The organism is Nocardia fodinahabitans, from assembly GCF_052983615.1.
In genome coordinates this window covers 4,170,606-4,226,520 of sequence record NZ_JBRJJC010000001.1, presented here as the reverse complement: position 1 = coordinate 4,226,520, position 55,915 = coordinate 4,170,606, and the positions used below count along the sequence as shown (strand labels likewise).

Sequence of the window (55,915 nt, the reverse complement as noted above, 5' to 3'; positions counted from 1 at the left end):
CATCGCCGTCGCACCCGAGGGCACCCGGTCCTATACCCCGGGTGTCGGCCCGTTCAAGAAGGGCGCCTTCCACATCGCCATCCAAGCGGGCGTCCCGGTGATCCCCGTGGTGATCCGCAATGCCGGCGAGATCGCCTGGCGCGATTCACCGATCGCCCGTTCGGGCGTCGTCGATGTCGCGGTGCTGCCGCCGATCGACGTCTCCGGCTGGGACCCCGCCGACATGGACGACGAGGTCGAAGGCGTGCGGAGGCTGTTCGAGGACACTCTGCTGAACTGGCCGCAGGCCGGCTGAGTCCGGCCGGGTGGGTGCCCGGCCGGACTCGGTCTCACGCCTCGAACAGTTGCTGGCCGAGGTAGTGCCCCGGGCCGGGGACACCGGGTGGGATCGCGAAGACCGCCGAGCCGACCGGTGTCGTCCATTGGTTGAGCGCGTCGAACTCCGCCAGTCGCGCCTGGACCGGAAGGTACTGGGCGGCGATATCGCGCTGGTAGGCGACGAAGAGCAGGCCCGAGTTCGACATGTGCCCTGGAACGGGGGCCTCGTCGTAGTTGTACCCGCGGCGCAGGAACCGTTCCCCATTGTGGGTGCGCCTGGCCCTGGCGACGTGCGACGACGGCGGGATGACCGGGATGCCGTTGCGGTCGACGGCGGCCAGGTCCGGCTCGTCGTGTTCCGCGGTGCCGGTCAGTGGCGCGCCGTCGGCCACCCGGCGCCCGACCGTCAGTTCCCGGCCGTCGGTGTCGAGTTCGTCCCAGGTGTCGAGGTCCATGGCGATGCGGCGCAGCACCAGGGAGGTGCCGCCCGCCAGCCACGGCACCGACGTGCCGTCGTCCCACACCAGCCGATCGAAGTCGACCGTGCGCGGGGCGATGTTGACGGTGCCGTCGACCTGGCCCATGAGGTTGCGCATGGTCTGGCCGCGCGGCGCGTCCCGGAAGCCGCGCTGTACCCAGCGCACCGTTACCAGCGACTTCACGTGCTTGGAGAGCACCCGCACCGCGTGCGCGACCGTCGTCGCCTCTTCGGCGCAGATCTGGAGCACCAGGTCGGCGCCGGTGTAGGCGGGCTCGAGCCGGTCGATGGTGTACGGCGGCAGCTGCCGCAGCCAGCTCGGCCGACGCGCGGTCAGGCCGATGGCGGTGAACAGCTCGGGGCCGAAACCGACCGTGACCGTCAGGCGCGCGGGGCGGACCGCGAGTTCGGGTTCGGTGTCGGCGAGCGCGGGCAGGCCCTGGGTGAGCCGGGACGCGTCGTCGGTCCAGATCCGGAGCAGGCCGATCACGTCCTCGCGGCCGACGCCCGGCGCCAGATCGAAACCGGCGAAGGCGACGTGGCCGGGTGGCGTCGTCTCGATGCCCGCCTGGTGCGTGCCGTAGAACGGGACGACCTCGAGCGCGTCGTCTCGTTCGGGTTCTTGCCGTGCGAGACCGGCCGCGCCCCAGCCGATTCCGGCCGCGCCGACCACGCCCGCCGCCGCCGCTCCCCCGCCGAGCAACCGTCGGCGGGAGAGCTTGGGATACGGATCAGCCACCGTGCGAGGAGTTCTCGGTGCCCGGCGCGTAGTTCTCCTTACCACCGGCGAAGTCGCGGACCTGCGCGGTGACGACGGTGCTCGAGCCGTCGGCGAAGGTGAGGGTCAGCGAGGTTTCCGAGCCGGTGCGCAGCGGCTGCTTCAGGTCCATGAACATCAGGTGCTCGGCGCCGGGCTTCAAGGTCACCTCGCCGTGCGCGGGGATGGTGATGCCACCGGCCTTGGGGCGCATGGTCTTGGCGCCGGTGCTGTCGGGGACCACCTCGTGGATCTCGACCCGATCCGAGGCGGGGCTGGTCGCGGCGACCAGGGTCACCGGCGCGTCTCCGGTGTTCCGCAGATTGCCGAAGGCGGCGGACATGCCGGAGTCGGCGGCCTTGATCCACTGATCGCTCATGGTGATCCGGTCACCGGCCGCGGCCGCGGCCGGTGCGGTGGGCGCGGGCTCGGCATCCGAGCAGGCGGTGGCGAAGACGGCGAGGACGGACAGCGCGGTCGCGGCGCCGAGTCGGCGGGCGGCGCGGGGCGAACGCAGGGTGGTACGCGAAATTGCGGACACGGAATATCTCCGATCATCGGGTGAGGTGAGAACCCGGACCGGCACGGCGAATCATCCGCCCTGATGACGGATTTCGGCGGCTACGCCGGAACGGGGTGAAGTGCGGTGCGACCTGCGGCAGGCGGACCGCGCAGCCCGATTCCGGGGCGCAGGAGAAGTTGCCGCAAGACCGCGCGCTCGTCGGCGCGCGGCAACGGACGCGGACGCGCGGACGGGGCGGGCACCCCGCCCAGCACGAGAACCAGCCGCCGCACGCTGGTGATCGCCCGGCACACCCCCACCTCGGCGGCGCGGATCGCCAGCGCGCCCGCCGGAATCGCCACCAGGTGGGCGAGCAGCATGGCGGCGGAGAAGGTGTGGTGATGCTGACCGTGCCCCAGCGACAGCGCCGTGTGCCCGACACCCTGGCCGACGGCCAGCACGGCCATCGTCGCCAGCGGCGTGTTCCCTCGCGGCAGCGCCGAGGCGACGACGCCGATCAGCGCGCAGGCGGCGAGCAGCAAGGCCACCGACGATCCGCACGGAACCGCGGTCGCGCCACCGAGTCCGTGCGCAAGCACGGCGACCGCACCCGACGCGGCACCCACCGCCGCGCCGCGTAGGCGCGCGGTGTGATCGGACGGTGAGCGCACCCCGCCATGCTACGACTATCTGTCGTAGACACCGGGCGCAGGGCGTATGACCAGCGTCTCACCGATCGGATGCGAAAGAATTCACCCGGGGGCTTGACCTCAATAATCGTTTAGGTTTGATGATGGTCTCACCACCGAATGAGGGAGAACATCATGACCACCACCACCGCCTCCGCCACCCGCACCCTGCCCGCGCTGTCCCGACCCGTCGCCGTGCTGGGTGGCGTCGTCGCCGCCGTCGCGCTCAACCTGATCGTGTGGGCGATCGGCGCCGCGGCGGGCGGTGAATTCACCATGACCAACGCGGGGAAGGTCTCCGATGTCGCGCCAGGCGGGGTGGTCCTGCTGTCGGCCGTGCCGCTGCTGATCGGCCTGACGGTCGCGGTTCTGGTGTCCTACCTGTGGACCGGCGTGCTACGGGTCGCCGCGGTCGTCGGGTCGCTGCTGTCGATCGCGACCATCGCGCTGACCGTCGACGCCGACTTCGACGCCGCCTCCACCATCGCGCTGTCGGTGATGCACGTGGTGCTGGTGCCGGTCATCGTGGTCGCGCTGGAAGGTGTGCGCCGCAGCATCACCGCCAGGTAGTCAGCGACATGACGCAGGGCCCCACCGGAAGAAACCGGTGGGGCCCTGTGCGGTATGTCCTAGACCGAGCGGCCGAACAGCAGCTTCCACGGCATCAGCGCCGACTCCAGCTGCACCTTCAGGCTCATCTTCGACGCGCCGAGGGTGCGCTCCTCGAATCGGATCGGCACCTCCGCGATCGTGTAGCCCTTCTTGATCGCGCGGTAGTTCATCTCGACCTGGAACGAGTAGCCGTTGCTGCGGATCGAGGCCACGTCGATCGCGCGCAGGGTGTCGGCCTGCCACGCCTTGAAGCCGGCGGTCGCGTCCTTCACGCCGAGGCGCAGGATCAGGTTCACGTAGAAGTTGGCCCAGGCCGACAGCGCCTTGCGGTACCACTTCCACTCCGCGGCGGTCGAGCCGCCGGGGACGTAGCGGGAGCCGAGCACGACGCCGGCCTCGGCGGAGCCCAGCTTCTCCAGCATCGCCGGGATCACCTCGGCGGGGTGCGACAGGTCGGCGTCCATCTGGATCACCACGTCGGCACCCTCGGCGAGGGCCTGGGTGATGCCCGCGATGTAGGCGCGGCCGAGACCGTCCTTCTCGGTGCGGTGCAGCACGCTCACCACGTTCGGCAGTTCGGCGGCCAGCTTGTCGGCCACCTCGCCCGTGCCGTCGGGTGAGTTGTCGTCCACCACCAGCACGTGCAGATCGGGAACCGGCAGTGCCGTCAGCCGCTCCACCGCCACCGGCAGATTTTCCCGCTCGTTGTAGGTCGGCACAACAACGGTAACCCTCAAGGGTCGCCCTCCCTGCTCACCTGGTTACGCTCCGCGCCCCACCGAACGGGCGCGCGAGCATGTCATCGATTCGTTATGACCGTACTCGATCGACCTGACGCGAATCTGAGCGGCCGTGGCCGCCTCACCACAGCTGGCGGGCGTGGACCAGCGCGTCGACCACCAGCACCACGCCGAAAACGACGAACAACACCCGGACCACCGGCGGACCGTAGCGGGTGATCGCCCGCACCAGCAGCCGGTACACCCGGCGAGCGCGCGGGGTCTTGCGCAGGGCCAGCGCCAGTACCACCAGCGGCACCAGCAGCGCGATCGCGCAGTACACGACCACGATCAGCGGCCACACCACCGGCAGCGGCCGCTGCGCCGACACCAGCGCCAGCGCCGCCAGATACGGCACCGAGGTCGGCACCTTCGCCAGCCCCAGCGTGACCCCGACCACCCCCATCAGCCACGGGTGCTTGCGCACCGGCCGCACCCAGCGCCCGCCGCTGCCCATCGTCGTCTCCATCGGCAGCGCCGCCACCACGATCAGCACCACACCGATCAGCAGCTCACCCCAGTACCGCAGCAGCGGCGTCAGCTCGAAGTCGAACAACCGGACCAGGAAATCGATCCCGAGCACCGTCGCGATCCCGAACGCCACCGACACCGCGAACACGCCACCGAGAAAACTGAGCCCCCCGACCACCGGCGACCGCCGCGCCAGCCGACTGTCCGCCACCACCGCCGTCGTGATCGCCACCAGCAGCACATCCAACGCGTCGACCACCGCAAACCCGAGCAACGTGATCAGCAGGACACCCATGACCACCGCGACCCTACTCGCCACAATCCCCGTGTCCCGGCCGGTGGGTCCGACCAGTACCACCCACAACCGCGCCGATCTCGTTACGCTTTTCGTGCCGGGAGTGCCCGACGAGCACCCGCGATCGTGAAGGGGACAGACATCGTGGCGGAAATGTCATTCGACCCATCAGCGCTCGACGCGTATCAGCGCGCTGCTGCTCGGGTCGCGGATCTACTCGGAGAAGCGGCGACCAGTACGACGACGGCGGCGGGGGTGGACCTGTCGGGGCTCGGCGTGCTGGGGAAGGAATTCGCGGCCGCGTGGACGGCGGCCGCGGGGGCGCACGCGTCGACGTTGAGTACCGCGGGGAATCTGGTCAGCGCGTATCAGGACATCCTGAATCAGTACGGCGCCAACGTCACCGGAGTCGATAGCGGGCTCGCGGGCGATCTGGGCGCGATCGAGAGCGAGGTGGCGTGATGCGCGCGAAATCCCTGGTCACCGAGACCACGCTGAGCACGATCACGCAGGAAGAGGCCGAGGCGAAGATCGCGCCGGTGGTCGCGCTGCTCGAGGTGCCACTGCTGGAGCTGCGGAAATCGCTGGGCTCCAACACCTCCGCCGACCCCGACGCCGAGGTGGTCGACGCGCTGACCACGGCCAGCACGGCGACCAGCGCGACCGAGGACCCGCACCGGCTCGGCCTGTACGCGCTGGAGTCGACCGAGACCGCCGCGCCCGCCACCCCGGCGCTGCGCCAGACCGCGACCGAGGTGTCGGCGGCCGCCGACCGTGGCCAGAAGCTCAGCACCCTGCTCGGCCAGGCGCATTCGACCCAGGCGACCGCGGCCGCCAAGGTCGACGCGATCATCGCGGACTTCCGCGCCAAGGCGAAGGCCGCCGCACCCGCGGTGAACGGCAACAACCTGGACGCGATCGTCGAGCTGGCGGAGGAGGCGATCCAGGAGGCCGTCAACGTCGTCGGGACCGCCAGCACCGAGATGGACGAGCACACCCGCAACACCAAGGAGCTGACCTCCGATCTCGGCGGCACCAACGGGGTCACCGTGCCGCCGGGTGCGGTCGAGGTCTCGCCGGGCGTCTACGTTCTCGGCACCGGTGGCACGTCGACGAACACCATCGACACCGACATCACCACGACCGATCCGGCGACGGCGGCGCAGATCGCGCTGCAGGAAGCGCTGATCGACGGCGGTGTCTCGCTGGGCACCGCGGCGATCGACGCCGGTGTCACCTTCGGCACGCATCTGATCGACAAGATCGCCGAGGTCGCGATGCACGGCATCGACAAGGGCGCCGAACTGGCCACCACCGGGATCGACACCCTCGCTGCGAATGTCACCGGCACGGGCACCGAGGGCACCGCGACCACGCCGGCCACGACCACACCGACGCCCACCACACCGTCCACCAACGGCGGCGGGAACTCCGGCGGCCTGTTCGCCGGCCTCGGCAACGGCGACACCACCACCAAACCGGAAACCTCGGGCGGCAACGGCACCTCGACCAAGCCCGCGCCCGCGGCGCCGACGACACCGGCGCCCACGGTTCAGTCACCGGTCGTCGAGCAGCCCCGGCAGCAGGCCCCCGCCGCGCCCGCACCCGCGCAGCAGCCGAGCCAGACCGGGGTGATTCCGCCGACGAGCCGTCCGCAACAGGACCAGGAGAGCGAACGCCCGTCGGCCGCGCCCAAGCACGGGCAGCCGGGAGTCGTCCCGGCGACCGCGTAGGGCCGCCGGATGGACAACCCGTTCGGGGCCTACTTCTCCTCGCCCGCCGATCCAGCACGTCGTCGTCCGCAGGGCAAACGGCGACGCAGGCGGCGGCGCGAGGCCGAACCGCAGACCATCGGCACCAACCCGGAGACGTGGCCGCCGCCGGAGCCGGAACCCTTCGACGAGGTCCCCGGCGCGCTCGCCACCGCGCCGACCGAGCCGATCTATCGCACCGCCGCCGAGGAGGACGGTTTCACCGGCGACTGGAACGACTGGAACGACGAGGCGCCCGTCGAGGAGACGCCGCACCGCACCGACGACGTCGACTGGAACGACTGGGCCACCGCCACCGCGACCGAGCAGAGCGGCGACCGGGTCGAGATGCCGGTACTGCCGCGCCTCAAGGACTTCGGCGGTGGTGGGCCGATCGCGCGCAGGCCACGCAAGAAGTACGACGACGAACGCTACGACGACCCCAACGGCCGTGCGAAAGCCGCTGCCGCGGTGAAGGGCATCGTCGGCGCGCTCATCTTCGTGGTCGTGCTCGGCTTGGCGGCGAACATCTTCCTGGGCTCCGGCGACACACCGGTCGCGGCGAAACAAGCCTCCGTCTCCGGTTCTCCGACAACAGGATCCACCGCGACCACCGTTCCCCCACTCCCCGCGCACGCGGTGGCCGGCTGCGAATCCTTCCGCAGCCAATCCATCACCATCAGTGCCGAACGCGGCGACACCGCCACTCCCCAGGGCGCCATCCTCGGCTTCGAATACAGCTACTACGTCGACCGCGACGCCGCCAAGGCCCGCACCTATGTCACCGACGACGCCCACGTAGGCGACGAATCAGCCTTGGCCGCAGGCATTTCCACCTTCCCCACCGGCGTCAAGTACTGCATTCACATCACCCGCGCCGACTCCACCGACCCCACTGTCTGGAACGTCACCGTCCAGCAGCAATGGCCCGGCGACACCGCCATCGAGAAGATCCAGCAGACCATGCGCACCGCCGAGGTAGCCCCCGGCCGCTATCGCATCACCAGCATCGACCACCGCCGCTGACCCGAAACGCACAATCCCCTCACCGGTGATCGGTGAGGGGATTTCTTGCGACCCTGACGGGACTCGAACCCGCGACCTCCGCCGTGACAGGGCGGCGCGCTAACCAACTGCGCCACAGGGCCGTGATGTATCGCTACACCGCGGGTGGACTGTACCCGGTGAAACGGTCCGGGCGGTAATCGCGCAGGTAGCGCCGACGATCAGTCGTTGACATTGACGTCAACGTCAACGACACTCGGAGCGGTGACCACAAGCGAGGCGCAGGAGCGGGCCAGGTCGGCACGCAAGGACAGTGGCGGGCCGCGGCGGGGTGAGTTGCTCGACGCGGCGGCAGGGTGCTTCGCCGAGCTCGGGTACGACCAGACCTCGGTGGAGACGATCACGACGCGGGCGCGAGTCTCGCGGGCGACGTTCTACGCGTACTTCTCCTCCAAAGACGAGGTGTTCCAAGCGATCACCGAGCGGGTGTGCGCACAGTTCCTGGACGCGCAGCTGGTGGTCGATGTCGAGGTCACCGCGCCGGTGGATGTCATCGCCGCCACCACACGGGCTTTCGCGGAGGCGGTGTTCGCCAACGGCGCCCTGGTGACGTTGATCGAGCATCGCGCCGATGTCGACGCGGCGATCGGCGCGCAGTGGTCGCGGGTGCGCGAGCGCCTGCGACACCGGTTCACCGCGTTTCTGGAACGCGTCGACGCCGAGGGCGCGATCGACCCGTGCGCGCCGCTGCCGCGCATCGTCGAAACGCTGTCCGACGCACTGCTGATCGGCGCCGCTCGGACGCGCCCCGACCAGCACGCGCAGTTCGTCGCCGACCACATCGCCATCGCCGAACGGCTGATCGGCTTCTCCGAGCAACCCCACCGAGCCCCCTGACCGGCATGGTCGACGACATCGAGGACGCCACGTGACCCTGTTGATCGCCAATCGCGGCGAGATCGCCCTGCGGATCATCCGCACCGCCACCGAACTCGGCCTGCGCACCGTGGCGGTCTACGCCGAGGACGACGCGGACAATCCGAATGTGCACGCGGCCGACGAGGCGATCGGCCTGGCCGGCGCCGGACCGGCGCCCTATCTCGACCATGCCGCGATCCTGGCCGCCGCCAAGGAATCCGGCGCCGAGCTGATCCATCCCGGCTACGGCTTCCTGAGCGAGAACGCCGAGTTCGCCAGGGCGTGCGCGGCGGCGGGCCACACCTTCGTCGGCCCCGACCCCGCCGTCCTCGATCTGTTCGGCGACAAGTCCTCGGCCCGCCGCACCGCCGTCGCCGCCGACGTCCCCGTCCTGCCCGCCACCGAGGGCCCGAGCACGGTCGCCGAGGTCGGCGCGTTCTTCGCGGCGCAGTCCGGCCCGATCATGATCAAGGCACTGGCCGGTGGCGGTGGGCGCGGCATGCGGGTGGTCCGCACGGCCGCGGAGCTCGACGACGCCTACCGGCAGTGCGCCGCGGAGGCCGAACTCGGCTTCGGCAATCCGGCGGTGTTCGCCGAGTTGCTGATGGCCGATGCCCGGCACATCGAGGTGCAGGTCGTCGCCGCGTCGACCGGTGACGGCACCACGGCGCTCGCGCTCGGCGATCGGGATTGCAGCGTGCAGCGCAGGCAGCAGAAGCTGATCGAAATCGCCCCGGCGCAGGGTCTTTCGGACGCGCTGCGCCGGAACCTGCACGAATCGGCGGCCCGGCTGTGCGCGCGGGTCGGCTATCGCGGCCTCGCCACCGTCGAGTTCCTGGTCGCCGGTGCGCAATTCGTCTTCCTGGAGGTCAATCCGCGCATCCAGGTGGAACACACCGTCACCGAGGAGGTGACCGGCGTCGACCTGGTCGCGGTCCAGCTGGCCATCGCCCGGGACGCGACCCTCGACGCCCTCGGCCTGCCGAGCGGAATCGTCTCGGACGGAACACGATCCGAGGGCCAACCGGCCCGCGCCGAGGGCATCGCCATCCAGGCCAGGGTGAACATGGAGACCATGGCGGCCGACGGCTCGGCCCTCCCCACGGCCGGCACGCTGACCGCCTTCGCCCCACCCACCGGCCCCGGCGTGCGCGTCGACACCTTCGGCCGCCCCGGCCTCACTCCGAGCCCGCGCTACGACTCGCTCCTGGCCAAGGTCATCACCCGCACCCGGGGCGACTCCTTCCCGACCGCCGCTCGCAAGGCGGCGACCGCGCTGGCCGACTTCACCGTCGACGGCCTGCGCACCAATATCGGCTTGCTGCGGGAAGTGCTCGCCGACAGCCGATTCCAGACCGGCACCGTCACGACCGGCTATCTCGGCGAGCGGCTGCCCGCGCTGGTCGCGGCCGCCGACGCGGGTCAGCCGGAGGTCGCGGTCGCGGCAGTCGAGCTGTATCCGGGGCAGGAGGCGGTGCGGGCGCAGCTGGCGGGCACCGTGGTCGAGGTGACCGGCGAGGGTGTCGAGATCGCGGCGGGCGGACAGCTGGTCGTGCTCGAGGCGATGAAGATGCAGCACGTCCTCGCCGCGCCGGCCGCCGCCCGGACGGTCCGGGTGCTGGTCCACCCGGGCCAGGTCGTCGCGCCCGGCGATCCACTGGTGATCGTCACCCGTACCGGCGCCGACGCCGACGGCAGCGCGCAGGCCGAGCTCGACCCGGGTCGCTCGCGTGCCGATGTCGACGAGATCCGCGCGCGACACCTCGTCACGCGGGACGAATCCCGCCCGGACGCGGTGGCCAAGCGGCACGGGCTGGGCCGCCGCACAGCCAGGGAGAACATCGCCGACCTGGTCGACGCGGGCAGCTTCGTCGAGTACGGCGCCCTGGCCGTCGCCGCCCAGCGCAGCCGACGCACCGAGGACGACCTGATCGCCAACACCCCCGCCGACGGCCTGGTCACCGGGCTGGCCACCATCGGCGCCGACCGATTCGGCAAGGCGGCCGCCGAGGCCGTGGTGGTCTCCTACGACTACACCGTGCTCGCGGGCACCCAGGGCAAGCACAATCACGCCAAGACCGACCGCGCCTTCGACCTGGCCGCCCGCAAGCGGGTGCCGGTGGTGCTGTTCGCCGAGGGTGGCGGCGGCAGGCCCGGCGACACCGACGCGACCGGCATGGGCCTGGACGTGCCGACCTTCCGCGCGCTCGCCGCGCTGCGCGGCCAGGTGCCGCTGGTGACGATCGTGTCGGGACGCTGCTTCGCCGGCAATGCCGCCCTGGCCGGGGTCTGCGACGTGATCATCGCGACGCCGGACGCCAATCTGGGCATGGGCGGCCCGGCGATGATCGAGGGCGGCGGCCTCGGCGTGTACCGGCCGGAGGACATCGGTCCGATCGAGGTGCAGCGGCGCAACGGCGTCGTCGACCTGGTCGCCCGCGACGAGGCGCATGCGGTCGCGCTGGCCAAGCAGTACCTCGGCTATTTCCAGGGCCCGATCGAGGAGTTCGAGGCGCCCGACCCGCGGCTGGCCCGGCAGGTCGTGCCGGAGAATCGCTTGCGCGCCTACGACATCCACCGCGCGATCGAGGCGATCGCCGATCTCGGCTCGATCCTGGAACTGCGGCCCGACTACGGGGTCGGCATCGTCACCGCGCTGATCCGGGTCGACGGCGTGCCGTTCGGCCTGGTGGCCAACAGCAGTCATCATCTCGGCGGCGCCATCGATGCCGAGGCCGCCGACAAGATGGGCGATTTTCTCGGGCTGTGCGAGTCGTTCGGGCTGCCGGTCGTCTCCCTGTGCGACACACCGGGATTCATGGTCGGCCCGGACGCGGAGCAGACCGCGACCGTGCGCCGCTTCAGCGACCTGTTCGTGCTCGGCGCCCGGCTGACCGTGCCCTTCGGCACCATCATCCTGCGCAAGGGCTACGGCCTCGGCGCGATGGCGATGGCGGCCGGGCACTTCCGCGCCCCGGACTTCACCGTCGCCTGGCCGACCGGCGAGATCGGGCCGATGGGGCTCGAGGGCGCGGTGCGCCTCGGCTTCCGCAAGGAGCTGGCCGCCGTCGCGGATCCGGCCGAACAAGAGACGCTGTTCCAGCAGCTGCTCACCCTCGCCTATCAGCAGGGCAAGGCGCTCACCGCGGCGACCGGGTTCGAACTCGACGACGTGATCGACCCCGCCGACACCCGGTCCTGGATCGCCACACTGGTCCGGAGCTAGTTCCAGCGCCGCCCTGCCGCCCGGCCGGGCGGCGCCACAGCTACGAACTTGAAGTTGACGTCAACTTCTAATAAATTCGCTGACACGTCACCACCGACCATCGGGAGCACCCCATGTCGCTGTTCGATCTCTCCGAGCGCGCCGAGAAGTACCGCGCTGACCTGCTCGATTTCATGGACGAGCAGGTCTACCCCGCCGAAGCCGTCTACGACGAGCAGATGCGGGAGTCCGGCGACCCGCACTTCCAGCCACCGATCCTCGAAGAGCTCAAGGCCGAGGCCAAGCGGCGCGGCCTGTGGAACCTCTTCCACCCGCACCCCGGTCGCGGCCCCGGCCTGACCAACCTCGAGTACGCGCCGCTCGCCGAGATCATGGGCCGCAGCCATCTCGCCTCGGAGGCCTGCAACTGCAATGCCCCCGACACCGGGAACATGGAGGTGCTCGAGCTGTTCGGCACCGAGGAGCACAAGAAGAAGTACCTCGAACCGCTGCTCGACGGCACCATGGCCTCCGCGTTCGCGATGACCGAACCGGGCGTGGCCAGCTCCGACGCCACCAATGTGGAGCTGTCGATGGTGCGCGACGGCGAGGAGTACGTGCTCAACGGCCGGAAATGGTTCGCCACCAATGCTCTGCACCGCAACTGCAAGGTCCTGATCGTGATGGGCAAGACCGATCCGACCGCCGCGCCGCACCGGCAGCAGTCGATGATGGTGGTCCCGATCGACGCGCCGGGTGTCACGATCGTGCGCGGGCTGCCGGTGTTCGGCTACCAGGAGCGCGAGGGCCACGCCGAGATCGACTTCACCGATGTGCGGGTGCCGGTCACCGACGTGCTGAAAGGCGAAGGCGAGGGCTTCGCGATCAGTCAGGCGCGGCTCGGGCCCGGCCGCATCCACCACTGCATGCGCAGCATCGGCATGGCCGAACGCGCGCTGGAGATGATGTGCAAGCGGGCGCAGTCGCGCGTCACCTTCGGCAAGCCGATCGCCGAGAACGCCAACATCCAGGACTGGATCGCCGAGTCACGCATCGAGATCGAGATGATCCGGCTGCTGACGCTGAAGGCCGCCCATCTGATGGACACCGTCGGCAACAAGGAAGCCCGCACCGAGATCGCCGCGATCAAGGTGGCCGCGCCCACCATCGCGCTGAAGGTCCTCGACCGCGCGATCCAGGTGCACGGCGCAGGCGGCGTCACCGACGACTTCCCGCTCGCGATGGCCTGGGCCCAGCTGCGCACCCTGCGCCTGGCCGACGGCCCCGACGAGGTGCACAAGCGCGCCATCGCCCGCCAGGAACTGAGCAAGTACCGGAGCAAGGAGAGCAACTGATGACCGGACTCGATCTGACCGGGCGCACCGCCATCGTCACCGGCGCCTCGCGCGGCATCGGGTCGGCGATCGCCCAGGCTATCGCGGCGGCGGGCGGCAATGTCGTCCTGACCGCGCGCACCCAGGAAGCCGCCGAAGCGGCCGCCGCGCAGGTGGGCGGCAATGCCCTCGGCGTCGGCGCGCACGCCACGGACGAGGACGCGGCGCGACGCTGTGTCGAGCTGACCGTGGAGCGGTTCGGCAGCGTCGACATCCTGGTCAACAACGCGGGTACCAACCCCGCCTTCGGCCCGGTGATCGGCCAGGACCACGCGCGGTTCACCAAGACCTTCGACGTGAACGTCTGGGCGCCGATCCTGTGGACTTCGCTGGTCACCGAGGCCTGGATGGGCGAGCACGGCGGCGCGGTCGTCAATATCGCGTCGATCGGCGGGCTGACGATGGAGGCGAATATCGGCCTGTACAACGCGTCCAAGGCCGCGCTGATCCACCTGACCAAGCAGATGGCGCTGGAGCTGTCGCCGAAGGTGCGCGTCAACGCGATCGCGCCGGGTGTCGTGCGCACCAAACTGGCCGAGGCCCTGTGGAAGAACCACGAGGAGTCGGTCGCCGGCGCCACCGCACTGGACCGGATCGGCGAGCCCGGGGACATCGGCGCCGCCGTGGTGTTCCTCGTCTCCGAGGCCGCGAGCTGGATCACCGGCGAGGTCATGGTGATCGACGGCGGGCAGCGGCTCGGCAACGCGCCCCTGTTCCGGAGCGGAGTGTCGCTCGGTGTCTGACACACGAGAGGTCGTCGGGATCGACCCGGCCGTGGTGACCAGCTGGTTCGGCACGCTCGGCATCGAGAGCGCGACACCGTTGCGCTTCGACCGGATCGGGCTCGGCCAATCGAATCTGACCTACCTGGTCACCGATGCCGCGGACCGGCGGTGGGTGCTGCGCAGGCCGCCGCTCGGCAAGCTGCTGGCCTCGGCCCACGACGTCGTGCGGGAAGCGCGGATCATCGCCGCGCTCGAGTCCACGGATGTGCCGGTGCCGCGGATCTTCGGCGTCCTCGCCGATCCGGAGCTGGTCGACGCGCCGCTGGTACTGATGGAGTACGTCGACGGGCAGGTGGTCGACACCATGCCGATCGCGGAATCGCTCACGCCGCAGCGCCGCCGGGCCATCGCGGAATCGCTGCCGCGGACCCTCGCGCGCATCCACGCGGTCGATCCGGCCGCCGTCGGCCTGGCCGACCTCGCCGCGCATACCCCGTACGCGCCACGCCAGCTCAAGCGCTGGAGCGGTCAGCTGGAACGGTCCAAGACCAGGGAACTGCCCGAACTCGACGACCTCACCCGCAGGCTGGCCGCCGCGGTGCCGGAGCAGACCGAAGTGTGTCTCGTGCACGGCGATTTCCATCTCCGCAATGTCATCACCTCGCGCGAGACCGGCGCGGTGACGGCCGCGCTGGACTGGGAACTGTCCACCCTCGGCGACCCGCTGGCCGATATGGGCAGCATGCTCGCCTACTGGGCCGAACCCGGCGAGCTGATCGGCGGCGACTTCCCGGCGTCGACCCTGACGGGGTTCCCCGACCGCGCCGAGATGGCCCGCCTGTACCTCGAAGCGACCGGCCGCGACCCGGCCGCGCTGAAATACTGGCAGGTCCTCGGCCTGTGGAAACTGGCGATCATCGGCGAGGGCGTGCTGCGCCGGGCACTGGACAACCCGGCGAACAAGGCCGCGGCGGGCACGCCGACGGCCGCACGTCTCGACGCCGTGGTCCGTCTGGCCTGCGCCGTCGCCGACGACGCCGGAATCTAGCAGGAGGTCATCATGAAGGCTTGGCAGGTACACGAGCTCGGCGAACCACGCGCAGTGCTGCGGCTCGACGACATCGACGATCCCGTCGCGGGTCCGGGGCAGGTGCTGGTGCGGGTGCTGGCCGCGCCCGCCAACTTCCCGGACGTGCTGCTGTGCCGTGGGCAGTACCAGATCAAGCCGCCGCTGCCGTTCACGCCCGGCGTGGAACTGTGCGGCACGGTGCTGGCGGTGGGTACCGATGTCACCCGGTGCGCGGTCGGTGACCGGGTCGTCGGCACCACGACGCTGCCCGGCGGCGCGTTCGCCGAGCTGGCGGTCCTCGACGCGGACAACGTCTTTCCCGCACCGGACGCACTCGACGACGCCGAGGCGGCCGCGCTGTCCATCGGCTACCAGACGAGCTGGTTCGCGCTGCACCGGCGCACCCAGCTGCGCGCGGGCGAGACGCTGCTGGTGCACGCTGCCGCAGGCGGCGTCGGCAGCACCGCCGTGCAGCTGGGCAAGGCCGCGGGCGCGACCGTCATCGGCGTGGTCGGCGGCCCGGACAAGGCCGAATACTGCCGTCGCCTCGGCGCCGACCTCGTCATCGACCGGCACACCGAGGACTTCGTGCCGATCGTCAAGGAGTTCACCGGCGGTCGCGGCGCGGACGTGATCTACGACCCGGTCGGCGGCGACGCCTACGCCAAGTCGACCAAGTGCATCGCCTTCGAGGGCCGCATCCTGGTGATCGGCTTCGCCGGCGGCACCATCCCGCAGCCCGCGCTCAACCACGCGCTGATCAAGAACTACTCGATCATCGGCCTGCACTGGGGCTTGTACAAGCAGTACAACCCGCGGGCGATCGCGGACTGCCACACCGAACTGACCCGGCTCGCCGCCGCGGGTCAGCTGAAACCGCTGATCAGCGAGCGGCTTTCGCTGGCCGATGTCCCCGACGGCCTCGGCCGACTCGGCGACGGCAGCACGGTCGGCCGCGTCGTCTTCCAGCCCTGAGCGCTATAAATACTGCATGGACGACACCGACAGCGAAGGCGCGCTGCCCTCGATGGCGCGCACTTCGCTGCTGCGTGAACTACCCGCCACCCCGCGCGGCCTGCGGACGCGATCAGCCCTGATCGCCGCGGGCCGCAAGGTCTTCGAGCGGCTGGGCTATCTCGACACCCGGCTGGTCGACATCACCCAGGAAGCCAACTGCTCCTCGGGCACCTTCTACACCTATTTCGCCAGCAAGGAAGAGATCTTCGCGGCGATCCTCGAGCACGCCCAGGAAGACATGCTGCATCCCGGCATGCAGCACGTGGCCGGTGACGACGACCCCGCGTCCATCGTCGAGGCGAGCAACCGGGCCTACTTCGAGGCCTACCGGCGCAACGCCAAGCTGATGGGCCTGCTCGAGCAAGTCGCCAATATCGATCCCGAGTTCAGCAAGCTGCGCCAGAACCGCGCCGACGCCTTCATCCAGCGCAACGCCCGCAGCATCGCCGACCTGCAAAAACGCGGCCTCGCCGACCCCGACCTCGACCCGATGCTCACCTCCCGCGCCCTCTCGGGCATGGTCAGCCGCCTGGCCTTCCACTACTTCGTCATCGCCGAAAGCCACCTCGACGGCGAACCCCGCCCCCTGGAAGACATCATCTACACGGTCACCCGCCTCTGGGTGAACGCGCTGCGCATGCCCACGACCCACTGACGCGAAAATCCCCTGGCCGAAGCGGCAGCAGGCAGATGCCTATGGGCCGCTACGAGTCGCGGACCGTCCGGTTGGCGATCGTGAGATCACTGGTCAAAATGACGTTGTGGACCCTACTGGCACACCGACCGGTGAACACGTACTCCTCGCAGCAGTCGCCCACGCGCGCACAGAGTTCGGCGAGAATTTGGCAGCGTGCTATGCCATCGGAAGTCTCGCTCACGGCGGCTTCGCGCCGCTCGTCAGCGACGTCGACCTCGTTACCGTGTTGAACGATGGTGATCTAGAGGTCAAAGAAGGAATCCTCCGTGTGACCGATGCCGTACGGCACGAGCTCGAAGGCCCACTGGCGCAGCGACTGTCCGTCTTCTGGTCCGACTGGTCCGGCGTTCGATCCGGTGCCGGATCGACGCATCGGCTCCCCGCGATCGACCGCCTGGACCTGCTGGAGTCGGGACGGTTACTGTACGGCCAGGACAATCGTCAACCGGCCACTGCGCCCACCCCCGACGAATTGATCATCGACTCGGCAGAATTCGCTCTGAGCAAGATCGACGAAGGCTATCGCGCCGATCTGCACCATCCGTCGCGACTTGTCATCGCGGGCGCACGCGCGGTCACCAAGACGACCCTGTTCCCGGTCAGGTTCCTCTACACCCTCGCGACCAGCAGGATCGGCCGAAACCAGGACGCGATCGAATGGTACCGAGGGCCGTCTCATCAACTGGTGCAAGCGGCAGCTCGGTGGCGATACGAGGGGCTCGACACGACCGCTGATGCGCTGCTCGCCGACCACCTGAACGAGCTGTACATCGAATTCGTCGACGCCTACATCGGCACTGCCACAACCCTGAACCACGCCGACTTCATGCCGCGACTCGTCCAGCTCCGCGGACTCCTGGCCGGAGGGGTCGACGAGGGCTGACTACCCTGCGGAAGCTCGGCCATGCTGAACGTCGGATCCTGATCACCCAGACGGGAACCGGATGCTGGCCGAGTCCTGCCAAGGCGGGTTGAATTCCCGCCCCGCTTGGCAGCCTCGATCCGGACTCAGTCGTGCAGCGAAGGCGCACGTGTGGCATCGGCGGCCTGCGGTACCACGATGCACAGCCCGCCGATCCACACCGATTGCGAGCACTGCCCCTGCGCCGCCGGCACCGGTCTCCTCGATATCGACCAGACGCTGGGGAATGGGGTCTAATACCCCAGAAAAGACTGAAGACCAGCCAAAAGGCTGGTCCTCAAGAGTGGCCAGGGCCGGGATCGAACCGGCGACCTTCCGCTTTTCAGGCAGGCTCATAATTGCAGGTCAGAGGGGCAGTTTCGTGACTCGTGCCCCAAGCGTTCCCCATGGTGCCTCAGTGCTTGACGATGATCGTGCGAGGCATCTGGACGCTGGTCGCGCCCCCGGCCAGCTGGCTGAGACCCAAAGCGACCTCTTTGTCTCGTCCTTCGACTGCGTGCAGGTACCGGCTGGCGGCAGCGTTCGAGGCGTGCCCGAGTCGCTTTTTCAGGTCAGCCAGGTTGGCACCGGTGAGGGCCGCGAGGCTCTGGCCGGTGTGGCGCAGGTCGTGGAAGGTGACGTCGACGCCGACACGATCGCGAGCACGCACGAACGCCTGATAGACCGCGTTGCCCCGCATCCGGCGCCCATCCCGACCGACGAACAGCCACACCGGATCCGCCCAGTGCTCGAGGTGCTCCACGAGGTAGGGGCGAAGGTGCGGCGGGATCGAAACCGGTCGGCGGCCAGCATCGGTCTTTGGGTCGGCGTCGTACTCGGTGTGCGACTCGAGCAGCTCGACGCGGTTACGCCGAACGAACACCTCGTTGGTGTCCAGGCACACGTCCGAGCGCATCAGGCCGATGATCTCGCCGCGACGAAGCCCACACCAGGCGGCCAGCAGCACAGCGGCCCGGTAGCGCGGGGTGATGTTCTCGACCAGCGCAGCTACTTCCGCCACGGTCGCGATCGGCCGTTCCTTGGCGCGATCGGTACCCGCACCTTTGATCGTGCACGGGTTGACCGTGATCGCGTTGTCGCGCTTGGCCTGATTCATGACCGCGCGAAGGAACCGGTAGGACTGCTGAATAGAGGTACGACCGCCTTTCCCGGCCAGCGCCTTCGCATGCCAAGTCCGCACCACCGGGGCCGAGATTGCGATCAGCGGCATGTCCCGCAGGTCAGCCATGTGAAGACGCAGGTTGCGCAGGCAGGTTTCTTGCCAGCGCGGCCCCACGTCGGGGTTCTCCTCGAGGTAGCGCTTGGCGTAGTCCTCGAACCGCTCATGCCCGATCTTCTCGTCCAGCCAGGTCCCGCGACTGATGTCCGCTTCGACCTTCACCAGGTAGCGGTCCGCGTCGGTCTTGGTGCGGAAGGTGTTCGGAGCGTTCTGCCGCAGACCGTTCGGGCCGACGAACGACGCGTGGAACTTGCCAGAGGGCAGCTTGCGTACTTTGCCGAACCGGCGACGACCGGCCATCACGCAACCGCCCTTCCAGCACTCCAGCGAACCTCGACCGGCTCCACACGTCCTTCCTGGACGAACGCCTCGAGGTCGGCCACGGTGAACCGGACATGGCTGCCGACCTTGTAGAACACGACACGGCGTTCTGCGACGAGCCGCCGGACGAATCGCTCTCCGGTACCGAGGTATTCGGCGGCCATCGCCACCGTCAAGTACTGCCGGTCTGTAGACATTTCCACTCCCCTACGCTGCTTCGAATTGCTGAGTACTCGAATCGCCTTGCGGCTCTTGCTGTTCTGCGAGACGCAGTCGTGCTGTGGTGTATTGGGCGCGCTTGGTGATCCGGTCGGCGACCAGGGCGATGATCAGGTGTTCCCGTGGGGGTGCGCCCTTGTCACCGGGCCGGACCGGACTGATGCGCAGGTGCGAGGTGTCGGGCTTGGTGATGCCGACCGCGGCGAGCTGTTGCCGAACGAATTCGACGCGATCCGCCTTGTGATCCGGCAGGGACTTGCCCGTCCACTTCTTCGACACCAGCACCCGACGACCCGGAAGACCGAGAGTGTCGCGGCGATGGGCCTTGCCCTTGCATCGGCCGGCAACCGTCTTCTCGGTAGCGCCCTTGGGGACGATGCCGTAACGCAGCCACACACCACAGCGCGGCGAGCACGGAGTGTGCTGCAACTCGGCGTGAAGCCGGTCGTAGTGCACAGCGGTGCGCGCGGAGTCGGTGTCGAGGACATCGGCGATGGACTTGGTCAGGTACTTGGTCAGGTACCGGACCTTGTTCTCTGCCTTGTCCGTTCCGCCGAGGACCTGCTGCGGGTCGATCTGCTCACCGAAGCGGATCACATGCGCCGGTTCCAGATCGTCCACGGTGTCCATCACGTCCAGCGCTTCGGCCCACGTGGTCAGCGGCCGACGAGTGCGGGGGTCGACGAAGGTGCGGGCGTCGTAGTCCCAGACCGGCATGTTGTCGGTGCGGTAGACCTCGCGGTCGTGATGCGGCCACCAGATCTGGCGGTAGGTCGCCGCAGTGACCTGTTCGAAGGTCTTGCGCGAGATCGATCCCCGGATCGCGATATGCAGGTGCGGGGCACCACGCTTCTGCGGTTCCACGGTCGCGAAGTACTGGACGTCCCAGCCGACCGCGCGGCGCAGGTTCTGGACCCACCGGTCGAACAGGGCGGCGAAGTGGATGATGTCGCGGGCCTGGGCGGTGTAGTCGTAGGACTCCGGGTCACGCGGGGAGCCGTCACCGCAGACCTTGCCGTCCTTGGTCTTCGCGCCGGTCCGGTTGATCGCCCCGTACGACGGCATGGTCAAGGTCAGGAACGTCGAAGGCCGGTACTTGCCGCCGTAGAGCTGGCCCACCGTGGTCTTTTCCACCTTCAGCCGGGGCAGGTCGGGGACGTCCTGACGGCGGCGGGTGGACTTGGCTTTGCGGCGCGGCTTTTCGTCGAGGGCTGGGAAGCGGCCACGGACACCGAGCTCACGTAGTTCGGTGTCGAGGTCGGCCACCAGGGCGGCGATAGCGTCGGCGAGTTCGTCGTCCCCGTCGTTGCGGGCGTCGTGGTAGTCGGTGAACAGGCGAGCGCGGGCGGCGAGGAGATCGCGCTGGGCGTCGGTCGGTTCGGTGGTTTCGTCGACCGGTTCGGCGTCGAGGCACCAGCCCTCGCGCAGCTGTGTCATCCGCAGGGAACGAGCAGCTTTCGCGCAGGCCGGGCACTTCTGTTCGTTGGTGGCCTTGCACGGGGCACCGATGTAGCTGGTGTGGCCGGTCTCGGGGTCGTAGGCGCGCATCGGCACGACCCGGGTGCACACGTCTTCTTTCTCGGCGGCCGAGGCGGCGATGTCCTTGAGGTCCGGCATCGCACGTCGGTCGGCGGCAGTCTGGCGGGCAGGACGGCCAAGGGAGGCCGTACCGGTGCTGTTGTCGGTCATGGTGCGGCCTCCCTGGTCTAGGTGGTGATCGGTGGTGGTGGTCATGCGGCCTTGGTGCCGGGCAGGGCCTTGAATCCGGCCAGCGACTCGATCGGGGTCACGACCGCGGCGAGGGCATCGGAGCGGCGGAACACGATCTCGACCAGGCCGGGACCGGCGAACCTGATCCGGGCTTGCTGAGCGCCGAACCCGTGGGCGAGGTGGTCACGGCGGTTGGTCCACGAGTCCGGGGAGTGACCCGGCAGCATCCGGACGCGGACGGTGTCCGTGGAGTCGCCGATGTGGACGGACACCAGCCGGGGAACCAGCACGCGGTCTCCGTCGCGGGTGGACAGGTCGCAGGCGGTGAGCAGTTTGGTCCAGCGGCGGCGGTAGCGGTGCCAGGTCAGGAAACGAGACCGGGCACGACCGGTGAACCAGCGCTCGAAGGTCTGCGGACTCCTGTGTCGCCACAGCACCATCCCCGCGACAGCTCCACCGGCCACCCCGATCCCGGCAGGCCAACCGGCCAGGTAACCGGCGGCGACGGCGAGAGCGGCCGGGATCGTGACCATCGGAAACAGGACGGCCCACCAGACGAGCACGAACGCAGCGATCAGGATTCGGCCGGCAACGGTGAGGAGCGCGTCGAGGACTTCGCTCATCGGGTCGTGGGCGGTGGTCGTGGTGGTGGTCTTGCTCATCGGTTCGCCTTCTCGGTGAGATCGTCCAGGGAGAACAACGGGAGTTGGCCGGGCGTGGGAACCGGCGCAGTCGGGGCGGGCTTGCGCGGCTTGCGAGTTCGGGCGGCAGCAGCTTTCACGACCGGGTTCGGTTTCTTGGTGGTCATGCCGCGTCGTCCCAACCGTCCGGGCCGTAGTCGTTCCAGGTGGGTGCGTGGCCGGTCTCGGCGAGCATCGTCACCGCGACCGCGACCGGGTCCAGGCCGCGGGCTTCCGAGCGGCAGCGGGAACGGGCGGCGAAGTCGATCACGTCGGCCAGGCCGTTGTCGGTGCGGGAGTTCTTGCGTGCCATGGTCATTTCTCCTGTTCGGTCATCACGGAATCGGGGAGCCCGCAGACGCTGCATTCACGCGGGGCAGGGACGGGGACGGGCCACACGGTCGGCCAGCCGATCTCGATGAACCGGTGTCCTTCCTCGAGGCACTCAGCCGCGGCCACGCAGCCGTCGCAGCGGATGGTGTCGCCGTCGTAGGCCCACCCGGTGGCGGTGTCGGCGTTGAGGAACTCGGCGGCCTGATTGGTGGTGGCGAAGCAGATCGATTCACCTTCACGGTCGGTGTAGATGTCGCCGCAGGTGTCGCAGTAGACGACCACGTGCGCCTCGGTCTGGAACCCGCGTTTCATGCCGCACGCCCCTGCTGCTCGTCGTCCTCACCCGGGATGTAATCCGGGTCGAAATCGGAGTAGTCGCCCTGCGGAGCGGTATCGGTAGCGGCCGGGGCGTAGGCATCGACGATCGCGTCAGCGGCGTCGTTGTCGATCCAGAACGCCCGCACCCGAACGAACTCGCTCGTGCCGTCCTCGCCCACGTAGCCGACGCCGGGGGTCGTATCCGGGATGTCGTGGCACAGCGCACCACGATCCTTGGAACCCTGCCCGTGCACCATCGCGGTCTGGGTCGGCTCGTCCAGGCGCAGACCGATCCGCACCGGGAACAGCTGCCGGTTGGGCATCGTCTCCTTGCTCGGGTCCTGCAACGCGGCGATCACCGAGACAGCGACCGCTCGGCCCTTGGACAGGAGTTGGCCGGTGAGCTGGCGGAACTTCTCCTGCTGCTCGCGGGTCGCGTACGACGACAGCGAGGCCGCTTCGTCGATGACGATCAGGATCAGCGGCTCGTCGGGGGTCGGAACGTGCTTGCGGACCCCAGCGGCGCGCAGTCGAGAGGACCGTTCGTCCATCACGTGCACGGCTTCTTCGAGCATCGCGAGGATGCCCTCGGCGTCCCAGTGGAACCGGACCCACAACCGTTCACCGGCACCGAATTCCATGCCGCCCTTGGGATCTGCCATCCACACGTCGACGAATCCGGCCTTGATCGCGGGACCGATCCCGTTGATTACCGACCACAGCACCGAGCCCTTGCCCGAACCGGTCGCACCGGCGAGCAGGATGTGGGCGTAGAGGACCCGCAGCAGCCACGGCCGCCCGTCCTCACGAACACCGACGTGCACGGCCTCCAGGTCGACGCCGGTCGACTCCACCCCCGCGGCGGTGACCGGGGCGGCGAGGGTGTCGAAGGTCCGCAGCTCGATCCGCACGAAACCCGGACCAGCCTGGGACACGAGCACATTCGGGACACCGAGGTACTGGGCGAGGGCGTCGCGGGTTTCCTCGTTCGTCCAGTCGGACAGCTTCTGGCCGCCGACCACCTGCACGTCGAACACCGCACCCGAGGGAACCGTGTCGACACCGCCGATGATGGTGGGCCAGTTACCCGCCGACCCGAGTCCCAGCGCGGCCCACATCAGGGCGAGCTGGCGGGGGTCGGTCAGGATCACAGCGGCAGTCCGCAATTCGGCCGGCAAAGCGGCGAACGGGTCGGCGTCGACGACCTTGGACACCACACCATCGAGGTGGCGCCACCACAGCAGCATCCCGGCAGCCATCACCGTCGACAGCGCGACAACGGTGGTACCCATCAGGCCACCGCCTGCAACGCCGCGGTATAGGCGTTCAGGGCCTCGGTCAGCTGGTCGACCAGCGTCGCGGCATCGACCGGCGGCAGGAACAGTTCGCCGCGCCCGAGCTTGACGACCACCATGCCGATCGGGTCGCAGTAGCGGACATCGAAGGTGTTGTCGTCGGAACCGGCCGTGAACGTCATGAACGAGTGATCAGCCATTTCAATTGCCCCCTGTAGGGATCGGGACCGCGACAGGCAGCAACGGAGACACCGGGCGCGGAGAGTGGATGGTGTGCACCGGCGCGACAGCCGGGGCGGGAGCCGAGACCACGGGCACCACATCGGGCACAGGATCAGCGGCAGAGTCGGGTTCAGCCACCACGGCGGCGGGAACGTCGGTCGGCGGAGCGGGTTTGCGCGCCCGCAGCAGCATGGCCAGGCCGTGAGTATCGACAAGCAGTGCGGCCGGGGCGATCACGGCCAGAACCGCAGCCATGACCCCGAAGCCGGAAACCAAGGCGTGGGCGATGTTGCCGCCGATCGAAACCGTCGCGCCCGCGATCAGCACACGGGTGAAGAAGGTTCGTTCAGGACTGTCGGCCAGGGCCAGCACCGCGATGGTGGCTTGAATGATGGTGCCGTCCACGATCACCGGGAACAGCCACGCGAGATGAGTGGGAGTGTGGGCCATGACCGCGAGGTCACGCAGGGCCGCGAACGACAGGACGAACGCGGCGGCACCGATGGCCAGGACGACCAGGACGGCGGACCAGCGTGCCCACCGGATGACCTTGGGTTGCTGATCCGCCGCGCCCATGGTCACACCGCCTGGGACTCGGCCACGGCCGCAGCGTGTTCCTTGGCTGCGTGCTCAGCGGCATCGTGGTCCATGACCAGGCCGGGCAGCTGCTCGGCCAGCTCCCGAGCGGACTGGATCGACAGCATCACGCTGAGCCAGCCGTGTTCCATGACGCAGTTGAGCCGTACGAACGCACGAGTTCCCGCGTCATCACCGGACACCGGCCGAGCAGCGGTGTAGCTCGGCACGGCGCTGAGCGCCAGACCGGCGTCCGCACTGAAATAGGTCATGGCGATCACGCGGCCTTCTGCGCGGCGGGCTGGTTGGCCTTCGCGCCGGAGTTGTCACCGACGATGCCGGTCGCGCGGATGTAGAAACCGATCGACTTGAACTCACCGTTGCCGACCACGCGCGGCTTGAGCATCAGCCCTTCCAACGCGATCGGGCGGAAGCCGGGCATGGCCTCGGCCGAGGAGGGAGTCGGGACGACATCGGAGACGAAGGTGATGTCCAGGCCGGTGTTCTTGGCGCCCTTGCCCGCACCGGCCGGGTCCATGACCGTGGCCTTCCACAGGCGCTTACGCGACCCGTTGCCGTCACGGTCGACGTCGATCTTCTGCCGCTTGGGGGCGTTGCGGTCCGAGCTGAACTCCTGATCGGGCTCGATCTCGCCCACCAGGATCAGGCCCTGGGGGAAGACCGCGGCGAAGTCGGTGGGGATCCACATGTCCTTGAGTGCCATTGAAACCAGCTCCTGAGTGAGTGGCCGGGTCGAACGGTGTGCCCGGCGGTAGATGGCGGTATCCGTGATTAGAACCACCTCTATTGGACACCCAGGGGCGATAGCTGTCAATAGAACCACCTCTATTTTGTGTCAGACCCGCCCTGCACACTTAGGGCTACTCTTAATTGACGAGCCGACTTCACAGTCGAGGAGAAGAGGAAATGCCCATGGGCACGACCGGATATCGCGAGCTCGCGGCTAGGCTTCGGGACGCGATCAAGGCAGGCCAGTATCAGCCAGGTGCCACCCTGCCGAAGCAGGGGGAACTGGCAGAGCAGTACGGCGTAAACGTGAAGACGGTTCGCCAGGCGGTCGGTCTACTTGAGGGCGAAGGCTTGGTTACGCCGATCCGGCGCCGGGGCACCGTGGTTCGTGAACACCCCCCAATGCGGCGACTCGGCACCGAGCGCTACGCCAAGAGGAAATGGAAGTTCGGCGACACGGTCGCGTTCGTCGCGGATCGGGAGGCATCGGGCCGACCGTGGAAGCTGACGGACCAGACGAACACGGTTCGTTTGATCGAGGCCGATGCCGAGATCGCGGAGGCCTACGGAATCCCGCAGGGCACCAACGTGTACGAACGTGCCCGCACGGTTAGCGATGCGGGCCGCCCAACCCACACTTTGACCAGCTACTACCTCCCCGAGCATGTTGAGGGAACGCCGCTCGTTGACCCGGCTGCCGGTCCAGCCGGACGGGGTGGTGGATTCGCGGTCCTCACCCTCCAGGGGTACGAGCCCGATCACATGACCGAGACAATCTCGGCTCGGATGCCAACCCCCGAAGAGACCGAAAAATTGGAACTACCTTCCGGCGAACCGGTGATGATCCTTGTCCGACAGACATATACCGTCGACGATGTCTTGATTGAGTTCGCTCGCGGCGTCCACGCGGCTTCACGGTTCTCGTGGACGTACGACTTCAAGCTGCCCGACTGAGAGGTGCCGCTGATGCCGACAACCGCCTATCCCGCCGCAGTTCGGCCCGATGTCGAAACGTTGTGGCAGTACAACCAGCTCCACCATGACGTTCGCCAGACCGACGTCGGCATCGGTCTCGGTAGCCACGATCTAGGCGTTGCCACCCACACCGCACAGCTCTACGAGGCGGGCAAGTTCCCACTCATCGTCTTCACCGGCGCGAATGCCCCGACAACAGTCGAGCGCTTTCCACGGGGCGAAGCCGTGCACTACCGGGAACACGCCATCGAACTGGGAGTGCCACCCGAAGCGATCCTCCTCGAGCCAAGAGCCACGAATACCAGCGAGAACATCGACTTCACACGAGCTGTCCTCGCGGATCACGGGCTAGCCGACTCGATCCGATCCGCCACCCTCATATCGAGGCCTTACCAGCAGCGACGTAGCTACGCCATATTTCGCAAGCACTGGCCGGAGGTCGAGGTCGTCTGCTCGTCACTCCCGCTCGAACTCCACGAGTACATTGCCACCATCGGCGATGCCGACCGAGTAATCGACATGCTGGTCGGAGACACCCAGCGCGTCTGGCTGTACCCCGAGCGCGGCTGGGCCATCGAGCAAGACGTTCCAACAGCCGTCAAAGACGCCTATGACCGACTTGTCAACGCCGGTTACACATCTCGACTTCTCCCCACTTGATCCTGCAACCCCCATCACCACCCAGCCCGCTCATCACCGAGCTGATCTATCCGCGATCTATTGGATCTGCCAGCAGCATCACCCGGTCGGATGCCGGGTCGAACCCGAGCACTGGGTAGCCGTACTGAAGCTCGGCGCTCATGAACACCGGCTTGTCCAGTCGACGGCCGATCGCGCATACGAAGTCGCACAGGGTGTCCACTCCTGCCTGGCCTTGCAGCTCACGAAGGTCGACGTCGAAATCGATCTCGGTGGCGGACAGCAGCCAAAAGGTCACCTGCACACCTGGAGTGGGCCAGACCCGCAGCTTGACACCCTCCTCCGCATCGACAGGGCGTGGCAGCACCTCCACCGCAGCCGGTAGCGGTCGCACGGTGTCGTCTTCCATGTAGTCCCATGCCCACCCGTTGGACCGGACCAGGTCGAACACCGCTTGCCAGTCGTCCACCGAGACGTCGGGCACCCACAGATCCGGCAACGTACCCATCATGTTCGGGTCGAAGAAGTTCTTGACCTCGCGCCACAGCAGATCTGACATCCGGCCATGCTGCCAGGGCGCTCTATCGGACCGCACCCTGATTTCACCGCAGCCAAGCACTTTCACGGAGTGGTTGCTGAAATTCGCTATATAGAGTCAAGAGCGCCTGCGGCGGCGCATGCGCGCCGCCGCCGCGCTGCGACGCGCAACGCGGCTCCAAACGGACGTCGCCGCGGCGCGTCGGCACGTCGGCGGCGTGCATGCGCCCCCAACGTCAGCCCAGGACACTTTGGCTCACTTCTGCATTCAACCGAGCAGTGCTGGGCGCGACGGGAGCCGTCCCCGGCGAACTCTCCCGCAGTCGACGACGAATCGGCCGGCAAAGGTGCCGGGTCGACTGGCTGTGGTCCAGGTCCACGCGGCGACAGACCGAGCAATCATCGGCGCGTTGGGTGGGTGGTCGTCGGGCCGAGCCCGGTGCTGTGACCCCTCCCCGGTTACCGGCTGAGGTAGTTGCCGAGCCACCGGTCGAGGTTCTCGTCGATGTGGCGGGCGCGGGTGCAGCAGGGTTCGCGGGCCTGGAGGTGGTTGCGTCAGGTGCCGAGGCGGGTGGCGGGGTTGGTGCAGTCGCGTGGATGGCACAGATCGTGCCGGGGGTGATGGCCGGGGTCCTTCCGTGTCGGAGGAATCTGCCGAGTGGCGTACCAGACCGCACCCACCCCGGCAAGGACCAAGCGTTGTCACCACCCGAGGTGGTCACCAGCGGCGACGGGATTTCAACGAGCGATCTCACCGCGGGCACTGTGCCGGGTGACCACCTCGGGCGGTGAGACCTTGCCGGGGTGGGTGCGGCCTGGTCCGGGCGGTGCCCAGATTCCCCCGACACGGAAGGACCCCGACCATGACCATCACCCCCGGCACGATCTGCACCAACCGCGACTGCACCAACCCCGCCACCCACCTCTACGAGTTCACCAACCATGTCAACCAGCCGAGCAGCAAGGCCCGGTGCGAACCCTGCTACACCCGCGCCCGCCACATCGACGAGAACCTCGACCGGTGGCTCGGCAACTACCTCAGCCGGTAACCGGGGAGGGGCCACGGCCCCTTTCTCTGCCCTCCTGGCTTGGCAGACGAATAGCGACCTTCGGCCGCTGGGGTCCCGGCGTCGAGATTGCCGAACGGATTCGCGGTGAGGTCGGTGGTATCGCGACCGCTGGCCGCGCGGGCATGGTCTGGGGTCGGCCTGCATTGTGATCCCGCGCCCCTCACACCTCAAGGGCGCTACGCGTCAGCAAGCTGATGGCATTCGCCACCCTTGACCTGTGAGCCTCTGCGCGTGAGAGGCAGGCCTTATCGGGCAGGCGGGAGCCAGCCCACCTCATGCGCACCCCGACCCCAGCCAAGCCCGAAGGACAAGAATTCCGTGCCCCCAACGTGCCCCAAGGGCCGGTTTTCAGCGGTCAACAGCGGTCAAAACTCGACCGGTACCCACGAGGGGGTATGAACGCAAAAAATCCCCTCTACCAGGGGTTTTGGTGAGGGGATTTTGGTGGCCAGGGCCGGGATCGAACCGGCGACCTTCCGCTTTTCAGGCGGACGCTCGTACCAACTGAGCTACCTGGCCGCAGGCACCCGTACTGAATGCCATACGCGAAGCGCCGGATCGCTCCGGCGCTTACTTGCGACCCTGACGGGACTCGAACCCGCGACCTCCGCCGTGACAGGGCGGCGCGCTAACCAACTGCGCCACAGGGCCTTGCTGTACTACACAGTCCGAAGACTGTACCCCCTACGGGATTCGAACCCGCGCTACCGCCTTGAAAGGGCGGCGTCCTAGGCCGCTAGACGAAGGGGGCTCGTCCCAGATCTCTCCGGACCGGCTTTCAACGTTTCCGTTGGGAGCTCGCATAGCTTATGACAGGTGTGCGCAGACTTCCAAATCGGCTGGTCAGGCGCCCAAACCGAGGTCATCCAGGCGAGCCTGTGAACGCCACCCGTCGCTGCGGAAGTTCTGGATCCACACCGGGGTCGCCATCGCCTCCACGATAACCTCCAGCACCTCGGCGAACCGGGCGCGCAGATCGGCGGCCGAACCGTTGGTGATCGGGTCGACCAGATAGCGCTGGCCGGCCAGGGCCGCGGAGAGCGTGCGGGTGAAGCGGTCGGGGTCGGCATCGGCGCGCAGCTGCCCGTCGTCGATGGCGCGCACGGCCAGCACCCGGGTGGCCCGGCCGACGATGCGGCCGCCACCGTTGCCCGCGTCGCGGTGGAACTCGGGCTCGATCACGAGCCGGTACTCGGCCTGCACGATGGTGTCGTGCTCGAGCCGCAGCGCGATCTCGTCGACCATCCCGTGCAGGACGTCGAGCGGCCCCAGGTCGGCGCGGGCCAGCCAGCGCTCCGCGCAGACGCGGTAGCGCTCGACCGCGGTCTCCAGTACCGCGCGCGCCAGATCCTCCTTGGAGTCGAAGTGGAAGTACATCGCACCCTTGGTCGCGCGCGAACCTTCCAGAATGCGGTTGAGCGATGCCGCGGCATATCCGCTCTTCCCGAACTCGACGGCCGCGGACTTGATTATCGCCGCGCGTGTCCGGCGTGCCCGCTCTTGCTGCCGTGCCATGCTCGAAACGCCTCCGAACCTTCTCGTCGCTAACGATCAATAACCAACCGATAGCGCGAATTGTGGTTTTATTACAAACTTTCGGTATGAAATCTCGCAGAAATGCCGGTACCCCTCCGGCTGGTATAGTTCGCCTGCCCGAGTGCGCCGCAGGGGGTGCACACTCGGGCTCAACTACCTGTGAGAACCGCCTCCTCCTGCGGTAACGATTGCCCCTTTGCCGAAGATTCGCGCGCCCATCGCGTTTACCCCGGCACTTCGAACCCTCGATGAATTCCTCGACACCGCACCCAGCACCGGGCCGTCGGATAACGCGGCACCGGTGATTGTTCGGAAATTCACCCGGCGATCACCGTACCCGCATTCCGCAGCCGACACGCGGCAAATGGAACACCCATCCGAACATCCGGTTCGGTTATCCAGTCCAGCAAACGAGGCGCAACCGAAATGGTTTCGTAAGCTACGAATTCCGTAGGCGCACAGCCCGGTTGACCCGGCCCACCCCCGCGCGCGAACCCCCTGCTGTTCGCCCGCCGGTCGCGAGACCCACGCCCACACCGGACCACCTCATCGGCCACGAAACCCCTGCTCATCGAAAACTGTTGCGATACAACAGTATTCGATACCATGCCGAAGCCGGAAGCGCGAACGGTGATGGGTACCAGTTGTTTACCACGAATCGTCGAGCCCCGGCGGTTCGTTACCGGCGCCCACCAGCGCCGACCCGGGCCGCCGGCGGCGCCGGGGACCGGTATTCGGCCCGACGGCACAGTGTCGGTTAGACTCCCCACCGCGCCCCTTTAGCTCAGTTGGTAGAGCTGGTGACTTTTAATCACTAGGTCGTAGGTTCGAGTCCTACAGGGGGCACCATGTTTCACCCGGCTGACCTGCGGGAATAGCCGGAGCGAGCCATCCGGCTGAGCCCGTGCACCGGGACGACCACCCGCGCAACGCGCATGCGCGCCGTCTGCATCCCGACGATTCCCGCCCGGCCACCCGGGATACGAGATTCCTCGCGCGCGGGCACACAGCTCCGTCAGGTGAATTCTTGTGATTCCCGCCACGCTGACACTAGGTCAGCGATCGTCGGGATGGGGCGGGAGACCAGGGCAGACCGGGCGGAACTCCACATCCGGGGACACCCATTCCGACCACTGTTCGCGGCTCATTTCATAAGGAAGCTTGTCGCACAGCAGCCGTGCCCATATCTCGGGACCGGGCCAGGTCCAGAGGGTGGTCTTGTCGGCGAAGTCCTGCTGCCTGGTTCGGACGATCGTGTTGTCCGCACTGATCCACACGCCTTCGATCCAGCCGGGTGCCCCTGCAACGGCTCGCCGATCGGGTGGCCGTCGGCCAGATCCCAGAAGCGCAGAGTCCGGTCGCTGGAGCCGGAAACGATAAAGCGGCTGTCGGCGCTGATGGCCAAGCTCCGCACCCAGTCCGTGTGCCCTGCCATCGCGGGACCGATCTGCTCGCCGGTTCGCGTATCCCAGCGGCGCAGAGTGGCTTCCTCACCGGTGACGAACCGGGACCCGTCGGGAGCCATCGCCGCCGACCAGATGAACTTGGCACGAATCTCTTTGACGAGCGCACCGGTGTGCACGTCCCAGAGACGTACCGAATCGGGACTATGGGTGAGCAGGCGGGTTTCAGCAGCATCGAATTCGATGCTGCTGATGTCGGAGGTGTGCCCGGTCATCGGGTCGCCGATCGGTACCCCGGTCTCGGCGTTCCACAGCCGGACAGTCTCGTCGTCGACCGCCGCGAGATAGCGGCCGTCCGGGCTGAGCGCGATCCCGTCGATCTCGGGCAGCCCCTCGAACCGCCCACCGACGAGCGCGGCGGTGTCGGTGTTCCACATCTGAATGACGTTTCCGAGGGTGACGGTGGCCAGCCGGGAGCCATCCGCGGCGAAGTCCAGATCACCCACCTGCTCACCGAATCCGGTCAGTGGGCGGCCCACCTGCTCGCCGGCCTCGGTGTTGTAGAAGGTGACGGTCTCGTCTGGGCCGGCGAGGGCGACGCGGCGGCCGTCCGCACTGACCGCCGCGCGGGCTCCGAAATCGTCGGGGTAATCGGCGAGACGGATGCCGCGGCCGGACTGCGAATCCACCACCCAGACGGAGGCATCCGCGTCGACCTGCGTGACGTAGCGGCTGCCCTCGCCTTCGAGGGCCAGCACCGCACCGAAGCCCGGCTCAGGTGATCCCTTGTCCGACGGCCAAGAAGCGCCGAGCGAACCGGATCGGCTGATATTCCAGACGCGCATCGTCCCGTCGAACGCCGTGGAGGCGAGGCGGTGGCCGTCGGGACCGAACTCGACACCCATGACCCACCCGGAGTGACCCGCCAACGGCGCCCCCTCCGCCGTCCCGGTGGCCACGTTCCACAATCTGACCGTGTTGTCGGTCGACCCGGAAGCCAATCTGGTGCTGTCCGGGCTGAAGGCTACGGAATTGACGAGTCCCTCGTGCCCTGCGAGCGGATCACCCACCGGTTGACCCGTGTTGGCGTCCCAGAGAAGGAGCCCGTTGCCGAACTCGGGCGCCGCGGCCGCCATACTGACCGTGCTGAGGCTGCCGGATGCGATGTGTCGACCATCAGGACTCCAAGCGACGGACTTCACAGTCTGACTGTGCCGACGCAAGATCGCCGGTGAAGCCGCGGGAGAATCGACGTTCCAGATACGCACAGTGGTGTCTTCGCCGCCGGAGACGAAGTGCCGTCCGTCCGGGCCGAATGCCACAGAGTTCACCGCGCCTTCGTGGCCGGTGAACACCTCCGTGCGACCGTCGACGATGTCCCACCACCGGATCGTGCCGTCCTGGCCGCCCGCCGCCAACACCGACCGGCCATCCGGCGAGAAGGCGACGCTGTTGACGACGCTGTCGAAGCCCACCAGCGGTGGTACGACCGACTTTCCGGTCTCGGCATCCCAGATCTGCACCGCGCCGTCTGCGCTGGTGCCCGCGATCCGGCGACCATCCGGACTGAACACCGCCCGCAGTGCGCGTGGCTGCGGCTCGAAGACCCGATCGATGCGGGCGCCCGTCGCCGCATCCCACAGCCGCATCTCCACACCGCTGGTGAGGATTCGGTCGCCCGCCGGGCTGAACGCGATGCTGAAGTCCGGCGTGGCTGTCCGATAGGCCTCGGCCATGACATCGAGTCCCTCGAGGACGACGTTCGTATTGAACGGTTTTCCCGTCTGCACGATCTTGTCCACCGCCGCTTCGGCATTCAGCGTCCGCAGCAACGCTCCCTCGTCGAAGTCGGGCGTGATCTCTCGCGCGGCGAGCGTCTGCTGGATCGCCCGCACGTCATCGCGGGGCCGAGCACCGGCCAGCATCGACTCGGTGTCGGAGACCAAACGCAGCCCGATCGCCTGGTTGCGCTGCCGCATCGCCTCCTGCTGCCGGTCGATGGCGATGAAGGCGGCGACCAGCGCGAGGACGGTGAGCAGCACCAGTCCCGCGATCGCGGCGCGGCGTAGCCGCCGGAACCGGCGTTGCTCCCGCAGGTCCTCCCCCGCCAGTTCGTATTTCGGCTTGCCGTGGATCGGCGCGGCCAGGTCGGTGAGCTTCTCCCGGAAGAGCGCGGCGCGTGGGTCCCAAGGCGCGTCCTCGGTGACGTCGACGTAGAGGGGCTCGGTGGGCAGTGCCCCCGGCTGGGTCAGAACCGGCAGCGCCACCGTCGAGCGCGCGGGATCGAAGCGGTGGGTGTCGCGATCCCATGTCACCTGTCCGCCCGAGACGACGAACAGCAACTGTTCTGGTCCGCGCGTGCGCAGCCAGTAGCCGATCTCGCGGTCGACCCATGCCGACGCGGCCGAGTGCTGGGAGAGCACCACGATGCAGTAGCGGGCCTGGTCCATCGCCTCGGCGACCTTGCCCCACAGGTCGGGGCTCGCGGTCAGGTCGGTCGCGTCGCGGAACACGCGCAAGGCGTGCAGGCGGCCGACGCGGCGGCCGATGCGGTGCAGGCCGCGCTGGATGCCTGCCGCGATCGCGCGGTCGGCGTGTGAATACGACAGGAAGGCGTCGTAGGTGAGCGGCGATGCTGGACTCGGCGGCGGGTCCGCCGCCATCGTCATCGGCTCGGCCATCGTCCTCACTCCCAACCCGGTGCGCCGTTCTTCTCAACGGTCCGGCTTCGGCGTTTGCGAGGCACGCGTACCCGGCTACCCGGGTTCGGCGGCGGCCGACTCCCCGGGCCGGAGATCCAACGTCACGTGGCGACGCGCCAGACGCAGACGCCGCCGAAAACCCCCGGTTCCGCCATCTCGGTCCCCTACCCTGAGCCCGACCCGGGCACTACCGGGCACACCTTCGACACAGGCGGAGCCGATGACTTCCTTCGACGATTTGCTCTCCCAAGTACCGATCGCCCAGATCGCCGACCAGCTCGGCGTCGACCAGGCGACCGCGACCAGCGCCGTCCAGGCCGCGCTGCCGACGCTGCTCGGCGGCCTGCAGGCCAACGCGGCCGAGCCGCAGGGCGCCGCGTCGCTGCTCGGCGCGCTCGACAACCACGGCGGGCTGGTCGAGGGCGAGGGCGCCGTCGACCTGCAGCAGGTGGACGTGGCCGACGGCGAGAAGATCGTCGACAACGTCTTCGGCGACGAGAAGAACACCGTCATCAGCGCCCTCGGCGAGACCGGCGGGACCGGCGGCAACGACCTGATCGGCAAGCTGCTGCCGATCCTGGCGCCGATCGTGCTCGCCTATGTCGCCAAGCAGCTCACCGGCGGTGGCGGCGCGGCCGCGCCCGCGCCCCAGCCGCAGGCCTCCGGCGGCGGTCTCGGTGATCTGCTCGGCGGGCTGATCAGCGGCAGCACCGGCAGCGGGGGTCTCGGCGGCGTGATCGGCGAGGCGCTGGCGAAGAACGCGGGCGGCGGTCTCGGCAGCATTCTCGGCGGGCTGCTCGGTGGCAAGCGCTGAGAGGTTTCCCACCGGGAGCTAACACCGCGCGGCCCGCAGCGATAGTCCCTACGCTGCGGGCCGAACACCTAGACTCGTCAGCACGACGAGACGGCATCGGCCGAGGTTGTGGCGTTGGTCAAACTCGGCAGAATTCCACTCAGTTGCGTTTCGCATCACACCTACGGTGCCGTAAGGTATGGCCGCATCGCGACGTTCGACCGTAAGCACGACAGCGAAGGGTTTTTACATGGCAAGGGATCTGACTCAACTCGAACTGCTCACAGAGTTGGAGCCGGTTGCCGAAGAAAACGTCAATCGGCACCTGTCGCTGGCCAAGGAATGGCATCCCCACGACTATGTCCCGTGGGATGAGGGCCGCAACTTCGCCGCCATGGGCGGCATCGACTGGGATCCGGAGCAGTCCAAGCTCAACGAGGTCGCCAAGGCGGCCATGATCACCAACCTGCTCACCGAGGACAACCTGCCGTCCTACCACCGTGAGATCGCCGAGAACTTCTCCCAGGACGGCGCCTGGGGCACCTGGGTGGGTCGCTGGACCGCCGAGGAGAACCGGCACGGCATCGTGATGCGCGACTACCTGGTGGTCACCCGCGGTGTGGATCCGGTCGCCCTCGAGAACGCCCGCATGATCCACATGACCAACGGTTTCGCCTCACCCACCGAGGTCGACGCCGGATTCCTGCACTCGGTCGCCTACGTGACCTTCCAGGAGCTGGCCACTCGCGTGAGCCACCGCAACACCGGCAAGGTCTGCGACGACCCGATCGCCGATCGCATGCTGCAGCGCGTCGCCGCCGACGAGAACCTGCACATGATCTTCTACCGCAACCTGTGCGGCGCGGCTCTGGACCTGAGCCCCGACCAGGCGATCGAGGCCATCTCCCTGATCGTGGAGAACTTCCAGATGCCCGGCGCCGGTATGCCGAACTTCCGCCGCAACGGCGTGCTGATGGCCAAGCACGGCATCTACGACCTGCGTCAGCACCTCGAAGAGGTCGTCCAGCCGGTGCTCAAGAAGTGGAACATCTTCGAGCGGACCGACTTCACCGCCCGCGGCGAGGCCACCCGTGAGCGGCTGGCCGGTTTCCTCGACAAGCTGGGCCAGGACGTGCTCAAGTTCGAGGAGCAGCGCGACAAGATGCTGGCCCGCGAGGCCAAGAAGCTCGAACTGGCCCGCGTCTAGCCGAGAACCACACAGCGCCGCCCTCCGGATCCGGAGGGCGGCGCTGTTTCGTCGGTGGGGCTATTTGGTCGGCAGGGCGCCGTCGGTGCTGCCGACGTCGGTGATCTGCCAGTCCTTGCCCGCATCGACGGTGATGTTGTAGGTGACTGTGTTGCGCAGGCCGTCGGGGTTCTGGGCGTTGGTGGTGCTCACATCGACGAACGCGGCCACCTGGTAGACCTCCCCCTCGCGCGACATCACCTTGGCGGTGATCGGCGTCGCGCTGGAGGTCCACTTCAGCGGGACGATGATCTGCTGGAGTTTGTCGCCGGTCGCCGCGAACTTGCTGGACAACTCCGGCGAGGTACCTGCCTTCAGTTTGGCCACCCAGGCGTCGACGTCCTGGTAGTTCAGGGTCGCCGAGCCGACGGCGTAGTCGAGCGCGATCTGCTCGGCCTTCGCGTCGTCGGCGTCGCGGGCCTTCATGTCGGAGAGCTCGGAGCGCGCCGAGCCGAGCAGTACGCCGAGCACGATCGCGATGATCGCGAGGACGGCGATGACAGCGCCGCCGATCAGCGACGAGATCTGCACGGCGACCGTTCCCTTGTCCGGCCGCGCGGGCGCGGCGGCGGGCTTGGTCAGATCGGTGGCGTCGTCAGCGGGTTCGGCCATGGGTGGTTTCTCCGATTACGTGGGGACAGCGCACCGCCGGAGGCGACGGTGCCGGCAGTCACAGGTTACTGAGCCGTACCGCGCGCAGCGATCGGCCACGACCGAATGCTGTCGTGTTGCTCACACCTGTCGGCCGCCTCGGGCGGTCATGATGCTGTAACCATACGAAACAGGTACTGGGCGATATTGATCACACCCCGCTCGTCGCGTCGGCGAGGCGCGGCCCCGAGCCGTCGAGAAGGCCCCCTGTGATCGGCCGCACCAGGGCTTTTTGTCGTCGCGACCTCGGGTGATGAGACAATGGCTGGCGTGACTACGACGATGCCCCAGGTGACGACGCCGCTGCGGATCGGGCCCTACCCGGTCGATCCGCCCGTGGTGCTCGCCCCGATGGCGGGCATCACCAACCGCGCCTTCCGCACCCTGTGCCGGGAGTTCGGCAGCGCGACGTCCATTTACGTCTGCGAGATGATCACCGCCCGCGCGGTGGTCGAGCGCAACGAGAAGACGCTGCACATGATGTCGTTCGACGCCGACGAGAACCCGCGCTCGATGCAGCTCTACGGCGTCGACCCGAAGACGCTCGGCGAGGCGGTGCGGATCATCGTCGGCGAGGGCTGGGCCGATCACATCGACCTCAACCTGGGTTGCCCGGTCCGCAAGGTGACCCGGCTCGGCGGCGGCTCGGCCCTGCCGTACAAGCGCAGGCTCTTCGCCAATATCGTCCGGGAGATGGTCGCGGCGGCCGAACCCGCCGGCGTCCCGGTGACCTTCAAGTTCCGCATCGGCATCGACGACGACCACCAGACCTACCTCGACACCGGCCGCATCGCCGAGGCCGAGGGCGCGGCCGCCGTCGCCCTGCACGCCCGCACCGCGGCCCAGCTGTACTCCGGCGCGGCCGACTGGTCGGCCATCGCACGGCTCAAGGAAGCCGTCACCACCATCCCCGTGCTCGGCAACGGCGATATCTTCTCCGCCGACGACGCCCTGCGGATGATGGCCGAGACCGGCTGCGACGGCGTCGTCGTCGGCCGCGGCTGCCTCGGCCGCCCCTGGCTGTTCGCCGAACTCAGCGCCGCGCTGCGCGGCGAGCCGATCCCCGACGGGCCGACGCTCGGCCGCGTCGGCGAGATCCTGATCCGGCACGCGACGCTGCTCACCGCCCACGACGGCGAGGACAAGGCGATGCGCGACATCCGCAAGCACATGGCCTGGTACCTGATGGGCTTCCCGGTCGGCTCGCAGCTGCGCCGCAGCTTCGCCACCGTCTCCCAGCTCGCGCAGCTCGAAGACCTCGTCGCCCAGCTCGACCCGGCGGTCCCCTTCCCCACCGACGCCCTCGGCCCGCGCGGCCGCCAGGGCTCCCCGCAGACCAAGGTCGCCCTCCCCGACGGCTGGCTCGACGACCCCGAGGACGACACCGTCCCCGCCGCGGCCGACGTGATGCACAGCGGCGGCTGATTTCTCCCCTGCCCGACCTTCCGCTTTCGCGCCGGTCAGAGCGTCGCAACGAGATCGTCAGCGAATCTGTTGTGTACAGGAGTGGCCACTCGTGGCGGAATCGTTATCATTGCGGACATCGTTCGGCTGCGGTTCGAATCGGAGCCGGGCGATGACGCGCATGCTGCGGCAGATAGAGAAGTGAGGTTCGTTGGTGGGTGACGATCGGCGTGGGCGAACGCCCCGGCCCGGAAGTCGCGCCCCCTGGGAGCGCTATCCGACGGCCGAACCCACCGAGCAGCCGGAGACGGGCGCGCGACGTTCCCGGCACGTGGAAGCGACGCAGGACCCCGGTGCGGCCCCACTGACGGTGCAAGACCTCGTCGACCGGGTCGACAGCGAACGCACCAGGCGCGGCAGGCGCAACAACGCCGCCGAGGCCGAGGGTTCGCGTGCGGGCCGCCGGGCCCGCGAGCAGGCGCCGCGGCCCACCCAGCGCCCCGACCTCGCCCCGCGCGCCGACAGCTCGCCCGTCGTCGACGACATCGCGGGCGCACCCCATCGCGCCGAATCCCCCGCCGACCGCACCGCGACCACCGCACTGCCCGCTCAGGCCCCCGAGGCGGGCCGAGCGCCGCGCAAGCCGACCCCGCCCCGCCGGACCCACGATCCGATCGGCGACCTGGCCACCGACATCCTCCCGGCGGTCACCGCCGAGCCGCCGGAGCGCGCCAGGCCGGTCAAGACCGCCGCGGGCGGCGCGCCGCCGCGCCGCCCCGCCGCCGACGGCCCCCGCGGCAAGCAGGCGCGGATGGCGGGCCGGGGCGCCCTCGTCTTCTTCGCGGTGCTGACGCTGGTCGTCACCGGTGGTGGCTGGAGCTATCTGCGCGCCACCGGCAACGCCTTCACCCAGGTCTCGGCGCTCGACGGCACCACCGAGGACGTGCTCGACGGCGACATGCAGCTCGGTGACGAGAACTATCTGATCGTCGGCACCGACACCAGGGCTGGCGTCAACGCCGAGTTGGGTGCGGGGACCACCGACGACGCCGAGGGCGCACGCGCCGACACGGTGATGATGGTGCACATCCCGAAGAATCGGTCGAGGGTCGTCGTCGTCTCGTTCCCGCGCGACCTCGATGTGACCAGGCCGAAGTGCGCGGCCTGGGACAACGATAAGGGCGCATACACCGACGAGAAGGTCCCCACGTTCATCGGCGATAAACTCAACGCCGTCTACGCGAGCGGCGGCCCGCGATGCCTGGTCGATGTGATCCGCAAGATGTCGGGTCTCAACATCGGTCACTTCATCGGCATCGACTTCGCCGGTTTTCAAGCGATGGTGGATCAGATCGGCGGCGTCGAGGTGTGCTCGACCAAGCCGATCATCGACGGCGTGCTCGGCCCGGTCCTGGAGACCTCGGGCAAGCAGCGCGTCGGCGGCGAGACCGCGCTCAATTATGTGCGCGCCCGGCACGTCGTCGGCGAGGAGCGCAGTGACTACGACCGGATCAACCGACAGCAGAAGTTCATGGCCTCGCTGTTGCGCGGCGCGCTGTCGAGCAAGGTGCTCTTCGATCCGGGCAAGCTCAACGGCTTCATCCAGGCGTTCACCAGCCACACCTTCGTGGACAAGGTGACCCCGCAGGACCTGCTGCTCCTCGGCCGCTCGCTGCAGAAGATGGATGCGGGCGCGGTCACCTTCCTGACGATCCCCACCGCCGGCACCACCTCCTACGGCAACGAGATTCCCCGCGAAACCGACATCAAGGCGATCTTCCGCGCGGTCATCGACGACCAGCCGCTCCCTGGCGAGGTGAAGGCACCGGAGGTGGAGAGCTCCGCTCCGACGCCGGCGCCCGCCGCACCCAAGCTGTTCGCGGTCTCACCGAGCACGATGTCGCTGCTGGTCTCCAACGGCTCCGGCCAGCCGGGCGCGGCCAATCGCGCCGCGACCAAGCTGGACAACCAGGGCTTCCAGATCTACAGCACCGGCAACTACGCGGGCGGCACCGCGACGACCTCCAAGATCCGCTTCGCCGAGGGTATGGAGGCCGAGGCAGCGACCGTGGCGAGCACCATCCCCGGTGCGAGCCTGGAGCAAGCCAATGAGCTGGGCAGCATCATCGAGGTGGTGATCGGTACCGATTTCGCGGGCACCGTCCGCACGGTGGCCCCGTTCGGCTCCGAACTGCCGAACGTGCCGATCGGCACTCCGCACAGCGCCGGGCCGGTGGCACTCCCGTCCGATCTCGAGCACATGAACGCCGCCGACGACACCTGCAAGTAGAGCGACCCCGCTGAGCTGCCACGACACTGCCACACGGCATTCACTCACCGTTGGGTGACAGCGCCGAGGGTACCCACTAGGGTCTGCATTTATGCGTGTCATCTACAACGAGCAAATGGCCGATCTCGCCAATCTTCTGGGTGAGATGGCCGGTCTCGCTGGCCAGGCGATGGAACAGGCCACCCAATCCCTGCTGCAAGCCGACCTCGCCCTGGCCGAGCAGGTCATCGGTGAGCAGGACCGGATCTCGGTGATGATCACCGAGGCCGAGGAAAAGGCCTTCGCCCTGCTCGCGCTGCAGGCCCCCGTCGCGGGCGATCTGCGCCAGGTGGTGAGCGCCATCCAGATCGTCGGTGACGTCAACCGGATGGGCGCGCTGGCACTGCACGTCGCCAAGGTGACCCGCCGCCGCCACCCCAACCACGCGCTGCCCGAATCGGTCAACGGCTACTTCGCCGAGATGGGCCGCATCGCGGTCAACATGGGCGCGGGCGCCAAGGAGGTGCTCGAGACCCGTGATCCCGAGCGCGCCGCCCAGCTCAATCAGGACGACGAGGCGATGGACGACCTCCACCGCCACCTGTTCACCCTGCTGATGGACCGCGAGTGGAAGTACGGCGTCGCCTCGGCCGTCGATGTCACCCTGCTCGGCCGCTACTACGAGCGCTTCGCCGACCACGCCGTCGAGATCGGCCGCCGGGTGATCTTCCTGGTGACGGGTGTCCTCCCGACCGACGAGGATCTCGAGAGCTGACTCGCAGCAAAGGCCCGTGCATACAGTGCACGGGCCTTTCGCATACCTGCTTACGCAACGTCTCCCCGCGCCTCAGTCCGGCCTGAGTCGCGGGGAGTCGGGGAGTCGGGGAGCCTATCCGAAGCGGCCGGAGATGTAGTCTTCCGTGGCGCGCTGGGTGGGGTTGGAGAAGATCTTCTCGGTGTCGTCGATCTCGATCAGCCTGCCGGGCTTGCCCTGGGCCTCGAGGTTGAAGAAACCGGTCTGGTCACTCACGCGCGCGGCCTGCTGCATGTTGTGGGTGACGATGACGATGGTGAATTCCTTCTTCAGCTCCGTGATCAGGTCCTCGATCGCCAGGGTGGAGATCGGGTCGAGGGCCGAACACGGCTCGTCCATCAGCAGCACGTCGGGCGAGACCGCGATCGCGCGAGCGATGCACAGACGCTGCTGCTGACCACCGGAGAGGCCGCCGCCCGGCTTGTCGAGGCGGTCCTTGACCTCGTTCCAGAGGTTGGCGCCGCGCAGCGAGCGCTCGGCGACCTCGTCGAGTTCCTTCTTGTTGCGCACGCCCTGCAGCTTCAGACCCGCCACCACGTTGTCGCGAATGGACATGGTGGGGAACGGGTTCGGCCGCTGGAACACCATGCCGATGGTGCGGCGCACCCCGACCGGGTCGATGTTGGCGCCGTAGATGTCCTCGCCGTCGAGCAGCACCGCGCCCTCGACGCGGGCGTTCGGGGTCACCTCGTGCATCCGGTTCAGCGAACGCAGCACGGTGGACTTGCCACAACCGGAGGGACCGATGAAGGCGGTGACGCTGCGGGGCAGCACGGTCAGCTCGACGCTCGACACAGCGTGGAAGGCACCGTAGTAGATGTTGAGATCTTTGACGTCGATCCGCTTGGCCATCTGAGTTATCCGTTCGCTTCTATCGGTTCCGGGTGAGCAGCTTGTTGACGCCGGCGGCGGCCAGGTACAGCGCCGCGATCATCAGGATGAGCGTGAGCGCCGCACCCCAGACACGTTCGCGACCGGCGGCCTCCGGGTTGGCCAGCTCTTGGTAGATCAGCAGCGGCAACGAGGCCATGTTGCCGTCGAAGATGTTCTGATTGATCGACTTGGAGTAGCCGACCAGCACGAGCACCGGCGCGGTCTCACCCATGACGCGGGCCAGGGCGAGCAGGATGCCGGAGATCATGCCGGGCGCCGCGGTGGGGATGACGATCCGCAGGATGGTCTTCCACTTCGGCACACCGAGCGCGTAGGACGCTTCACGCAGCTCGTCGGGCACCAGCTTGAGCATCTCCTCGGTGTTGCGCACGACGACGGGCAGCATCAGCAGCACCAGCGCCAGCGAGACGGCGAAGGAGCTCTGCGGCATGCCGAGGGTGGCGATCCAGAGCGCGAAGATGAACAGCGCGGCGACGATCGAGGGCACACCGGCGAGGATGTCGACCATGAAGGTGGTGACCTTGGCGAGCCTGCCCCGGCCGTACTCGACCAGGAACACCGCGGCCATGACGCCCAGCGGCACGGCGATCACCGAGGCGATCGCGGCCTGCACGATGGTGCCGTAGATCGCGTGGTAGACACCGCCGCCGGTCTGATCCGGCAGGATGCCCTTCTGCGAGTTCATCCACCAGTCGGCGGACAGGATCGCGGTGATGCCCTTGGTGACCACCAGGCCGAGCACCCACACCAGCGGGATCAGCGCGATCACGAAGCACAGCGTGACCAGGCCGGTCGCGATGTTGTTCTTGATCCGCCTGCCGGTGCTGACGTGGCGGAACGTAGGCGCTTTGACCGGCTTGTCGAGGGTCGTTGTGCTGGTCATCAGCCGTTCACCTTTCCGCCGGAAGCGAGGCGGGCCAGCGCGTTGACGACGAAGGTCAGCGCGAAGAGGACGAAGCCCGCGGCGATGTAGGCGCCGGTCGGCAGCGGCGAGCTGAATTCCGAAGCCGCCGAGGCGATCTTGGAAGCGAAGGTGTAGCCGCCGTCGAAGAGCGACCAGCCGCCCGCCTGGCTGGCGGTGCGCAGCACGACGAGGACCGCGATGGTCTCACCGAGCGCGCGGCCGAGGCCGAGCATGGAGCCCGCGATCACACCGCTGCGGCCGTAGGGCAGCACAGTCATCCGCACGACTTCCCACTTGGTCGCGCCGAGCGCCTGCGCCGCCTCGATGTGGGCGCGCGGGGTCAGCGCGAAGACCTCGCGGGCGACGGAGGTGATGATCGGCAGGATCATCACGGCGAGCACGACGCCGGCGGTGAAGATGGTGCCACCGCCGCCGATCGAGACGTTGCCGTCGGAGAAGAGGAAGAACCAGCCCAGCTGGTCGTTGAGGAACTGCTGGACCGGCGCGATCTGCGGCGCCAGCACCAGGAAGCCCCAGAGACCGAACACGATCGAGGGCACGGCGGCGAGCAGGTCGACCAGCATCGTGAACGGCTTGCCCAGCCGCGACGGCGCGTAGTGCGTCAGGAACAGCGCGATGCCGACGCCGATCGGCACCGCGACGACGAGCGCGAACACCGCGCTCAGCACCGTGACCATGAACAGGTCACGGATACCGAAGCGCAGGTTGTTCGCGTCGTTGGTGGAGAATTCGGTGCTGGTGAAGAAGTTGACCTCGTCAGCCCTGAGCGAGGGTACCGCGCGGATCAGCAGGAACAACGCGATCAACGCGATGGCGGCGACGATGGTCGCGCCGGCCGCGGTGGCCAGCCACCGGAAGATCGTCTCGGCGTTCAGTCGGCCGGTACGACGCCCGTCAGGGGCCTTGTCGATTTTCGGTTCGGTCGGCATAGTCGCAGTATCTCCGGCCGCCCGCGGGCTCGTCGAATTCGACGAGCCCGCTGCGGTCACCTCAGGGTGCGTGGTCATGGCCTGGAAGCGATCAGGAGATGGCGTTGATCGCGGTGGTCAGCTTGGTCTTGAACTTCTCCGGGATGGCGATGTAGCCCGCCTGATCCAGGCCGTCCTGACCGTTGGTGACGGCGGAGGTCAGGAAGGCCTTGACCGCCTTGGCCGTGTCGGCGTCCGCGTACTTCGAGCACACGACCTCGTAGGTCGGCATGATGATCGGGTACGCGCCGACCTCGGTCGGCTTGTAGAAGGAGCTCACGTCGAGGATGAGGTCGTTGCCCTCGCCCTTGATCTTCGCGCCGTCGATGGCCTTGCCCGCCGACTCGGTCGTCAGCTTCACCGGATCCTTCGACGCGGAGGTGACGATCTGGGCGATCGACAGATTCTGAGCCTTCGCGAAGGACCACTCGTTGTAGGTGATCGAGTTCTTGGTGTTCTTGATCGCGGCCGAGGTGCCCTCGTTGCCCTTGGCACCTTCACCGACACCGCCGTTGAAGGTCTTGCCGCCACCCTTGCCCCACGCGCCATCCGCGGCGGCATCGAGGTAGAGCTGGAAGTTGTCGGTGGTACCCGACTCGTCGGAGCGGAAGATCACGGCGATCTTCTCCGAGGGCAGCTTGGCGTTGGGGTTCAGCGCCTTGATCTCGGGGGCGTCCCAGGTGGCGACGGCACCGTTGAACACCTTGGCGGCGGTCGGGCCGTCGAGGACCAGGTCGGTCACGCCGTCGATGTTGTAGGTGACAGCGATCGGGCCGAAGACGGTCGGCAGGTTCCACGCCGGGGCGCCGCAACGCTCCTGCGCCTTGGCCGGCTCTTCCTTCTTCGAGCTCAGCGGGGAATCGGAACCACCGAAGTCGGTCTGGGCACCGATGAACTCGTTGACACCCGCGCCGGAGCCGCTGGAAGTGTAGTTCAGGGTGTAGCCGTCGCAGTTGGCCTCGTAGGCGGCGACGAAACGCTCCATGGCGTTCTTCTGCGCCGAGGAACCGCTCGCCTTGAGCGCCTTCTTGCCACCGCAGTCGACGCTGGTGTTGGCACCGGCGGCGGCACTGTTGGTGTTCTCATCGCTGCCACAGGCGGCCAGGGTCATGGCGCCCACGGCGAAGACGCCGACCAGGGCACTGGTGCGCTTGAAGTTCACTTTTCCTCCGACATTGCTGACGACTCGCTCGGTCCCTCACCGGCCCGGGCGAGTTGGGCGGTGCGGAATCGCGGGTAAACGCGCGCACCAGGCGACGACTGTGCCGCCCAGTAGTAACGTAAGGTCGCCCGGTTGACAGTTGGCCCGACGTGGGTTAACGCAAAATGAACAGCCCGGCGCGATTAGGGCCATGAATGTGACGTTTGCCCCAGTTTTACTCGCGCGTGCCCGGTCATCCGCGCACTATTCAGCCGCGCGGAAGAATTCACCGCGGGTGTGAGGTGTCTCGCAGCCGGTCAGGCGGCCGCGTAGGCGACGTCGATATGCGCGGGCGCGAACCCGAGCCGGGTGTAGGTGTGCACGGCGGCGGTGTTGTCGGCCTCGGTGTAGAGCAGCACCTCGGCGAGCCCTTCCGCGCGCAGGTACCGCAGCCCGGCCAGCGTCAGCAGCCTGCCCAGGCCACGCCCCTGCGCGGCCGGATCGATGCCGACCACGTAGACCTCACCGGCGGGCGCGGCGTCGGGATGCGCCTTGGTCCAGTGGAAGCCGAGCAGGCGGGCCGGATCGGCGGCGTCGAAGGCCAGGAACAACCCGGCCGGGTCGAACCAGGATTCGGCGCGGCGGGCGGCGATCTCGCGCTCGGTCCAGCCGCCCTGCTCGGGGTGCCAGGCGAAGGCGGCGTTGTTGACGCGCAGCAGTTCGGCGTCGTCGGCGGGGCCGGCGTAGGTGCGCAGGACGAGGTCGTCCGGGACCGCCAGCTCCGGTAGCTCGGGCGTTGCCAGCGATCGGCGCATCTGCCACAGTTCCCGGGCCGTCACCAGTCCGAGGCCGGCGGCGAGGGCCTTGGCGGCGGGCAGGTCACCGTGCGCCCACACCCGCGTGCCGGGTCCGCCTTCGGCCAGCGCGGCGCGCACCAGTTCGGCACCGACACCCCCGCCTCGGGCGGCCGGGTCGACCGCGACCTCGGCCATCGCGGGGTGTTCGTCATGTGCCGCAACGAGATTCGCGTAGCCGACGAGTTCGCCCGCGCGTTCGGCGAGCAGATGCCTGGTCGACGGGTCGGTCTCGGCGAGGGACAGCACAGCCTGCTCCGACACCGGCGCGACGCCGTCGGCGGCCTGCGCCCTGGCGAGCAGATCGCGCAGCACCGGCGCGGCGCCGGGCTCGACCCGATCGGTCCAGGTCAGGGTTGCTGTCTGCGACATCGACGTCCTCCTCGCTGTGCGCGGCGGGCCGGGGCCGCGCCGCGCCGTACCGTCCTGGCGCTGCTCGGCGCGACTACTGCGCGGTGCCGTTGAGCGGGGCCAGCGTGTCGTCGCCGTCGACGTCCTCGTCGGGGAAACTCACCACCTCGCCCTTGGCCGCGGGCGTCCTGGCCGGGCGCACGGCCTTGTAGCCGACATTGCGCACGGTGCCGATCAGCGACTCGTATTCGCTGCCCAGCTTGGCGCGCAGGCGCCGCACGTGCACGTCGACGGTGCGGGTGCCGCCGAAGAAGTCGTAGCCCCACACCTCCTGCAGCAGCTGGGCGCGGGTGAAGACCCGGCCCGCGTGCTGGGCGAGGTACTTGAGCAGCTCGAATTCCTTGTAGGTGAGGTCGAGCGGGCGGCCGCGCAGCCGCGCGGTGTAGGTGCCCTCGTCGATCACCAGCTCACCCAGGGTGATCTTGCCCGTGTTCTCGGGGCTGGCCACGCCACCGTTGCGGCCGACCAACAGCCGCAGCCGCGCGTCGAGCTCGGCGGGGCCGGTACCTGGCAGCAGGATGTCGTCCAGGCCCCAGTCCGCGTTGACGGCCACCAGACCGCCCTCGGTCAGCACCGCGACGACCGGCACCGAGGAGCCGGTGCTGCCGAGCAGCCTGCACAGGCCGCGGGCAGCGGCCAGGTCGGTCCTGGCGTCGACCAGCGCGACATCCGCGCTACCCGCCTCCAGCAGGGACGACACCTCGGTCGGCGCGGGCCGTACGTTGTGCGCCAGTAGCGACAACGAGGGCAACACCGCATCGGGGTTGGGGTCGGAGGTCAGTAGGAGCAGCTCCACCGGGCTCTCCTCCTATCTCGTGGCTCCGCGGACGACAGCAGCCGCGTAGCTACGTCGCCGAAACACAGGTAAGTCGTCTGCAACATTAGCGCGTGCGCGGCCATGACCTCGCAACATGGTGGCCACGAGGTAACGCGTCGGCGCGCGCTTCGCCCGAACCGTAGCGCCGGATAGGCTGGCTCGCATGCGCAAGCTGATCATCGGGCTGCTGTGCCTGGCCGGGGTGGCGGTGGTGATCGATTTCGGCGCCGCCGCCTACACCGAGTACCACGTATCGCGGCAACTGCGGGCCGGAGCCGAACTGTCGGCCGACCCCGAAGTGACCATCAAGGGATTTCCCTTCATCGCCCAGGCGGCGTCGGGCCGCTACGACGACGTCTTGGTCCGTGCGCGCAGCATGCGCCCCGATATCCCCGGCGAGATCGCGCTGGAGGCCAACCTCTACGGTCTGCACGCCCCGGTGGGTGAGCTGCTCGACGGCACGGCGCGCGCGGTGCAGGTCGACCGGGTCGAAGCCCAGATGGCGATCGAGCCGACCGAGCTCGGCCGTCTGTTCGGCATCCCCGATCTGCAGGTCCTCGGCCCGCCCGCCGACAAGGCCGACGGCACCGGGGGTTCGGGCGGTTCCGGTCTGACCACCGCGGGCGCCCATGTGCTCAAGGGCACACTTCCGGTGGCGCCCAACGGCCGTGTCCTCGCCCCCGGCGTCACCCCGGGGAACAACACGACCAGGGTCGAAGTGCAGGTCGAAGCCGATTTGATGCTGGACGGGGACAAGATCCGGATCCAGGCCACCCGCTTCTACAAGGACCGCTCCGCCACCGCGGACACGCCGGTCTCGACCACCAAGACCGAGATCCTCGAGGTCGACAAGGCTGCGGTGCTCGAGCGCTTCAGCCGTACGATCGACACCAAGGAATTGCCGTTCGGCATCGCCCCCACCGAAGTGGAGGCCAAGGGTGGCCAGATCATCGTCTACGGTGTCGGCCGCTCCCTGACCATCGACCTCGACCGATTGCTGCAACCATGATCGAACTAGCCATCCTCGCCGCCGTCGTGCTGGCCGCCGTCGCGGTCGGCCTGCTGCTGCGGCGAAACCAGGGCCGGGTGCGTCCGGCCACCCTCGACCCCGAGACCGCGCAGCGCACCCGTCTGCTCGACGCGGCGGGCGTCACCGGCGCCACCCCCGCGGTGCTGCATTTCTCGGCCGACTGGTGCGGCCCCTGCGACGCGGTCCGCCGTGTGGTCGCCGGCGTCACCGCCGACCTCGCCGATTCCCCGAACGCCCCGCGCGACATCGAGATCGACATCGATGCCGACCCCGCGCTGGCAAGGGAGCTCAACGTCTTGTCGCTGCCGACGACCTTCGTCTTCGATGCCGATGGCAAGGAGCGTTTCCGCATCTCAGGCGTGCCGAAGGCGGGCGATCTACGCTCCGCGCTCGAGCCCCTGACAGTGTGATCTGGCCCCCTGTTGTGGGGGGCCGGGACATTTCCCGGGGAGACCGGGTAAACTACTCCCCGTGCAATCCGACCACGAGCTGATGCTCACCCGACGCCGCACAGTTGATCTGTGTCGGCTCGGTGGTTGTTGCTGCCTGTGCCGCTGAACGGTCGGCTTCTCTCCCGAGATTCCTGACGCCGACCTCTGTCCGCCGCGCGAGTGATCGACACGATCCCCCGGCGAACTGCAGTTCCCACTGACTCAACTCAGCGCAGGAGTTCGCACGATGACCACTTCCCCTGATTTCCCGCCTCGCGTCGATGTTCGCGGGCCGCGCTTCGTGGCCTGGATCACCACCGGCGTGCTGGTCCTGGTGCTCGTCACCGCCTCTCTCTCGGCCGCCGCCGCCGCGCTCCTGATCGGCCTGCAGGCCGTCGTGTTCGCGATCGGCGCTTCCGCCGGTCCCGCCAAGCACCCCTACGGCCGGATCTACGCCGCGCTGGTCGCGCCGCGCAACGGTCCGGCCACCGAGACCGAGCCCGTGCCGCCGCTGCGTTTCGCGCAGCTGCTCGGCTTCGCGTTCGCCGGTCTGTCCCTGCTGGGCTTCACGCTCGGCTCCCCGATCGTCGGCGCGGTGTTCGCCGGCTTCGCCCTGTTCGCGGCGTTCCTGAACGCGGCGTTCGGGGTCTGCCTGGGCTGCCAGATCTACCCGCTGGTGGCCCGCTTCCGCCGGTCCACTGCCCCGGCATCGAACTGACCCCTGCAAGTCATCTCTGAAAGGAACAACATGGCTCGCTCCGATGTCCTGGTCTCCGTTGACTGGGCCGAAGAGAACCTCAACGCCCCCGGCGTCGTCTTCGTCGAGGTCGACGAGGACACCTCCGCCTACGAAGGTGGCCACATCGAAGGCGCGGTCCGCCTGGACTGGAAGACCGACCTGCAGGATCAGGTTCGTCGCGACTTCGTGAACCAGGAGCAGTTCTCGGACCTGCTCTCCGCGCGCGGCATCGCCAACGACGACACCGTCGTGCTGTACGGCGGCAACAACAACTGGTTCGCGGCGTACGCCTACTGGTACTTCAAGCTGTACGGCCACAACGACGTCAAGCTGCTCGACGGTGGCCGCAAGAAGTGGGAGCTCGACGGTCGTCCGCTCTCGCGTGACGCGGTCTCGCGCCCGGCCACCCAGTACAAGGCCGCCGCCCCCGACACCTCGATCCGCGCTTTCCGCGACGAGGTCATCGCCGCCATCGGCACCAAGAACCTGGTCGACGTGCGTTCGCCCGACGAGTTCTCCGGCAAGATCCTGGCTCCCGCGCACCTGCCGCAGGAGCAGAGCCAGCGTCCCGGCCACATCCCCGGCGCGATCAACGTGCCGTGGAGCAAGGCGGCCAACGAGGACGGCACCTTCCGTTCCGACGCCGAGCTCGCCGAGCTCTACAAGGACGCGGGCCTGGACGGCGAGAAGGAGACCATCGCCTACTGCCGCATCGGTGAGCGTTCCTCGCACACCTGGTTCGTGCTGCAGGAGCTGCTCGGCCACCAGAATGTCAAGAACTACGACGGCAGCTGGACCGAATACGGTTCGCTCGTCGGTGCACCTATCGAGTTGGGAGCGTAAATCTATGTGTGCAGCACCTACCCAGGGTCAGGCCATCCCGGCCGGCGTCGACGTGGAGAAGGAGACGGTCATCACCGGCCGCGTCCTGAGCACCGACGGTCAGCCGGTGGGCGGCGCGTTCGTGCGTCTGCTCGACGGCAACGGTGACTTCACCGCCGAGGTCGTGGCCTCCGGCACCGGTGACTTCCGTTTCTTCGCCGCGCCGGGTTCGTGGACCCTGCGCGCGCTGTCCTCGTCGGGCAACGGCTCGGCCTCGGTCACCCCCGAAGGCGCCGGCATCCACTCGGTGGACGTCGCGGTCGCGAAGTAAGACCTCACAACGGCCCTGGTAGTTCCTGTGCGGGAACTACCAGGGCCGTTTTCGTGTCCGCACAGCGGAGTCGCTAGAATCCGATTCGTGGTCCTCTTCTTCGAGATTCTCCTCATCGCCGTGTCGATCCTCATCGGCTGGTTCGGCCTGTACGTCTTCTACCGGCTCTTCACCGAGTCATGAGCGTCAGCGGCCGGAGGCGGCAGCGGAGCGTAACCACGCAGCCCGCCGCTCATGACTCCATGGACGCTGCGTCATGAGCGGGCTCGCGAGCGAGGGGTCCGATCCGGCCGAGCGAGCGAGCACAGAGCAAGGCGCTCCGGCCGAGCGTCGCAGCGGTGACGAGGCGGTCAACGTCGCCGCCGAACGGGCGAAAGAGACCGGCGTCCGGAACATTTCGGTCCTGCCGGGCCTTCCCCTGCCCGAGGACACCGCGAATCTGCGCGAGGGTCCCGATCTGAACCACGCCATGCTGGCGTTGCTGCCGCTGGTCGGCGTGTGGCGCGGCGAGGGCGAGGGCAACCATTCCACCGACGGCGACTACCGCTTCGGCCAGCAGATCGTCGTCTCCCACGACGGCGGCGACTACCTGGTCTGGGAATCGCAGACCTGGAAGCTCGACGGCGAGGGCAACTTCGAGCGCCCCGATCTGCGCGAGAGCGGCTTCTGGCGCGTCGGCACCGAGGGCGACGACGAGATGCTCGAACTCCTGCTCACCCACAGCAACGGCATCGTCGAGCTGTTCTATGGCACCGCCCGCACTCAGTCTTCTTGGGAACTGGCCACCGACGTGGTGATCCGCAGCCAGTCCGGGGCGGTCGTCGGCGGCGCCAAGCGCCTCTACGGCATCGTCGAGGGTGGCGACCTGGCCTACGTCGAAGAGCGAGTAGACGCCGACGGCGCCCTGGAGCCCCGCCTCTCGGCCCGTTTGCAGCGCTACATCGGCTGACGAATCCAGCGCCGACGCCCCGCATTGGCTTCGCCAGGCGGGGCGTTGTCTGTTCTATCCCAGCGCTACCCGGCTAGCTCTCGAGCGCGGTCAGATCGATATCCATCGGGAACGGAACGTGCGTCTTCAGCCGATCGTGGTAGATCCCGATGGGCACATATCGTTCGGAGACCGGGTCGAGCTCGTACGCGTACACGATGACCTGGTCAGCGGTCCCGCGTTCGACCCGCCAGAAATGCGAAATCCCCGCCTTGGCGTACTTGAACGGCTTCGTATCGCGATCACGTTCCTCGGAGTCCGGTGACACGACCTCGACCACGAGTACGACGTCCTCGGCGTAGTAATAGCTCTGTGGGTCGTCCCGGCCGAACGCCTCGGCACTCACGACCAGCACATCGGGTTCCGGCATCTGCCGATCGCCAAGTCGCACCGCCATTTCCCGGTCCGCGCGCAGATCATCGGGGACCTGGGCAAGCAACTGCCCACGGACCATCGAGATGACACGACGGTGCCACTTGCGCTGCGGGCTCACGAAGACCAATCCCCCATCGATCAACTCGGTGTGTTTCGGCAAACCGCGCAACGCTAGAAACGTCCCTGCCGTGTACCCCCCAGCAGGCGCCAACCACTCGGGCGGTGCGTCCGCCTCGTCTACCTCTTCGGGTAGCGGCTCTGCGTTCATGCTCACATCGTAGCGGCCCGAACCATCTCCGATCAGGGATTTTCCACCTCCCCGGAAATGGAGCGACCCCCGAGCCACACCGTCACGTTCCGGGGAACGCGACGGTCCCGGTTGGATAGTCCGGGGGCTCGGGGGTCGGGTGACTGCCTGGGATTCGCTCAGCGCACCGCTGGGGAATCTCCCGCAGTGGAGCTGCTAGCGGGCAGCCACCTCACGCATCCGATGAACATACATTCTTCAGACCACCTCCTCTCTTGTGTACCGATGAATCTATCGGTGCGTCGCGAGGTCGGCAATTGATTTTCTCGCGGCTCTGACCTGGGCGGATGCCGGTCAGTGCGCCGGGTGGACGACGTGGCAGGCGCCGGTCTCGTCGACGGTGACGATCGTGTCGGCGCGGTGCTGCGCCGGGAGCTGATGAGTGACCACGACGACCGTCCGATCCGGGTCGACCAGTCCGCTGTCGGCGTCGAGCAGGTCCAGCAGCAGCTGTTCGCCCTCGGCGGCGGCCAGGTGCTCAGTGGGCTCGTCGAGCAGTAGGGTGCGCGCCAGGGCGACGAGTGCGCGCGCGAGCAGGAGACGGCGACGCTGGCCGCCCGAGACCGTGGCCGCGCCGGCCGTGAGCCCGGTGTGTACGCCTTCGGGCAGGGACTCCAGCCAGGGGCCGAGTCCGACGGCACGCAGGGCGTTCTCGGCGTCCTCGACCGTGAGGTCCCCACGGGCGACCCGCAGATTCTCCAGGATCGAGGTGCCGAACAGGTGCGCGTCCTCGGCGAAGAAGGTGACGCCGTCGCGTGGGGTGTCGAACAGCCCGGCCCACGCCATGAGCAGCGTCGTCTTGCCCGCCCCGCTCGGTCCGACGACGACGATGCGGCGGCCGTCGGGCAGCGGGATCCGCGACGCGGACGGTTCCTCGACCGTCCCGTCCCACGACTCCGCCTCACTGCGGGCAACGGTGCTGTGCCCAGCCGGGCCGTCCGCGCCCGCCGCGCCGGTCGTGCCAGTGGCGCCAGCCGTACCAGTCGCGCTGGCCGTGCCAGTCGCCCTACCAGTCGCGTGGGTCGCGATAGCGGCGCGGGGCGGCGCGAGCGCGGCGGCGCTGGTCGTGGCTGCCTCGGCGGCGCGGAGGCGGTGGAGGGCGGCTCGGGAGGTGGTCAGGGTGGTTGCGGCGGTGGGGAGGGCGCCGACGGCCTCGAAGGCCGACAGCGGGACCAGTACCAGGATGGTGAGGGCCATCGGGGTCATGCCGCCGGGGAGTCCGCCGGTGGGGCCGTAGGCCGCGATGCCGACCAGGAGGGCGCCGAGGGCGCTGACGCCGATCGACAGCGGGGTGGCCGCGGCGGCCCACGCGCTGTGCGCGGCGGCGGTGTCCTCGGCCCGCACTGCACGCCGAGTCGCGGTGTCCGCCTGGGCGAGTGCCGTGTCGAGCTTGCCCGCCACTCGCAGCTCGGCGGCGTGGTCGAGCACGGTGACCGCCGCCGCCGTGAACTCCGCGCGATCGGCTCGCACCCCCTGCTCGGCCTCCCGCGCCGCCACCCCCGACAGCCAGGGCGCGAGCAGCCCCGAAACCGCCAGAGCGACAGCCAGAATCCCCGCCGCGGGCACCGAGATGAACGCGATCAGCCCGACCGCCGCGACCGACAACACCACCGCGACAGCGACCGGAACCAGCACCCGCACCACGACCGCACCGAGATCATCGATATCGGCACCGATCCGCACGAGCAGATCACCCCGCCGCATCTCCCGCAGATCACCACCGCCGCCCGAAATCGCCCGCCGATCGGCACTCCCGCCCGAGGAGTCCCGCAGATCAGCACGCGTGCCCGGCGCCGTCGCAGCCAGCCGATCGGACGACGACCCACGCCACCACCAGATATCCGCCTGCGCGAGTGTGCGATACACCGTCGTCCGTGCCGTGGTCATCGCGCGCAGCGCCACGTCGTGGGTGGCCAGCCGCTCCAGGTACCGGCACAGCCCGCGCGAGATACCCAGCGCCCGCACCGCGACCACCGCCACGCTCAGGTACAGCACCGGCGGCATCTGCCAGGCCCGCGCGATCAGCCAGGCCGCCAGCGCGGCCAGTGCGAGCCCGCTCCCCAGCGCCGCCACACCCCACGCGATCGCCACCACGACCCGCCACGGCGAGAGCGCCAGCAGCTGCCACATCTCCCGCAGATCCCGCACCAGCGACCCGCTCTCGGAACCCGCACGCACCGAACCGATTTCGCTCACAACACGGACACCCCGACTCCGGAATGGATAGCCGCACCGACGTTCGTCGGCCGGGTGTCGTGGCTGCGATCGGTGTCGTTGCTGTCGATGCCGTTGTCCGGCAGCGCAGCCGGCGACGCGCTCTTGCCGGGCGCGGCCGATGGCGGCTGATCGGGATCAGTACTGCCGGAATCCTCGGCGCCCGGCGCACTGCTTCCTACCACCTCGACGACGACATCGGCGGCGGCCAGGACGGTCGGGCGGTGGCCGATGACGACCACCGTCGCGCCCGCGGTGGCGAGGGCGCGCAGGGTGGTGAGCACCTGTTGTTCGCTGTGGGAGTCGAGGTGGGCGGTGGGTTCGTCGAGCAGGAGGATGGGGCGGCGCGCGGCCAGGACGCGGGTGAGGGCGAGGCGCTGGCGCTGGCCGAGGGAGAGGCCGAGGCCGCCCTGACCGACCACGGTGTCCCAGCGGTCGGGGAGTTCGTCGAGCACCGCGTCGAATCCTGTCGCGGCGCTGATCTCGTCGAGGTCGGCGGCGGTGGAGTGCGCGCCGAGCAGTTCGATGTTCTCGCGCAGGGTGCCTGGAACCAGTACCGGACGCTGCGGCAGCCAGGCGATGCGGGCCCACCAGCCGTCCGGGTCGAGCGCGCGGACGTCGGTGCCGTCGACGAGGACCGCACCCGCCTCGGGAGCGATCAGGCCCAGAATCGCTTGCAGCGTGGTCGATTTGCCGCACCCGTTCGGCCCGGTCAGCACCGTCACCAGGCCCGGGGCCAGTTCCGCGGTCAGGCGGTCCGGCGCGTTCCCCGATCGCGCGGCGATGGTCAACCCGCGCACCATGATTCGCGAACCCGCGCGAAGGCCAGGTTGTGGGGTGTACGCATCCGCGCGATCGGCCGACGGATTCGCCGACTCCAGCACCGCGAAGGCCTTGTCGGCCGCCGCCATCCCGTCCTGCGCGGCGTGGAACTTCTCCCCCACCTGCCGCAGCGGCCAGTACACCTCCGGCGCGAGGATCAACGCGACGAGCCCGGCGTACAACGTCATCTCGCCGTAGACCAGCCGCAAGCCGATGGCGACGGCGATCAGCGCGACGCTCAGAGTCGCCAGCGATTCCAGCACCATCGAGGACAGGAACGCGATCCGCAGCGCCCGCATGGTCCGCTGTCGCAGCGAATCCCCCAGCGCCCTGACCTGATTCACCATGCTCGGCCCGTCGGGCCCCTCGCGGCCGAGAGCACGCAATGTCGGCATCCCGGCGAACAGGTCGAGGAGCTGATCGGACAGGCGGGTGGTCGCGGCGAGCGTCGCCTCGGCGCGGCCCTGGGTGAGCAGGCCGATGAGGATCATGAACAGCGGGATCAGCGGCACCGTGATGATCGCGATGAGCGCCGAGGTCGGATCGTGGAAAGCGATGAC

General features: G+C 68.4%; 57 protein-coding genes and 5 tRNA genes (2 of these 62 only partly in view). 28 read left to right on the top strand and 34 right to left on the bottom strand.

Translation table 11 applies throughout. The features are described from left to right. Positions 1-295: the end of an HAD-IB family hydrolase gene (locus tag NV348_RS19765; RefSeq protein ID WP_447148225.1), read on the top strand. It extends 1,124 nt beyond the left edge of the window; only the last 295 of its 1,419 coding nucleotides appear in the window; its start codon lies beyond the left edge, outside the window; the stop codon is at positions 293-295. 34 nt (positions 296-329) lie between these two features. On the opposite strand, the gene NV348_RS19760 is transcribed toward NV348_RS19765, so the two are convergent. The 3 genes from NV348_RS19760 to NV348_RS19750 all read right to left on the bottom strand — a co-directional run bounded on the left by NV348_RS19760 (position 330) and on the right by NV348_RS19750 (position 2,726). Next, positions 330-1,535 carry a Dyp-type peroxidase gene (locus NV348_RS19760; protein WP_447148224.1) on the bottom strand — a complete coding sequence of 402 codons (1,206 nt, stop codon included), beginning with the start codon at positions 1,533-1,535 and terminating at the stop codon, positions 330-332. Next, the gene (locus NV348_RS19755) at positions 1,528-2,094 is read right to left on the bottom strand and encodes a copper chaperone PCu(A)C (protein WP_447148223.1); all 567 of its coding nucleotides are present in this window, start codon (positions 2,092-2,094) and stop codon (positions 1,528-1,530) included. The genes NV348_RS19760 and NV348_RS19755 overlap by 8 nt, the downstream gene beginning before the upstream one ends. An 80-nt stretch (positions 2,095-2,174) precedes the next feature. Beyond that, the gene (locus NV348_RS19750) at positions 2,175-2,726 is read right to left on the bottom strand and encodes a hypothetical protein (RefSeq protein WP_447148222.1); all 552 of its coding nucleotides are present in this window, start codon (positions 2,724-2,726) and stop codon (positions 2,175-2,177) included. A 153-nt stretch (positions 2,727-2,879) separates the two neighbouring features. Here NV348_RS19750 and NV348_RS19745 point away from each other — a divergent pair, with 153 nt between their 5' ends. Then, a complete protein-coding gene (locus NV348_RS19745; RefSeq protein ID WP_447148221.1) occupies positions 2,880-3,314 on the top strand; it encodes a DUF6069 family protein in 435 nt (144 codons plus the stop codon). Positions 3,315-3,373: 59 nt separating this feature from the next. On the opposite strand, the gene NV348_RS19740 is transcribed toward NV348_RS19745, so the two are convergent. Further along, positions 3,374-4,093: a polyprenol monophosphomannose synthase gene (locus tag NV348_RS19740; protein ID WP_447148220.1), complete on the bottom strand. Its 720-nt coding sequence runs from the start codon at positions 4,091-4,093 to the stop codon at positions 3,374-3,376. Positions 4,094-4,217: 124 nt separating this feature from the next. Then, positions 4,218-4,901, bottom strand: a complete 684-nt coding sequence (locus tag NV348_RS19735; RefSeq protein WP_447148219.1) for a GAP family protein — start codon at positions 4,899-4,901, stop codon at positions 4,218-4,220. A 153-nt stretch (positions 4,902-5,054) separates the two neighbouring features. Here NV348_RS19735 and NV348_RS19730 point away from each other — a divergent pair, with 153 nt between their 5' ends. From NV348_RS19730 to NV348_RS19720, 3 genes are read left to right on the top strand one after another with little or no spacing between them, the layout of a single operon-like run. Then, positions 5,055-5,363 (top strand): hypothetical protein, encoded by a 309-nt coding sequence (locus NV348_RS19730; RefSeq protein ID WP_218717525.1) that lies wholly within the window; start codon positions 5,055-5,057, stop codon positions 5,361-5,363. Then, positions 5,363-6,634: a hypothetical protein gene (locus NV348_RS19725; protein WP_447148218.1), complete on the top strand. Its 1,272-nt coding sequence runs from the start codon at positions 5,363-5,365 to the stop codon at positions 6,632-6,634. The genes NV348_RS19730 and NV348_RS19725 overlap by 1 nt, the downstream gene beginning before the upstream one ends. 9 nt (positions 6,635-6,643) lie before the next feature. Beyond that, positions 6,644-7,678, top strand: coding sequence for a DUF8176 domain-containing protein (locus tag NV348_RS19720; protein WP_447148217.1), 1,035 nt, complete (start codon positions 6,644-6,646; stop codon positions 7,676-7,678). A gap of 48 nt (positions 7,679-7,726) precedes the next feature. Here the strand turns inward: NV348_RS19720 and NV348_RS19715 are convergent. After that, positions 7,727-7,800 (bottom strand) — tRNA-Asp (locus NV348_RS19715). A gap of 121 nt (positions 7,801-7,921) precedes the next feature. Here NV348_RS19715 and NV348_RS19710 point away from each other — a divergent pair. The 8 genes from NV348_RS19710 (at position 7,922) to NV348_RS19675 (ending at position 17,565) form a co-directional block, all read left to right on the top strand. Then, on the top strand, positions 7,922-8,554 hold the full coding sequence (locus NV348_RS19710; protein ID WP_447148216.1) for a TetR/AcrR family transcriptional regulator: 633 nt from the start codon (positions 7,922-7,924) through the stop codon (positions 8,552-8,554). 31 nt (positions 8,555-8,585) lie between these two features. Then, on the top strand, positions 8,586-11,801 hold the full coding sequence (locus NV348_RS19705) for an acetyl-CoA carboxylase family protein (protein WP_447148215.1): 3,216 nt from the start codon (positions 8,586-8,588) through the stop codon (positions 11,799-11,801). 113 nt (positions 11,802-11,914) lie between these two features. Then, a complete protein-coding gene (locus NV348_RS19700; RefSeq protein ID WP_447148214.1) occupies positions 11,915-13,135 on the top strand; it encodes an acyl-CoA dehydrogenase family protein in 1,221 nt (406 codons plus the stop codon). Then, positions 13,135-13,917: an SDR family oxidoreductase gene (locus NV348_RS19695; protein ID WP_447148213.1), complete on the top strand. Its 783-nt coding sequence runs from the start codon at positions 13,135-13,137 to the stop codon at positions 13,915-13,917. The genes NV348_RS19700 and NV348_RS19695 overlap by 1 nt, the downstream gene beginning before the upstream one ends. After that, complete coding sequence (locus NV348_RS19690; protein ID WP_447148212.1) at positions 13,910-14,947, top strand: phosphotransferase family protein; 1,038 nt, start codon at positions 13,910-13,912, stop codon at positions 14,945-14,947. The genes NV348_RS19695 and NV348_RS19690 overlap by 8 nt, the downstream gene beginning before the upstream one ends. A gap of 12 nt (positions 14,948-14,959) precedes the next feature. Beyond that, positions 14,960-15,943, top strand: a complete 984-nt coding sequence (locus tag NV348_RS19685) for an NADPH:quinone oxidoreductase family protein (protein ID WP_447148211.1) — start codon at positions 14,960-14,962, stop codon at positions 15,941-15,943. 16 nt (positions 15,944-15,959) lie between these two features. After that, on the top strand, positions 15,960-16,640 hold the full coding sequence (locus NV348_RS19680) for a TetR/AcrR family transcriptional regulator (protein WP_447148210.1): 681 nt from the start codon (positions 15,960-15,962) through the stop codon (positions 16,638-16,640). Between the two features lie 310 nt (positions 16,641-16,950). After that, positions 16,951-17,565, top strand: coding sequence for a hypothetical protein (locus NV348_RS19675; protein ID WP_447148209.1), 615 nt, complete (start codon positions 16,951-16,953; stop codon positions 17,563-17,565). A gap of 433 nt (positions 17,566-17,998) precedes the next feature. Here the strand turns inward: NV348_RS19675 and NV348_RS19670 are convergent, their stop codons facing one another. From NV348_RS19670 to NV348_RS19615, 12 genes are read right to left on the bottom strand one after another with little or no spacing between them, the layout of a single operon-like run. Continuing rightward, the gene (locus tag NV348_RS19670; RefSeq protein ID WP_495885073.1) at positions 17,999-19,123 is read right to left on the bottom strand and encodes a tyrosine-type recombinase/integrase; all 1,125 of its coding nucleotides are present in this window, start codon (positions 19,121-19,123) and stop codon (positions 17,999-18,001) included. Next, positions 19,123-19,341, bottom strand: coding sequence for a helix-turn-helix domain-containing protein (locus tag NV348_RS19665; protein WP_447148207.1), 219 nt, complete (start codon positions 19,339-19,341; stop codon positions 19,123-19,125). Before NV348_RS19665 ends, NV348_RS19670 begins: the two co-directional genes overlap by 1 nt. 10 nt (positions 19,342-19,351) lie before the next feature. Further along, positions 19,352-21,052, bottom strand: a complete 1,701-nt coding sequence (locus NV348_RS19660) for a replication initiator (RefSeq protein ID WP_447148206.1) — start codon at positions 21,050-21,052, stop codon at positions 19,352-19,354. 41 nt (positions 21,053-21,093) lie between these two features. Further along, positions 21,094-21,735 (bottom strand): hypothetical protein, encoded by a 642-nt coding sequence (locus NV348_RS19655; protein WP_447148205.1) that lies wholly within the window; start codon positions 21,733-21,735, stop codon positions 21,094-21,096. After that, the gene (locus NV348_RS19650; RefSeq protein WP_447148204.1) at positions 21,732-21,881 is read right to left on the bottom strand and encodes a hypothetical protein; all 150 of its coding nucleotides are present in this window, start codon (positions 21,879-21,881) and stop codon (positions 21,732-21,734) included. Before NV348_RS19650 ends, NV348_RS19655 begins: the two co-directional genes overlap by 4 nt. Continuing rightward, positions 21,878-22,066 carry a hypothetical protein gene (locus tag NV348_RS19645; protein WP_447148203.1) on the bottom strand — a complete coding sequence of 63 codons (189 nt, stop codon included), beginning with the start codon at positions 22,064-22,066 and terminating at the stop codon, positions 21,878-21,880. Before NV348_RS19645 ends, NV348_RS19650 begins: the two co-directional genes overlap by 4 nt. A 2-nt stretch (positions 22,067-22,068) precedes the next feature. Next, on the bottom strand, positions 22,069-22,398 hold the full coding sequence (locus NV348_RS19640; RefSeq protein WP_447148202.1) for a hypothetical protein: 330 nt from the start codon (positions 22,396-22,398) through the stop codon (positions 22,069-22,071). Beyond that, positions 22,395-23,696, bottom strand: coding sequence for an FtsK/SpoIIIE domain-containing protein (locus NV348_RS19635; RefSeq protein WP_447148201.1), 1,302 nt, complete (start codon positions 23,694-23,696; stop codon positions 22,395-22,397). The genes NV348_RS19640 and NV348_RS19635 overlap by 4 nt, the downstream gene beginning before the upstream one ends. Then, entirely contained in the window at positions 23,696-23,881 is a 186-nt protein-coding gene (locus tag NV348_RS19630; RefSeq protein ID WP_447148200.1) for a hypothetical protein, read from the bottom strand. The genes NV348_RS19635 and NV348_RS19630 overlap by 1 nt, the downstream gene beginning before the upstream one ends. A 19-nt stretch (positions 23,882-23,900) precedes the next feature. Next, positions 23,901-24,497, bottom strand: a complete 597-nt coding sequence (locus tag NV348_RS19625) for a DUF2637 domain-containing protein (protein ID WP_447148199.1) — start codon at positions 24,495-24,497, stop codon at positions 23,901-23,903. A gap of 2 nt (positions 24,498-24,499) precedes the next feature. Next, positions 24,500-24,769, bottom strand: a complete 270-nt coding sequence (locus NV348_RS19620) for a hypothetical protein (RefSeq protein ID WP_447148198.1) — start codon at positions 24,767-24,769, stop codon at positions 24,500-24,502. Between the two features lie 5 nt (positions 24,770-24,774). After that, positions 24,775-25,221 carry a hypothetical protein gene (locus tag NV348_RS19615; RefSeq protein ID WP_447148197.1) on the bottom strand — a complete coding sequence of 149 codons (447 nt, stop codon included), beginning with the start codon at positions 25,219-25,221 and terminating at the stop codon, positions 24,775-24,777. Positions 25,222-25,430: 209 nt separating this feature from the next. On the opposite strand from NV348_RS19615, the gene NV348_RS19610 reads away from it, so the two are divergent. Both NV348_RS19610 and NV348_RS19605 read left to right on the top strand, forming a co-directional pair. Then, positions 25,431-26,201, top strand: a complete 771-nt coding sequence (locus tag NV348_RS19610) for a GntR family transcriptional regulator (RefSeq protein ID WP_447148196.1) — start codon at positions 25,431-25,433, stop codon at positions 26,199-26,201. A gap of 12 nt (positions 26,202-26,213) precedes the next feature. Further along, a complete protein-coding gene (locus NV348_RS19605; protein WP_447148195.1) occupies positions 26,214-26,882 on the top strand; it encodes a YdcF family protein in 669 nt (222 codons plus the stop codon). A gap of 46 nt (positions 26,883-26,928) precedes the next feature. Here the strand turns inward: NV348_RS19605 and NV348_RS19600 are convergent, their stop codons facing one another. Next, positions 26,929-27,420 carry a hypothetical protein gene (locus NV348_RS19600; protein WP_447148194.1) on the bottom strand — a complete coding sequence of 164 codons (492 nt, stop codon included), beginning with the start codon at positions 27,418-27,420 and terminating at the stop codon, positions 26,929-26,931. Positions 27,421-28,261: 841 nt separating this feature from the next. On the opposite strand from NV348_RS19600, the gene NV348_RS19595 reads away from it, so the two are divergent. Then, complete coding sequence (locus tag NV348_RS19595) at positions 28,262-28,447, top strand: hypothetical protein (protein ID WP_447148193.1); 186 nt, start codon at positions 28,262-28,264, stop codon at positions 28,445-28,447. 463 nt (positions 28,448-28,910) lie between these two features. Here the strand turns inward: NV348_RS19595 and NV348_RS19590 are convergent. The 4 genes from NV348_RS19590 to NV348_RS19575 form a co-directional block, all read right to left on the bottom strand. Next, positions 28,911-28,987: transfer RNA gene (locus NV348_RS19590), tRNA-Phe, on the bottom strand. A 58-nt stretch (positions 28,988-29,045) separates the two neighbouring features. Then, positions 29,046-29,119 (bottom strand) — tRNA-Asp (locus NV348_RS19585). A gap of 27 nt (positions 29,120-29,146) precedes the next feature. Further along, a tRNA-Glu gene (locus NV348_RS19580) sits at positions 29,147-29,219 on the bottom strand. Positions 29,220-29,311: 92 nt separating this feature from the next. After that, positions 29,312-29,983 carry a TetR family transcriptional regulator gene (locus NV348_RS19575; RefSeq protein WP_447148192.1) on the bottom strand — a complete coding sequence of 224 codons (672 nt, stop codon included), beginning with the start codon at positions 29,981-29,983 and terminating at the stop codon, positions 29,312-29,314. A 794-nt stretch (positions 29,984-30,777) separates the two neighbouring features. Here NV348_RS19575 and NV348_RS19570 point away from each other — a divergent pair. Further along, a tRNA-Lys gene (locus tag NV348_RS19570) sits at positions 30,778-30,853 on the top strand. Between the two features lie 295 nt (positions 30,854-31,148). Here NV348_RS19570 and NV348_RS19565 read toward each other — a convergent pair. Then, on the bottom strand, positions 31,149-34,088 hold the full coding sequence (locus NV348_RS19565; RefSeq protein WP_447148191.1) for a toll/interleukin-1 receptor domain-containing protein: 2,940 nt from the start codon (positions 34,086-34,088) through the stop codon (positions 31,149-31,151). Between the two features lie 241 nt (positions 34,089-34,329). Here NV348_RS19565 and NV348_RS19560 point away from each other — a divergent pair, with 241 nt between their 5' ends. Continuing rightward, positions 34,330-34,923 (top strand): DUF937 domain-containing protein, encoded by a 594-nt coding sequence (locus NV348_RS19560; protein WP_447148190.1) that lies wholly within the window; start codon positions 34,330-34,332, stop codon positions 34,921-34,923. A gap of 229 nt (positions 34,924-35,152) precedes the next feature. Further along, the gene (locus NV348_RS19555; protein WP_189030104.1) at positions 35,153-36,109 is read left to right on the top strand and encodes an acyl-ACP desaturase; all 957 of its coding nucleotides are present in this window, start codon (positions 35,153-35,155) and stop codon (positions 36,107-36,109) included. A 60-nt stretch (positions 36,110-36,169) separates the two neighbouring features. Here NV348_RS19555 and NV348_RS19550 read toward each other — a convergent pair whose 3' ends face one another. Beyond that, positions 36,170-36,760, bottom strand: coding sequence for a hypothetical protein (locus NV348_RS19550; protein WP_447148189.1), 591 nt, complete (start codon positions 36,758-36,760; stop codon positions 36,170-36,172). Positions 36,761-37,060: 300 nt separating this feature from the next. Here NV348_RS19550 and dusB point away from each other — a divergent pair, with 300 nt between their 5' ends. The 3 genes from dusB to phoU all read left to right on the top strand — a co-directional run bounded on the left by dusB (position 37,061) and on the right by phoU (position 41,247). Then, positions 37,061-38,224: a tRNA dihydrouridine synthase DusB gene (dusB, locus tag NV348_RS19545; protein WP_447148188.1), complete on the top strand. Its 1,164-nt coding sequence runs from the start codon at positions 37,061-37,063 to the stop codon at positions 38,222-38,224. 193 nt (positions 38,225-38,417) lie between these two features. After that, positions 38,418-40,493 (top strand): LCP family protein, encoded by a 2,076-nt coding sequence (locus NV348_RS19540; RefSeq protein ID WP_447148187.1) that lies wholly within the window; start codon positions 38,418-38,420, stop codon positions 40,491-40,493. Between the two features lie 91 nt (positions 40,494-40,584). Next, entirely contained in the window at positions 40,585-41,247 is a 663-nt protein-coding gene (gene phoU / locus NV348_RS19535) for a phosphate signaling complex protein PhoU (protein WP_447148186.1), read from the top strand. A 114-nt stretch (positions 41,248-41,361) separates the two neighbouring features. On the opposite strand, the gene pstB is transcribed toward phoU, so the two are convergent. From pstB to NV348_RS19505, 6 genes are all read right to left on the bottom strand, one after another. Continuing rightward, a complete protein-coding gene (gene pstB, locus NV348_RS19530; protein WP_447148185.1) occupies positions 41,362-42,138 on the bottom strand; it encodes a phosphate ABC transporter ATP-binding protein PstB in 777 nt (258 codons plus the stop codon). Positions 42,139-42,157: 19 nt separating this feature from the next. Then, positions 42,158-43,063, bottom strand: coding sequence for a phosphate ABC transporter permease PstA (gene pstA / locus NV348_RS19525; RefSeq protein ID WP_447148184.1), 906 nt, complete (start codon positions 43,061-43,063; stop codon positions 42,158-42,160). After that, a complete protein-coding gene (gene pstC, locus NV348_RS19520; protein WP_447148183.1) occupies positions 43,063-44,034 on the bottom strand; it encodes a phosphate ABC transporter permease subunit PstC in 972 nt (323 codons plus the stop codon). The genes pstA and pstC overlap by 1 nt, the downstream gene beginning before the upstream one ends. A 91-nt stretch (positions 44,035-44,125) precedes the next feature. Next, positions 44,126-45,235, bottom strand: coding sequence for a phosphate ABC transporter substrate-binding protein PstS (gene pstS, locus NV348_RS19515; protein WP_447148182.1), 1,110 nt, complete (start codon positions 45,233-45,235; stop codon positions 44,126-44,128). Between the two features lie 296 nt (positions 45,236-45,531). Then, the gene (gene mshD / locus NV348_RS19510) at positions 45,532-46,440 is read right to left on the bottom strand and encodes a mycothiol synthase (RefSeq protein WP_447148181.1); all 909 of its coding nucleotides are present in this window, start codon (positions 46,438-46,440) and stop codon (positions 45,532-45,534) included. Positions 46,441-46,513: 73 nt separating this feature from the next. Then, positions 46,514-47,275 carry a winged helix-turn-helix transcriptional regulator gene (locus NV348_RS19505; RefSeq protein ID WP_447148180.1) on the bottom strand — a complete coding sequence of 254 codons (762 nt, stop codon included), beginning with the start codon at positions 47,273-47,275 and terminating at the stop codon, positions 46,514-46,516. Positions 47,276-47,459: 184 nt separating this feature from the next. Between NV348_RS19505 and NV348_RS19500 the strand changes: the two genes are divergently transcribed. The 6 genes from NV348_RS19500 (at position 47,460) to NV348_RS19475 (ending at position 51,598) form a co-directional block, all read left to right on the top strand. Next, positions 47,460-48,305, top strand: coding sequence for an LmeA family phospholipid-binding protein (locus NV348_RS19500; RefSeq protein ID WP_447148179.1), 846 nt, complete (start codon positions 47,460-47,462; stop codon positions 48,303-48,305). Next, complete coding sequence (locus NV348_RS19495) at positions 48,302-48,736, top strand: thioredoxin family protein (protein ID WP_447148178.1); 435 nt, start codon at positions 48,302-48,304, stop codon at positions 48,734-48,736. The genes NV348_RS19500 and NV348_RS19495 overlap by 4 nt, the downstream gene beginning before the upstream one ends. Before the next feature lie 268 nt (positions 48,737-49,004). Then, complete coding sequence (locus NV348_RS19490) at positions 49,005-49,475, top strand: DUF4395 domain-containing protein (RefSeq protein WP_447148177.1); 471 nt, start codon at positions 49,005-49,007, stop codon at positions 49,473-49,475. Between the two features lie 30 nt (positions 49,476-49,505). Continuing rightward, positions 49,506-50,339: a sulfurtransferase gene (locus tag NV348_RS19485; RefSeq protein WP_019044855.1), complete on the top strand. Its 834-nt coding sequence runs from the start codon at positions 49,506-49,508 to the stop codon at positions 50,337-50,339. Positions 50,340-50,343: 4 nt separating this feature from the next. Beyond that, positions 50,344-50,649, top strand: a complete 306-nt coding sequence (locus tag NV348_RS19480) for a DUF1416 domain-containing protein (protein WP_447148176.1) — start codon at positions 50,344-50,346, stop codon at positions 50,647-50,649. 256 nt (positions 50,650-50,905) lie between these two features. Then, complete coding sequence (locus NV348_RS19475) at positions 50,906-51,598, top strand: heme-binding beta-barrel domain-containing protein (protein WP_447148175.1); 693 nt, start codon at positions 50,906-50,908, stop codon at positions 51,596-51,598. Between the two features lie 73 nt (positions 51,599-51,671). Here the strand turns inward: NV348_RS19475 and NV348_RS19470 are convergent, their stop codons facing one another. The 3 genes from NV348_RS19470 to cydD all read right to left on the bottom strand — a co-directional run. Then, positions 51,672-52,280 carry a Uma2 family endonuclease gene (locus NV348_RS19470; RefSeq protein WP_447151096.1) on the bottom strand — a complete coding sequence of 203 codons (609 nt, stop codon included), beginning with the start codon at positions 52,278-52,280 and terminating at the stop codon, positions 51,672-51,674. Positions 52,281-52,613: 333 nt separating this feature from the next. Next, entirely contained in the window at positions 52,614-54,449 is a 1,836-nt protein-coding gene (gene cydC, locus NV348_RS19465; protein WP_447151095.1) for a thiol reductant ABC exporter subunit CydC, read from the bottom strand. Positions 54,450-54,511: 62 nt separating this feature from the next. Further along, a protein-coding gene (gene cydD, locus NV348_RS19460; RefSeq protein ID WP_447151094.1) for a thiol reductant ABC exporter subunit CydD crosses the window boundary here: on the bottom strand, positions 54,512-55,915 show its 3' portion. The gene runs 543 nt beyond the window's last position; 1,404 of the gene's 1,947 nt are visible here — the last part of the coding sequence; the start codon falls outside the window, past its right edge — the gene reads right to left on this strand; it ends in the stop codon at positions 54,512-54,514.

Excerpts from the sequence above, each read along its gene's own strand:
- NV348_RS19685 (WP_447148211.1), top strand. The coding sequence starts at position 14,960 with ATGAAGGCTTGGCAGGTACACGAGCTCGGCGAACCACGCGCAGTGCTG.
- NV348_RS19640 (WP_447148202.1), bottom strand. The coding sequence starts at position 22,398 with ATGAAACGCGGGTTCCAGACCGAGGCGCACGTGGTCGTCTACTGCGAC.
- NV348_RS19550 (WP_447148189.1), bottom strand. The coding sequence starts at position 36,760 with ATGGCCGAACCCGCTGACGACGCCACCGATCTGACCAAGCCCGCCGCC.
- NV348_RS19555 (WP_189030104.1), top strand. The coding sequence starts at position 35,153 with ATGGCAAGGGATCTGACTCAACTCGAACTGCTCACAGAGTTGGAGCCG.
- NV348_RS19495 (WP_447148178.1), top strand. The coding sequence starts at position 48,302 with ATGATCGAACTAGCCATCCTCGCCGCCGTCGTGCTGGCCGCCGTCGCG.
- pstC (WP_447148183.1), bottom strand. The coding sequence starts at position 44,034 with ATGCCGACCGAACCGAAAATCGACAAGGCCCCTGACGGGCGTCGTACC.
- NV348_RS19575 (WP_447148192.1), bottom strand. The coding sequence starts at position 29,983 with ATGGCACGGCAGCAAGAGCGGGCACGCCGGACACGCGCGGCGATAATC.
- NV348_RS19610 (WP_447148196.1), top strand. The coding sequence starts at position 25,431 with ATGGGCACGACCGGATATCGCGAGCTCGCGGCTAGGCTTCGGGACGCG.
- NV348_RS19475 (WP_447148175.1), top strand. The coding sequence starts at position 50,906 with ATGAGCGGGCTCGCGAGCGAGGGGTCCGATCCGGCCGAGCGAGCGAGC.
- NV348_RS19470 (WP_447151096.1), bottom strand. The coding sequence starts at position 52,280 with ATGAACGCAGAGCCGCTACCCGAAGAGGTAGACGAGGCGGACGCACCG.
- NV348_RS19630 (WP_447148200.1), bottom strand. The coding sequence starts at position 23,881 with ATGACGTTCACGGCCGGTTCCGACGACAACACCTTCGATGTCCGCTAC.
- NV348_RS19670 (WP_495885073.1), bottom strand. The coding sequence starts at position 19,123 with ATGGCCGGTCGTCGCCGGTTCGGCAAAGTACGCAAGCTGCCCTCTGGC.
- NV348_RS19605 (WP_447148195.1), top strand. The coding sequence starts at position 26,214 with ATGCCGACAACCGCCTATCCCGCCGCAGTTCGGCCCGATGTCGAAACG.
- mshD (WP_447148181.1), bottom strand. The coding sequence starts at position 46,440 with ATGTCGCAGACAGCAACCCTGACCTGGACCGATCGGGTCGAGCCCGGC.
- NV348_RS19620 (WP_447148198.1), bottom strand. The coding sequence starts at position 24,769 with ATGACCTATTTCAGTGCGGACGCCGGTCTGGCGCTCAGCGCCGTGCCG.
- NV348_RS19645 (WP_447148203.1), bottom strand. The coding sequence starts at position 22,066 with ATGGCACGCAAGAACTCCCGCACCGACAACGGCCTGGCCGACGTGATC.
- NV348_RS19680 (WP_447148210.1), top strand. The coding sequence starts at position 15,960 with ATGGACGACACCGACAGCGAAGGCGCGCTGCCCTCGATGGCGCGCACT.
- NV348_RS19625 (WP_447148199.1), bottom strand. The coding sequence starts at position 24,497 with ATGGGCGCGGCGGATCAGCAACCCAAGGTCATCCGGTGGGCACGCTGG.
- NV348_RS19660 (WP_447148206.1), bottom strand. The coding sequence starts at position 21,052 with ATGACCGACAACAGCACCGGTACGGCCTCCCTTGGCCGTCCTGCCCGC.
- phoU (WP_447148186.1), top strand. The coding sequence starts at position 40,585 with ATGCGTGTCATCTACAACGAGCAAATGGCCGATCTCGCCAATCTTCTG.
- NV348_RS19695 (WP_447148213.1), top strand. The coding sequence starts at position 13,135 with ATGACCGGACTCGATCTGACCGGGCGCACCGCCATCGTCACCGGCGCC.
- NV348_RS19745 (WP_447148221.1), top strand. The coding sequence starts at position 2,880 with ATGACCACCACCACCGCCTCCGCCACCCGCACCCTGCCCGCGCTGTCC.
- NV348_RS19490 (WP_447148177.1), top strand. The coding sequence starts at position 49,005 with ATGACCACTTCCCCTGATTTCCCGCCTCGCGTCGATGTTCGCGGGCCG.
- dusB (WP_447148188.1), top strand. The coding sequence starts at position 37,061 with ATGGCTGGCGTGACTACGACGATGCCCCAGGTGACGACGCCGCTGCGG.
- pstA (WP_447148184.1), bottom strand. The coding sequence starts at position 43,063 with ATGACCAGCACAACGACCCTCGACAAGCCGGTCAAAGCGCCTACGTTC.
- NV348_RS19720 (WP_447148217.1), top strand. The coding sequence starts at position 6,644 with ATGGACAACCCGTTCGGGGCCTACTTCTCCTCGCCCGCCGATCCAGCA.
- NV348_RS19700 (WP_447148214.1), top strand. The coding sequence starts at position 11,915 with ATGTCGCTGTTCGATCTCTCCGAGCGCGCCGAGAAGTACCGCGCTGAC.
- NV348_RS19595 (WP_447148193.1), top strand. The coding sequence starts at position 28,262 with ATGACCATCACCCCCGGCACGATCTGCACCAACCGCGACTGCACCAAC.
- NV348_RS19480 (WP_447148176.1), top strand. The coding sequence starts at position 50,344 with ATGTGTGCAGCACCTACCCAGGGTCAGGCCATCCCGGCCGGCGTCGAC.
- NV348_RS19735 (WP_447148219.1), bottom strand. The coding sequence starts at position 4,901 with ATGGGTGTCCTGCTGATCACGTTGCTCGGGTTTGCGGTGGTCGACGCG.
- NV348_RS19500 (WP_447148179.1), top strand. The coding sequence starts at position 47,460 with ATGCGCAAGCTGATCATCGGGCTGCTGTGCCTGGCCGGGGTGGCGGTG.
- NV348_RS19725 (WP_447148218.1), top strand. The coding sequence starts at position 5,363 with ATGCGCGCGAAATCCCTGGTCACCGAGACCACGCTGAGCACGATCACG.
- NV348_RS19600 (WP_447148194.1), bottom strand. The coding sequence starts at position 27,420 with ATGTCAGATCTGCTGTGGCGCGAGGTCAAGAACTTCTTCGACCCGAAC.
- NV348_RS19560 (WP_447148190.1), top strand. The coding sequence starts at position 34,330 with ATGACTTCCTTCGACGATTTGCTCTCCCAAGTACCGATCGCCCAGATC.
- NV348_RS19615 (WP_447148197.1), bottom strand. The coding sequence starts at position 25,221 with ATGGCACTCAAGGACATGTGGATCCCCACCGACTTCGCCGCGGTCTTC.
- NV348_RS19655 (WP_447148205.1), bottom strand. The coding sequence starts at position 21,735 with ATGAGCAAGACCACCACCACGACCACCGCCCACGACCCGATGAGCGAA.
- NV348_RS19485 (WP_019044855.1), top strand. The coding sequence starts at position 49,506 with ATGGCTCGCTCCGATGTCCTGGTCTCCGTTGACTGGGCCGAAGAGAAC.
- NV348_RS19650 (WP_447148204.1), bottom strand. The coding sequence starts at position 21,881 with ATGACCACCAAGAAACCGAACCCGGTCGTGAAAGCTGCTGCCGCCCGA.
- NV348_RS19565 (WP_447148191.1), bottom strand. The coding sequence starts at position 34,088 with ATGGCCGAGCCGATGACGATGGCGGCGGACCCGCCGCCGAGTCCAGCA.
- cydC (WP_447151095.1), bottom strand. The coding sequence starts at position 54,449 with ATGTGGCAGCTGCTGGCGCTCTCGCCGTGGCGGGTCGTGGTGGCGATC.
- NV348_RS19730 (WP_218717525.1), top strand. The coding sequence starts at position 5,055 with ATGTCATTCGACCCATCAGCGCTCGACGCGTATCAGCGCGCTGCTGCT.
- NV348_RS19635 (WP_447148201.1), bottom strand. The coding sequence starts at position 23,696 with ATGGGTACCACCGTTGTCGCGCTGTCGACGGTGATGGCTGCCGGGATG.
- pstB (WP_447148185.1), bottom strand. The coding sequence starts at position 42,138 with ATGGCCAAGCGGATCGACGTCAAAGATCTCAACATCTACTACGGTGCC.
- NV348_RS19665 (WP_447148207.1), bottom strand. The coding sequence starts at position 19,341 with ATGTCTACAGACCGGCAGTACTTGACGGTGGCGATGGCCGCCGAATAC.